This window comes from Acinetobacter sp. YH12097 (assembly GCF_013419225.1).
Taxonomy (GTDB): domain Bacteria; phylum Pseudomonadota; class Gammaproteobacteria; order Pseudomonadales; family Moraxellaceae; genus Acinetobacter; species Acinetobacter amyesii.
The window spans coordinates 1-57671 of sequence record NZ_VPAN01000017.1 but is presented as its reverse complement, the minus strand read 5'-3'; the positions used below and the strand labels follow the sequence as shown (position 1 = coordinate 57671).

The following is a 57671-nucleotide window of genomic DNA, read 5'->3' as shown; positions in this document are numbered from 1 at the left end:
ACGGATAGCCGCAGCCACATCACTCGGTGTAACTTTCAGGTTTGCCATTTTGGCTGGATCTAGCCAAATACGCATCGCATAAGAACCACCAAATACTTGGACTTCACCTACACCTGCCACACGGCTGAGAGGTTCAGAAATATTCGAGTTTACATAGTCCTTAATGTCGTCCGCAGTCAACTTGCCCGACGGTGAGTGGAATGCTACAACTTGTAGGAAGCTTGCGCCAGATTTGGTGACTTTTACACCTTGACGCTGTACATCTTCAGGTAATAGCGCTGTCGCAGACTGGAGTTTGTTTTGGACTTGAACTTGGGCGATATCTGGATCGATCCCTTGTTCAAAGTTCAATGTAATAGATGCCTGACCGTTCCCCGCACTGTTTGACGAAATATAACGTAAGCCATCCAAACCATTCATTTGTTGTTCAATGATTTGGGTTACGGTGTTTTCAACTGTTTCTGCAGATGCACCAGGGTAAGTCGCAGAGATTGAAACCGTTGGCGGCGCAATGGTCGGATACTGTGCAATTGGCATATTTGATAGCGTGAGTACACCCGCCAACATAATCACCAATGCAATCACCCATGCAAAAATGGGGCGGTGAATAAAGAATTGAGCCATTCAGTCTACTCCCTATGCGTTTGAAGTAGCTTTTTGTTCAGATTTAGGTGCTGCTTGTTCTGCAACTTTAGCATCTGGCTTTGTTGCAGTAGGTTGTTGCGCACCTTGAGGTGCAGCAGCCTGAGGCTGATATGGTTTGGCTACAACTTGTTGCTCTGGCTTAACTTTCGCAATACCGTCAACAATCACTTTATCGCCAGTGTTTAAGCCTTGAGTAACGATCCAGTTTGCACCTTGAGTACCGACTGTTGTTACAGGACGAGATTCAACAGCACCTTTTGCATTCACAATCATTGCAATCGCTTGACCAGTAGGGGTACGCGTAATGGCAGCTTGTGGAATCAGGTAAGCATTTGGAATCACACCTTGAACGATGCGAGCATTGGCAAACATACCCGGAAGTAATAAATGATTCGGGTTAGAAAAAACAGCACGAAGTGTAACCGTACCTGTATCTGGGTTTACACTTGCATCAGAAAATGCTAAACGACCTTCAATCGGGTATTCACTACCATCTTCAAGACGTAATTTCACTTTGGTGTTATTACTGCTGTCCAAGTTGCCTTGGCTTAATTGTTGACGTAAGCGAAGAAGTTCAGCACTTGATTGGTTTATGTCAACGTACATTGGATCAAGACGTTGAATTGTGACTAATGGATCAGCTTGAGATGCAGTAACTAATGCACCAGCAGTCACTGTTGAACGGTTAGTTTGACCCGAAATTGGCGCACGTACAGTTGAATAACCTAAGTTAATTTCAGCATTTTTAAGTTCTGCCTGAGATGCAGCAACGTCTGCTTCAGCCAGTTTAACTTGCGCAACAATATCGTCGTATTCTTGTTTTGAAATCGCATTTGAGCCAACAAGCTGACGGTAACGACCTTCTTTAACACGTAACACGCCTAAATTTGCTTGTTGACGTGTTAAAGCAGCACGAGCACTGTCAGCTGAAGCACGGTTTGTACGCGAGTCTATCTCGTACAAGGCTTGTCCTTCGCGAACATAGCTGCCTTCTGCAAATAGACGTTTCAGTACTACACCACTGGTTTGTGGACGTACTTCTGAAATTTCATAGGCAGATGTACGGCCAGAAAGTTCAACAGATTGTTCAACGCTTTGCGGTTGGGCAACAATGACACCGACTTCAGTTGGTGGCATTTGCTGTGCAGCAGCAGCTTGCTGTGCATTTTTAGGATCTTTGCTACAACCAACAAGTGCAATACTTGTTGCCAATGCGCAAGCAGTCAGGGCGGGAGCCCAAAGCTTTGCAGACATCATTGTTCCACCTCAATTAGATATTTATCTAAATTATTCATTTGTTTACGCTTTACTGATTTTGATGTAACTCAAATAAAGTAGCGCGATCCAAATAAAACTTATGCTCCAACCGGATAAGACATCTGTCGGAAAATGAACCCCAACATATACTCGCGAAACACCCATACACAGCATCCATAACAATGCCAAAATGGTGATCAAGCGATGTTGAGCATGTTGTCGGCAAATCAAGATCATCAGACACGCAAGCGATGCAGCATAACAACTGTGTGCGCTTGGGAATGAACTCCCGTAAGACGCTACAAGATGGTACATTTCTGGGGGGCGCGGTCTGGTGAACGTAAATTTAAGCAACCATGCAAGGCCGATACTTCCAAAGATCCCTATACTGATAAAAACAATCTCTGTGTATTTTTTATACCACGCAAAGTGTAAACACCATAGCGTGGTGAAAAATAATACAAAAGGCATGCCGCCTAGCGCGGAAAGTCCGATGGCAATTTGATTAAAAACAGCAATACGGTGCTGACTCATCCATTCCACGATATTTAAATCTAATAGATTTAAATAGGTGGGATAAAGCGACAACACACTGATAATTAATGCAAAAAAACCAACAAACAGTAGCGTTCGTGGCATATTTTATTCCTTGTCATTTTAACCGGTTTGAGCTCGGTTAATTAATGGACTAAAGTGTACTCATCAGTACACTTTATTTCAAGTCTGTGTAAATCATACTGATTTTATTTTTTGTGTTCATTTACATCTTACTAAAATAAAACACAAATCTGCTAATGATTGTTCTTACTGGCTTGTGTGCCATCTTCAACTTCAAGTGGGGCTTTTGGTGGCCAGAAAAAGTCACTTGGTCGCGTTAGAAAATGAGTCATCACCAATTTAGCCAGTGGTTTCCATTGTTCAAATCTTACGCGACGTGCCCGTAGTGCCACAATAATGGTTAACGTGAAACTGACGAATAAGTTAGTCAGACCGATCAGAATAACTCCTAAGAATGACACAATGATTAAGCCAATGTCTGGTGAACCATTAATATTGATGAGGCCTTGAATGAAGTTGGCCGAGGCGAAGGCGATATGGCGAATATCTAAAGGTAAACCTAAGATATAACCAATTGTGCCCATACTACCCAGCATGATCCCGAATAAGAAGTTACCCGCCAAAGCACCTAAGTTTCGTTCAATGTAAGCGGCAAACTTATCCAGTCTGTCTTGACCCATGATGCGTTTTAACTTTGGATGCGCTTGAATTCGTGGTCCAACTTTGCGATAGACCGCCATGTTGTCAAAGTAACCGGCAATCAAACCCGATAAAAACAAACATACCCCAGCAATCGCAGCATGTGGGACAGCGAGAGAAGTGAATGGGTTAAGGTCGTGTAATGTTTTGGCTGCTTTTGCATGATTCATTAAAGGTTCATGTAAAGCCATGTCCCAACTGAGGGCAATCAGCGCTGCAACAGGAATCGCAATACTGATGTTGCCTAAAATTGCAATAAACTGGGTGCGGATAATATTAATAATCAGCGCGGCAAGTTCGGCAATCTGAGCCATTTTCGAGCCTTTACGATGCTGAACCGTTGAGGCAAGTGCGGCAGCTGTCATCGCAGGCTGTTTGGTAGCAACCGTAAAATGTAAGACATGAATCAGCATAAAGCCGAAAGAGTAGTTCAGACTATATGAAATGGCTTGCATGAGCGGTGCCATGGTGACACGGGTCATCAGCACTTTTAGTGTTGCCATACATGCAATGATCACGCCGGCACCTGCCGCAGATCGGTACATGCTCATAAAGCTTTGTTTGTCCGTACTTACATAGTGTTCGCCAGTTTTACTTGCATTTTCGGTGACTTGTAGGGCAACCAATTCACTATTGGTGGCAAGTAAATCGCGCACGCTACGCTCGCTATAAATCGCTGAAGTCACATCACTGAGTAAACTGCCCATAGACACATAGCGGACGTCATCTTCTTCAACAATCAGGTTGAGTAAGATTTCTAAGCGATCTAAACACTGTTCTAAAAGTGATAATAAGTAAGTCAGACTGACACTTACACCAATACGTTTGGTCGCACGGCGAATCTTCAGGACCACATCACGACATTGTTCCAGCATCACCAACGCTTGAGAAGCATCCGGCGGTAGCACGGCACTCATTTCTTCAGCACTTTGATGGAGCTTTTTATACTGTTGAATAAAATCGTTTATTTCACGGTTTTGCACCAAAAAAGGCGATTCATATTCGGTCAGTTCAGGCTGCGCATTAATAAATTCAGGATATAAGCCAATACCACTCACCCGATAAGACAAAACGGTAATGGCCTTAATTAATTCACGGCGAATTTTCTTTTTTTCTTCCTGATTGCTATGACCTTGGTTAAACAATCGAAAGAGCTGCATCCATTGCTGATCATCAATACTGTCGAGCCAATATTTGTCGTTATGACGATAAAAAACTCGACGGACTAAATCTTGTAGTTGAGTTTCGTCATTGATCAGGGGAAGAAAATGTGCGCCAAGACGTTGGAACAGTTGTCCCCAAAAACCATCGAGAGACAAAATACCCGTGTCCGCATATAAACTGGTTTGTTTATATCGGCTAATGAGTTTTAGAACAAAGCTTTGCAGGGTAGAGGCTGCATCTGGCGTGATGAGTAAAGCTTGGATGAAAGCCTGAAATTTTTTCTTAATTTCGTCGGTATTTTTTGTATCTTCTGGTCGAATTCGGTTGACCAATTCGATCAGCAAGTTTTCATCCAGCACAGCCCGAGGGGTATCGAGCTGTTGCTGCATGGTCAAAAAGATATCATTCAGTTTTATATGCATAGGCAAGGGGAATTACGATGAATATTGTTAATTATTGAATTCGGTGTAATGCCAAGTTTGCGAGGTTGATTAAAGCTTGACGATATTCAGTATCTGGTAGTGCTGCTAAAGCGGCTAGTGCTGCTTCAGTTTCTTCAGTCGCACGTTGGCTACAATAATCAAGAGCCCCAGAGCTTTGTACAATCTGAATTACACGCTCTAAATCTGCCGTACCACCTGTGGCAATACTGCGGCGAATAATGTCATGTTCTTCGCCAGTGGTATTCTTTAAGGCAGAGATTAAAGGTAAAGTTGGTTTACCTTCCATCAAATCATCGCCAATATTTTTACCTAATGTTTCAGCATCTGAGGTGTAATCTAAAATATCGTCAATAATTTGAAAGGCATTTCCAAAGTGTCCGGCAAATTTTCTAAGCGGTTCACGGTACTCTGGTGTACCAGTCAGAATTGCGGCACCTTCGGTAGCGAGCTCAAATAAACGCGAAGTTTTACCGTGAATAATATCTAAATAAGTTTGTTCAGTAGTTTCGGGTTGGTGCTGTGATTGAAGTTGTAAAACTTCACCTTCAGCAATTTCACAGGTACCCGTTGAAAAGTCTTTGAGTAATACCTTGCTGTCTAGATCCACCAATAAATCAAAAGCACGAGAAATTAGAAAATCACCCACTAGTACGGCAGTTTGATTATTCCATGTCGCATTTGCGGTTGGGCGACCACGGCGTAAACCCGATTCATCTACTACGTCGTCATGTACCAAGGTTGCGGTATGTAGCATTTCAATAATTGCTGCAAGTTTACGGTGTTTTTCTAAATCTTCTGCACCACAAGCTTTTGCTGCAAGTAGGCACATAATGGGACGCATGCGTTTACCGCCTGCTTCAACCACATGTTTACTGACTGCCATGACTAAGGCAACTTTAGATGTGATCCCTTCATTAATAAATTTGTCCATCGCAGCAAAGTCAGTGGCAACAGGCGCGAGAATATCTTGCTTAAAGTCGATGGTCATATGAAGAGAAACCTCAATAATTTTTGAATTACAGACGTAGTGTAGCAATTTGTTATATGAATAACAGATAAGAACTTACTCAATTGACTTAATCTTAAGTGATTTTTTTCATCAAGCGGAAGTATTGTACTTATTTTTTAACAGACTTTTATCTTTAGCATGTTGTTTGAACAGCATGTTGTTGATGTCAGTCCAGTGTATATTAGCGAATTGTTTCTAAAAATCTATGTCAAACCTTGCCAAAAGCATGATAAGTGAAATAGAGCACTCATTTTAATGTTTTTAATGACACTGTTTATATAATAAACGCATACTCATCTAATATTTTACGGAAATGACTTGTTGTTTTTCGGGTTATCCCTTAAAATCTTTGCCTTTGCAAAACCCCAGTGACGATCGTTTTAAGATCGGTATATCCCTTTACCGGCACGACAACACGGGCATGTTTGGAGTACTTAAATGTACGCAGTAATCCAAAGCGGTGGTAAACAACACCGTGTAGTTGAGGGTGAAACCCTTAAAGTAGAATTATTGAAAGCTGAAACTGGCTCAACTGTTACTTTTGATGACGTGTTGATGCTTGTTAACGGTGACAGCATTCAAATTGGTGCACCAGTAGTAGCTGGCGCTAAAGTAACTGCTGAAGTAGTTAGCCATGGTCGTCACGACAAAATCCGCATCATCAAAATGCGTCGTCGTAAACACTATCGTAAACAACAAGGTCACCGTCAATGGTTCACTGAGTTGAAAATTACAGCTATTTCAGGCTAATTACGAGGAGTAAGTAGACATGGCAACTAAAAAAGCCGGTGGTTCGACTAAAAACGGTCGTGACTCGAACCCAAAAATGTTGGGTGTTAAAATCTACGGCGGTCAATCTGTGACTGCTGGTAACATCATCGTTCGTCAACGTGGTACTGAATTCCACGCTGGTGTAAATGTAGGTATGGGCCGTGACCATACTTTATTTGCAACTGCTGACGGCGTTGTGAAATTCGAAGTGAAAGGCCAATTCGGTCGTCGCTACGTATCTGTTGAAGCGTAAGCTTTAATAGAAAAAAACCCGCATTTTTGTGGGTTTTTTTTTCGTCCGAAGAATATGTGAGGTATTTTTTTAGATTGTTACAAACGATGTATAAATCAATAAATCACAGAATATAAAAAGCGTAATAGAGGAGTACAAATACAAAAAAAGGATAAGGACATGAATAAAATATTGAATACAGTTTTTATCAATGCTGACTATCAGAAAAGGAATTGTCCTGATAAAAGCCAATAAATTGCATTTGAAAAGACACTAGGACTTGGTGAAACAACTTCAATAGCTATTAAAACAGTACCAAAATTACTTGCTGTGAGTATTTTACTTTCTCTAGGCTCAATTGCATGGGCTGGTGGGAGTGGCTCGTCATATCCTGAGCATAATTGTAATCGTTGCAATAGTGGTATTCCTGGGCCAGTAGGGCCAATGGGACCTCAAGGTCCTGCTGGTGAGACAGGAGCAACAGGTGCACAGGGTGAGACTGGAGCTAAAGGTGACAAAGGCGATACTGGAGCAGTAGGTGCTACAGGTGCGACCGGGGCTAAGGGTGACAAAGGCGATACTGGTGCAACTGGAGCTAAAGGTGATACTGGCGCAGTAGGTGCTACAGGTGCTACAGGTGCAACCGGAGCTAAGGGTGACAAAGGTGACAAAGGCGCTACAGGTGCAACTGGTAAAGATGGACTCAATGGCCGAGACGGAATCGATGGTAAGGATGGTTTGAACGGTCTGAATGGAAGCAATGGTCTAGATGGTGCAAGTGCTTATCAAGTTGCGGTGAGCAATGGTTATGAAGGCAATGAAGACCAATGGTTAGAAAGTCTACGTGGTGCAGTTGGCGCACAAGGGCTAACAGGTGAAAATGGTTTCAGTGCATATGAACTTGCGATAAAAAATGGATTTGTCGGTACTGAAGTGGACTGGTTATTGAGCTTAAAAGGAACAGATCCGTACATTAAAATTCAATCAAATGTTGCCAATACAGCACCTAAACCAACTGCGAATGGACAAGATGCGATTGCAGTCGGTGCCGGTAATAAAGCTGATGGTAATCAGTCTATTGCCCTCGGTGTAAACAATACCGTCAATGGTGATGGCTCTGGTGCAGTAGGTTCAAATAATACAGTCACAGGTAATAATACCTATGTGATTGGTAACAATATCAACACATCGGCAAATAATGCTGTTGTACTAGGCAATGGTTCAAGCTCTAATCGCAATAATACGGTTTCTGTTGGCTCGGCTGGTGCAGAGCGGCAAATTATTCATGTGGCAGCTGGTACGGCAGACACCGATGCGGTGAATGTGAAACAAATGCGTCAAGCAGATCTAGAAGTGCTAAATAGTTCAAAAGCATATACAGATCAGCATGGGGCAAATGTACTCAATCAAGCTAATAGTTATACCAACCAACGTGTGAATGAATTGAACCATAATTTCAATAAATTTAAAGACAATGTTTACGGTGCTGTTGCTTCAAGTATTGCAATCGCCTCCTTACCGCAACCCACAGATGCTGGATACAACATGTTTAGCGTAGATATGGGGACTTGGGAAGGTTCACAAGGCTATGCAGTTGGTTTTAGTGGAGTGACTGAAAGCAATAAATATGTGTATAAATTGGCTGCAACAGGGAACTCTGAAGGTGACTTTGGCGCTGGTGCATCGATCGGTTGGCAATGGAAATAACTCAATATTGGATTATTAAAATTGCTAAATCGTTGTTTAACTATTTGAAAGGCATTTGAATCAAATCAAGTGCCTTTTTATTTTATATTTCTCCATCATGATGAATAAAAAACAGCAATTTGCATTAATAACCATACAAAACTTCTTATTTTCTCTAAATTTAGTCAATGAAAGTGGTTTAAGATGGAGCCATCTAACAAATTGCGTTGATGCAAATATAAAAGGTGAATCTATGAAAATGCTTCGTAAAACCATCTGTGCTATGGCATTAGGTGCAGCGACACTGGCACCGGTTATGAGTACGACAGTATTCGCGGCACCAGTTGCAGCGTCGGAGCAGCAGGCAACTGCCAATTTGGTGAAACAATTATCGGGTATTAAAAGTTTTACAGCTAACTTTCAGCAAACTACAAAAGTGACTAACCCGAAAGCAACTCAAAAGAAAGGTTTAAGTGCGCAGCATATGAACCAAACCTTTACTGGGGTTATGAAAGTTCAGCGTCCGGGTAAATTCTATTGGGAAACAACCAGCCCATCTAAGCAAACCATTGCGACCACAGGTAAAACAGTTTGGATCTATGACCCAGATCTACAACAAGCAGTACGCCAAAGCTTGGATGACCAAGTTGCGAATACGCCTGCATTATTATTGTCGGGTAATACGGCTCAAATCATGAAGTCTTATCGTATTACTCAGCCAAATAAGACCAAAACTTATTACACCTTATATCCAAAAAGTGATGATGGCGTATTTCAAAGCTTAACCATTAGTTTTGGTGCGAAAAATGCACCAACCTTAATGATTCTCCAAGACTCATTAGGTCAAACAACAAATGTACGTTTCAATAATGTGAAGGTGAATGCGTCTATTCCAGCGTCAACCTTTAACTTTGTACCTCCAAAAGGTACGGACATTATTGATCAATAATTCTCATGAACGAAAAAAAGCAGACATCGGTCTGCTTTTTTTATGGAGAAATGTAAAGCAAGCAAGCTGAATTTAAGTGAAATTTAGTAGTATGCTGATATTCGCAGGTTGCTTAAATGAAGTGACTTGTGGTTTTGACTGTTGCTATAGGGAATTTTGGGATGAAAAAAAATCATATGAATAATATAGCTTGGGCTGTTTCAGCTGTGGTTTTAATTGGGTCATTAACGGCCTGTCATCCTCGAAATGAACCTGTTGAAGGTGCAACGACGGAACAGAAGCCAGCGGTCGTCGCCGATGCGATTCCACTTATTCAATCGAAATCTGTTGCGATGCAATTGCCGAAAGCACAAGCTTGCGATGCGGAAGGTTGTACCCAATATACGATTCAAACGGTTGAAACCAATGTTGATTGGATTAATCAATATTTTACTGACCGAATTAAAAAGGCAGATCCGATTGCATTTTCAACTGAGCCGAATCAAAAAATTGATTTATCGGACAAGACGGATGCAGGCCTAAGTCAAAGTACCACTTCTGTTCGATACATTAGTCAGTGGGGGTATATTGCAACTTTTGCGATCGAAAGCTATACCTATGCAGCGCATGCTGCTCACGGCATGTCTCATGTCGAATATGTCAATTTTGATTTAAAAGCCAAAAAACGTTTGGCTTTACAAGATGTCTTGGTCAAAGGTGCAGATGCGAAAGTGATTAGCGCATTATTTGATGCCAACTATATGTGGTTAGATAGTCACGATATTGAACGTTCAAAACTACAATTAAGCGATAATTTTTATTATGGCGCGAACGGGATCGTATTTGCTTATCCGCTGTATGAATTGGCGAGCTACGCAGAGGGCATGCCTGAGCTAAAACTTCCATATTTTATGGCTAAAGGGCTATTTAAACCTGAATATTTACCAAGTTTGCCAAATTACGAAACCAAATAAGACAATTTGCAGCAAGATTATTGGTCTAATAAGGGGCAGCTGTAAGCTCGGTCACTGTATTTTTGAGTGTTAAGAGCTTACACTATAGCCAGTTTTTTTCTTTACTTAAGATTGGCTATGATCGACCCGAAATTACTCAGAAATAATATTGAGGCTGTAAACTTAGCCTTAGCAAAACGTGGTGTTCAACTCAACGTAGCAGAGTGGGCAGACCTTGAAGCTCGCCGTAAGGAAATTCAGTCTAAAACTGAGTCGTTACAAGCTGAACGTAATGCTGGTGCAAAACAAGTTGGTCAAATTAAAAAAGCTGGCGGTGATGCATCTGAAATCATGGCACGTATGTCTGCCATTGGTGATGAAATTAAAGCGGCAGAACTCGCACTTTCTGACCTTCAGGCTGAACTCGAAGCCAAATCTTTATCGATTCCAAATTTACCTCATGAGTCTGTGCCAGAAGGTAAAGACGAAAATGACAATGTTGAAGTTCTAAAATGGGGTACACCACGTCAGTTTGATTTTGAAGTCAAAGACCATACTGATCTTGGTGAAATGATGGGTGGTTTAGAATTTGAAACCGCAACTAAATTGACAGGTACTCGTTTTAGCGTACTCAAAGGCCCATTGGCGCGTTTACAACGTGCAATTACCCAATTTATGTTAAATACACATACCTTGGAAAATGGCTATACCGAAGCGTATGTACCGTATTTGGTCAATGCAGACTCTTTACGTGGTACGGGTCAATTGCCTAAATTTGAAGAAGATTTATTTAAACTTCAAGGCGAAAAAGAATACTACTTGATCCCGACTGCAGAAGTGCCTGTAACCAACTTCGTGCGTGATGAAATCATTGACCCAGAACGTTTGCCATTAAAATATGCAGCGCATACGCCATGTTTCCGTAGTGAAGCGGGTTCGTATGGTCGCGATACGCGTGGCTTAATTCGTCAGCATCAATTTGACAAAGTTGAAATGGTTCAAATTGTAAAACCTGAAACTTCAATGGAAGCATTGGAACAGTTAACAGGCCATGCAGAAGGAATCTTGCAAGCACTTGGTTTACCGTACCGTAAAGTCGTACTTTGTGGCGGCGACATGGGCTTTGGCGCAATCAAAACGTATGATTTAGAAGTTTGGGTACCAAGTCAAAATACCTACCGTGAAATTTCATCTTGCTCATGCATGGGTGACTTCCAAGCACGCCGCATGAAAGCGCGTTACCGTGCTGACCAAAAGAAAACTGAGTTTGTGCACACGCTGAATGGCTCAGGTTTGGCCGTTGGCCGTACATTACTTGCCGTGATGGAAAACTATCAACGTGCAGACGGTTCAATTGAAATTCCAGCAGTACTTCGTCCATATATGGGTGGTGCTGAATTTATCGATTAATAGTCGATAAAGTGCATACATTTGTGCACAAAAATTGCTTAAGACAATCAGATTTAAACTATTGAGGTCGTGTGTGGATATCTTTCCAATCTCTTTGAAGTTGCAGCAGCAACCTTGTCTGATTGTTGGCGGTGGTCGAATTGCATATCGAAAGGCTGTGCTGCTTGCAAAAGCGGGCGCTCAGCTGACAGTTTGCTCACCTGAAATTGAAGATGATTTATTGAGCTTGGTTAATAAAACCCAAGGTCAATATCTCAACTCGATTTATCACGAATCGGTTTATCAAGAAAATGCCATTGCGCTGCGTCAGTTTCGTTTAGTGATTGCAGCAACCAATGACAAAGCTGTCAATCAGGCGGTATTTGAAGCCTGCGAAGCTGAAAATGTCTTGGTTAATAGTGTCGATGATCCGCCGCATTGCCGTTTTATGGTTCCTGCGATCATTGACCGTTCTCCACTGGTCATCTCCGTTGCATCTAATGGCACATCGCCAGTACTCTCACGCCAAATACGCACCCAGTTAGAAAGCTCGATTCCGCATGGCATGGGCAAACTGGCTGAGTTCTCAGGCCAATGGCGCGCAGCCGTTAAAGCCAAAATCGTCAATCCAGATGAACGCCGTATTTTTTGGGAAGACTTGTATGCAAGCCCGCTCAAAGAGCAGGTATTTAATGACAATTTGACTGAAGCCAATCGTTTGATTGAACAGGCCTTATTGGAATGGAAACAGCCGAAAGGTGAGGTGTATTTGGTTGGGGCGGGGCCGGGTGATCCAGAGCTATTGACTCTGAAAGCTTTACGCTTAATGCAGCAAGCAGATGTGGTGATTTACGATCGTTTGGTTTCACAGCCAATTATGGACCTCTGCCGCCGCGATGCCGAAAAAATCTACGTAGGTAAAGCTCGATCCAATCATGCTGTTCCGCAAGAAGGCATTAATGCCTTACTGGTGAAATATGCAAGTGAAGGAAAACGCGTTTGCCGCTTAAAAGGCGGAGATCCATTCATCTTTGGCCGCGGCGGTGAAGAAATTCAGGAACTTTTTGCGGCAGGCGTTGCCTTCCAAGTCGTTCCAGGGATTACTGCTGCATCTGGTTGTTCGGCTTATGCAGGGATTCCATTAACGCATCGAGATTATGCGCAAAGTGTACGCTTCTTGACAGGGCATCTCAAAGAAGGTTCACCTGAGCTACCTTGGAATGAGTTGGTTTATCAAAATCAAACGCTCGTGCTGTATATGGGCTTGGTCGGTCTAGAAAAAATTTGTGAGAAACTCATCGCGCACGGGCAGCGTCCAGACATGCCTGTCGCATTGGTTTCTAAAGGGACGACACCTGAACAAAAAGTCGTGGTTGGGACATTGGCAGATATTGCATCTAAAGTCAGTGAATACCAAATTCAGGCGCCTACATTGACCATTATTGGTGATGTGGTGAGTCTGCGTGAACAACTTCAATGGCATGAGCGAGGGTAAGCAACGCAACGCGTTGCCCGAGCGCAAGGCGAAGGCTATGCCTGAGCAAAGAGGATAAGCAAGTTCTGGTATTGTCAAATTGTAATGCGAAAGCTAAGCAACGTAGATAAGCACGCGCTTGTAGTACCATCTAAACTTATGCTTCAGCTTTGAAACTGTAGCCTGAGCTTTAAGCCATTATTTAACTAAAGAGTAGAGAAAAAAACTGTGATCCATGTTGTTTTATACGAGCCAGAAATTCCTGCAAATACAGGGAATATCATTCGTTTATGTGCCAATACTGGAGCGCAGTTGCATTTGGTCAAGCCATTAGGTTTTGAGCTGGATGATAAAAAACTTCGCCGCGCCGGTTTGGATTATCATGAATGGGCGCACATGAAAGTGTGGGAAAACTTTGAAGAATGTCTTGCGGGCTTAAAAGCGCAAGGTATTGAGATGGATGCCATTTATCCATTAACCACCAAAGGTTTTGAAACACCGCATACCTCCAATTTAAACCGTCCTGTGGCGCTGTTGATGGGGCCAGAAACACGTGGTTTGCCGGAAGATGTCCGTATGATGTTCCCGAAAGAACATTGGATTCGCCTACCTATGGCACCAAATTCACGCAGTTTAAACTTGTCTAATGCTACTGCTGTGATTTTATATGAAGCTTGGCGTCAGCAAGACTTTAAAGAATTGGTCTAAGTGTGATCTGTTCAAAAAGCCGCTCTATCGAGCGGCTTTTTTATTGGGAGTGAACACAGTGAACCATTTACAGCAATGAAGTTTTGTAAAATAAGGGCTTAAAAACTTCAGCATCAATATAAAAATGTGTATAAGAACACTGTGAAGAAATAAAATGGGTACTTAAAACTTGAAATCTATAAATTTAAAAGCTTTTGGTGTCGTATTTGCGACCGGATTCATTTCATCAATGAGTTGGGCTAATCCAACCGTATCAACCACAACGGAACAGACAGCAGTGACCGTCACTGCAACTACAGAAAATGTTCCAGTTGTACCGAAGGTTGAGGTGATCAAGCCTTTTACTAAGGCTGAAATCCAGCAGGGCATGCTGGAAATGCAGCAAAGACAAAATCAGCGTATTGAGGAATGGGGAAAAACACTAAAAGCCGACGATTTTGAACGTTCATGGTATGGTGGTCGTCAATTGAAAAAGTCCAAGCGTCAGGAAGTTTGCGGGATCTATCAGGGTTTAGTGAATGAAACCTATGGGTTGGCACAAAAAAATAAAGCAAGATTGAGTCAAGCGGATCAAAAACAAATATCAGACCGCAACCAATTTATTCAAAGCTTAGGTTATGAAAATAATATCGTTGATACCAAGATGGGTTTTAATTGCCGCTTAAAATAAGTGATTTTTATCACTGCTTTGATTTATGTGAATGATCCATGTCCTTGATGTAAAAAATAAAGGACATGGAAAAGCTCGAGATACCTCATGAATTAATCAATTAAATTAAAGTCACTCAGTTCTGTTTGTAGATGTTTTGGATTGTTTGCAAACAGTAGTTGACCACTGGTGTATAACCAACCGAGTTGACCTTGCTGCTGAAGACGTTTCAGCAAGACGTCGTTAAACGTCGACGTTGCAAAGACAGTTTCGCTAAAGACTTTAAACTCACCGACATTGGTGTTTTCACTGTCTTTCATAAACAGCATACCGTTTTTGGTGGTTGAACTCATATCTAAAGCACGGCTGACTAAGCGGTAACCGTCTTTAGCTTGCTCATCGATCATCTCCTGTAATTTTATGCTGCGCTCTACACTATTGCTGCCGGTTGGGTAAGTTTTATAGCGATAGCTGTAAGTGCCATGGTGTGCGCTGCTATTTATACAGGTTGCAACTTTAGGACTATTTTGTTTGCCGTTCAGAACTTCAGGTCGTAAACCTGTGAAATAGCTTTTGAACTGAATAATACGGCAGCCTTGGGCACCCAGTGTATTGAGCATAGTTTCCAATTGCACTGGGTCTACGAGCGGGGAAACATAGCCGCTGTCGTAGGTATATGTCGCGGTATCATTTTCTTTTTTAATGAAATAATCTTTGAAATTCAAGGTATTGGTTGGTCTGACGCTATGCAAGTATTGATAGCCTGATTTGCCTTTTTCATTTAACTGATTACGCCATGTAAAATATATGTCAGCGGTAGAGGGTGCTGCACGGTCTGCAACAATATGATTGAAACGCGTATTTTCATTGGCAAGTTTCATGTAGCTATTAACATTACCATTGTCCAGAGTTTTAGTATCATAGCCAATTAATTTATAACCATTTTGTCCCATTGTATTGAGCTGAGCCAAGAAGTTAACAGTGTCAGTCGTATTAATAAAGCTCTCAGACTTAAAGTCTGCAGTTGTGATTTTGGCTTTCGGTTTTAAATTGGTGAAGAATTCATTGGTGTTTTTTGTATAGCAGCGGCTGTCCTTGAGTGGATCTTTAATTAGACCACGCTCCATGATGATATAGCTTGGATTTGAAATCGTCGCGTTAATCACGCAGAAAGAATGATTATTTAAAAAAGTTAAGACACGATTGCTCGTCGCGCCACCTCTGACTGGTTGAAACTTAATCGCATGATATTCAAAGTTATTTAGTGTTGCAGCCGGCTGTATTTCACTCATGACCATGTCATGAAGTAATTGATAGCGTTTGGAAATAAATTCACCGCTGCAAGTTTTACTTGAACTATTGTGTACCGCATATTTTAGTTCTTCGTTCAGTGAACTGACTGAATTTTCACTGGTTTTATGAATTGAAATTTGTGGCAAATCACAATTACTGTTACCGAGGGCAGAGTTCCCTTGAATCCATTCTCCTGTGAATTTATCCGCTACAGTTGTTGGCGTTGGCGTTGGCGTTGGCGTTGGCGTTGGCGTTGGCGTAGGTGTAGGTGTAGGTGTAGGTGTAGGTGTAGGTGTAGGTGTAGGTGTAGGTGTAGGTGTAGGTGTAGGTGTAGGTGTAGGTGTAGGTGTAGGTGTAGGTGTAGGTGTAGGTGTAGGTGTAGGTGTCGCGCCATCATCATTGGAGCTTGATCCACCACAGCCCACCAATGTCGTAAATACAGCAGCGATAATGCTGATTTTGTGATTATTATTCATGACTAGTGCTCAATAGAGTAAAGTTGTTATGTACGGCTGATGCGGTTGTATAAACATTTAAAATCAAGATTTATTGAACAAGGTGTGACTCAATCCAGCCATTGCCATGTTCTGTAGTGACTTCGATCAAACCTGTTTTAGTCATGTTTCCCGCAAAAATAATGTCTGCATTTTTTGACAGTTTGTTAATGACTTGGCTCGACTTATCGGCAGTTTGATAAAGCGGTAGATTATTAATTTTAGGTCGGAGTTGCTGTCCCATGCTGAAACCATTTGCAGCATAACTTGAGTTAGTCGTGGCCCGACTACCTGTCCATTCTTTTGCGGTATTCGATACTTCTTTGGATGTTTCATTAAATTGATTCAGCGTATTTCTTAAATCACGCATGGTATCGGCAAAACCTGCATATACCGGTATTGAAGCTAAAGACAGACTGCTAACGATGACTAAATGACGAATTTTCATGAACTTTCTCCTTTACTTTGTTATGTCATTCCGCATGAGTTTTGTCGGATTCATAACATTCGCGGTGTTTAAATAATTATAAAATGCGAAAATTTAGCATTTTTAAAATAGATCATTTATACTTCACTTGTAAAGAGGGTGGAGTGGTGAAGATGAATGTAGAAAGCCAGAGTGAACATCTAAAGCAAAGTAAAAATTGGTATCAGTCCTTACCGGCGGAATGGCAAAATTGGTTGAATGAAAATATTGAAAATGGTTGCGATGTACAGAAAATAAGTCTAATTTTACAATCACATGGATTAAGCCCAAGGGTGGATCAATACTTATTTTCTGAAGATAAACAACTTTCAGAACAGCTGCAAAATGAACTTTTGGACTACAGTCTTGAGGGCTTAGAGACAGTTGAAATTTTAGAAAAAATTAAGCAAAAAAATATTTCAAATCATTTGATCATTCAGTTTTTAAAGCATGTAAACAATAACGTAATTTTTAAAAAACTGAAGCAACTACAGCAACAGCAGAATAAACAGCGTTGGCTATTGCAAGTGATGGGTCAATTAAATCAATTGAACAACCACAGTACATCCACAATCGATAGCATAGAAACACCTGATTTTGAAACATTTATAGAGCGGTATTATAGCCAGATGCGGCCGGTCATTTTAAAAGGTGGGATGCAACATTGGCCTGCATTGCATAAATGGAGTCCTGAATATTTTGCACAGCATTTTGAAAATGAGTTGGTTGAAGTCCAGATGCATCGTGAGCAGTATCAAGATTTTGAAAAAAAATCGGTACAGCTGCAACGCATTGTTTTGATGCAAGATTTTGTCGCACAAATCAAAGCCACTAAGCGTAGCAATGACATTTATTTAACTGCGAATAACGCCGCTCAAAATAAGCAGTTCATGCAAAAGATTAGTGAAGATCTAGGTGACTTCGCCAAAGGTTATTGTCAAAACGAGATCAAAGATCGACATTTTTTATGGTTTGGCCCTGCAGGCACATTTACACCACTGCATTATGACTTAACCAATAATATGTTGGCACAAATCTATGGACGTAAAAAAGTGACTTTGATTCCTGCATGGCAGATGCCGTATATGTATAACGATCATTGGGTATTCAGTCAGGTTTCAGATGTTGCAAAGGCTGATCTCGCAGCCTATCCATTGTTAGAAAACGTGACGCCGTTCGAGTGCATTTTGCAGCCAGGGGAAACCTTATTTATCCCAATTGGTTGGTGGCATAGTGTTGAAAGTTTAGATATCTCGATCAGTGTTTCTTTTACGCATTTTAATGTAAATAATCATTTTTTTACTGAATATCCTCAAGATCTCATCAGATAAAAATTGTGAAGTAGATTAAACAATGCGAAAATTTCACTTATGCAGTCTAATTTTCATGGCAATTCAATGAGCAAACTTCTCACTAATGAGGCAGATCAAAATTTACAGCAAGTATTGGTGCTGATGAATGAGCTGAGCCAATGGCTGATTCGCTCCGGTGTGGGGTATACCGAGTTTACTGCTGCATTGAAACCAGTTTTTTTCCAACAAGCTGTACATGAGTTAGAGCGTATCGATCAAAAACCGACGATTTCCGCGATCAGTTTACTTTCTGGTCTACACCGTAAGGACGTGACTGCTTATAAAGAAGTGATTTCTGAAGGTAAGGATCTGACTGAAGCGACTGTTTCGGAGCCGATTAGTGTGCCATCACGTGTGATTGGTTTGTGGCTTGCAGAAGGCTGGGGGGATTCATTGCCCTTTAGTAGTGAGTCAGAAAATAGTTTTGAAATGTTAGTGAAACGAATCTCCACCGAGCGCCATCCACGTTCGGTACTCAATGAACTTGTGCGTTTGGAAATTGCCACTGAAAAAGATGGGCTGGTGTATTTACAACAACGTCGTTTTATTCCTGATCCTTCGCAGTTAGAAGCACGTAAAATTTTAACGCGAAATGTTCAAGCACATTTAGAAGCGGGTTTGCATAATTTATTGAATCCTGATGAAATACCTTACTTAGAACAAGCCATTTGTGCTGACGAATTAACAGAAGACTCGATTAATAAATTACATGAAATGAGTTTAGAGCTTTGGCAAAAATACTCACTACAACTTTTAAAACTTGCCGCGGAGCGTTGCGAAATGGATGAGGGAAATCCTGAAGCAAATCGTGTATTTCGCTTTGGAGTTTATCAACATGATACGAAAATTAAACTTTAAGACTTTAACCCTTTGTGGCTTGATCAGCGTTTTAGCGGGTTGTGACATAGAATTTTTTCGAAGTGGTGGGGTTACAATTGAAGGTACAGGTGATCCAATCATTGATATCGGTCATGCAGGGGATGGCCGCGGAACAATTATCTTGGGGACACGATATTTAGAGTTTTCAGCTTCCGTGCAGGATTCTTGTTATGGCGTGGAACGTAAATTAGCCTTCCTCAATCCATTTGATCGTCAGTCGATTGACACAAAAACGTATGTAGAAATACCTGCTGCCCAAGCGGATCTTAATTCGCAAAATGTTCAATTGATTTTAAAAAATACCAATAGCGTACCAGTCACCATTCATTTGCAATGTGATATGCCATTAACCATGCAATTATTCGAGCAGGTTAGACCATATTTTCCAAAACAAGTATGTGATACACCTATAGATATCAAACTCTATCCACAACAACAGCATATATTTGAAGCAGCTGTAAATTTAGAGACTGTTGAAGATGGTATATGGTCACACGGTGATGGAGCATCGGTTGAATTAAAAGGCAATACACCAGACAAGTGTGAAGAAATTTCAATTCAATTTCAGCAATCTAGAAAAGCCATACAACCTTAATTGGTATATTTAAAACAAAAAAGGCGCTTTAAGCGCCTTTTTTGTTTAGAGATAAACTTGATTAGAATTTATCATCAAATTCGTTATGTTGCGGCGCAGGGTGTTTAAAACCTTTGGTTTTGTATGCTAAATAACCAACACCAATAACAGCCCAAGCTAGTCCTAGTTTAAGTGCCATCTCATCAATTTCTAACCACATTAGGAATACACTGGCAAAACCAAGTGTAGGAATAATCACATAGTTAATGATTTCCTTTAATGATTTAGTTCTTCCATCACGTAATGCATAACGTGAAATTACAGAAAAATTGACAAAACTGAATGCAGTTAATGCACCAAAGCTGATTAGGTTAACAATATGCTCAAGATCAAGGAAACCCGCAGTAAGTGCAACTACACCAACAATTAAAATATTATAAGTTGGTGTGTGGAGTTTAGGGCTAATATGACCAAAAATCTTTTTGTTAATCACACCATCACGGCCCATGACATACATTAAGCGTGATACACCCGCATGTGCCGAAATACCTGAAGCAAGAACGGCGATAACTGCAAAATAGAGCACTAGATTTTTGAATGCAATACCAGTAATTGCGGTTAAAATTGTTGTGTTGCCAAGCGCTTCCAGCATTACCGGTTGTGATTCATCCAATGGATTAAAATACAAATTTGCATTGCTAGGGAAAAATAGCTGGATAAAATATGTGCTGACAATAAATATAATGCCGGCAATTAATGCGGTTGAGAAAATTGCTTTAGGCAAGGTTTTTTCAGCATCTTTGGTTTCTTCCGCAAGTGATGATAATGCGTCAAAACCTGTGAAAGAAAAACACAAAATTGTCGCACCGCCAATTAAAGCACCAATCGTGGTCATTTCATTCCAAAAAGGAGCAAGTGACCAAAGTCCAGCTTTATCTGGATTTAAAGTGCCATCTGCATAAACACCTTGGGTAAGGAGTAAGTAAACTTCATAAACAAAGTAGAAGATTACCCCTAACTGTACGAACACTATAGTACTGTTAAAGCGAGCGACAAAACGTGAACCAAATAAATTGATGACCGTCATAATTACAGTTAATCCAATTACCCAAATCCAGTTATTTACATCTGGGAATAAGGCTCTTAGATAAATATCTGCCAAGATAATGTTGACGAGAGGTGAAAGTAAATAATCTAGCCAAGATGACCAGCCAACCATGAAGCCAACGTTTGGGTGAATGGATTTTTGAGCATAGGTATACGCCGAACCCGATGATGGATAGCGGCGGATCATATGTCCATAACTGATTGATGTTAAAAGAATGGCCACAAGTGCAAAAATATAAGAAGTTGGGACATGTCCTTGACTTCCGTCTGATACCAAGCCAAAAGTATCAAATAAGGTTAGAGGCTGAATATATGCCAGACCAATAATGATGATATGCCACAGCACAAGATTTTTTTTCAGTTTTGCTGCAGATTGAGTCCCAGAGTAATTTGTCAACGGCGTTATCCTCTTATCGTTGATCAAGGATCAGTCATATTCTAAGGATCGTTTGAGACGAACGATCCCCCCTACGTTTTAAAACAAAAGTGCGCCAATCTACTCCAAATTGGTACATTTTGTCAGTAACTTTGAAATTATTTTTAGCAGAAATTATGCCAGTTTGATTAAAAAATAACTGATATTGCGTTCTGCAAGTGAAAAGCCCGATGTTTAAAAAAACATCAGGCTTAATTTTTCGCTATATTCGCTTATTTTTCAGCAATTACCAAGCTTTTTTTAGAATAGTTTTAAGGTCTTCTAAGCTGGCTTCTTTAGGATTATAAATAATAGATCCATCATTCAGTGCTTTCTCTGCCACTTCATCTAATTGAGCTTCAGTCACTTTACCTGTTTCACTCAAAGTACGTGGTAATTTGGTCAAACTAAACAAGCGGTCACGCATGGCTAAAAGCGTTGAAATGGCTTTTTCAGCGCGGAGGTTGGCCGGTGTTTGTGCATAAATATCAGGACCAGCCAGTGGTAATAGCAATTCAGCAATCTTATCGCCATTCACTTCTTTGTTGTATTCCAACACATACGGCAAGAATAAATTCATGCATAATCCATGGGGCAGGTGAGCAACAGCACCTAAAGCATGACCCAATGAGTGGACTAATCCAACCATCGAATTCGAAAATGCAATTCCTGCCATTGTAGAAGCTTGTGCAAGTTCTAAGCGCCCATGTGCATCGCTGGTATTATCTAATACACCAAATAAGCTATTGCTAATTTTCTTGATTGCGGCAGTTGCATAGGCATCTGAAATCGGGTTCGCCGCCATGCACGTATAGGCTTCAATGGCATGCGTCATCGCATCCATCGCTGTCATAGCCGTAAGATGAGGTGGCAAAGTTTGCGTCATACGTGGGTCAAGAATTGCTGCATGTGGCATCAAATAATTCGATGCAAAGGCCATTTTGACATTCTTTTCAGGGTCAGAAACTACAGCGACCATAGTCACTTCTGAACCTGTTCCCGAGGTTGTTGGAATCACAAAAAATGGTTTTAACGGTTTTGGTAAGTTGTGCGCACCTGAGTATTTCAGTAAGTCATCACCACCTTCAGATACCAAGATGTTGGTTGCTTTAGAGGTATCAATCACTGAACCGCCACCGACGGCAATAATGGCATCACATTGGTTGTCGCGGTAAAGTTGAGCCGCTTTACGTACGGTTTCTAAACTTGAGTCTGGCGGAACATCATCAAAAATATAGCCAATCACCGTCTCGGTACTTTCAAATGCCGCTTCAATCGGTGCAAGTAATTGATTACTGCGAACGCCTTTGTCGGTAATGATCATGGGGCGTTTAGCACCCAAAGTAGACAGTTCGAATGGGATGTGTTCTAAAGCTGCATGGCCAGCAATCACTTTTACAGGACAGAAAAATTCGTAATATGGTTTAGCCATGTGTTATGCGCTCCGTTTGAAATAAGACTGGGCTACTTTTAAATAAATATTTGCAGCACCGCTCAGTTTTTCTTTTAGGCTTAAATGTGTTGGATATTCTTTGACAGCCAATTCAGCCACCAATTTAGGTAAAATTAACGCTTCCATTTTGTTGAGACAACGCACCAGTCGGATGGCATAAGACAAATCACCATCGGCGATCATGCGGTCATTGGCAAAGGCTTGTGCGGTACTTTCTTGAAATGAGAAGACCAAAAAGGCATGATTCAAATGCTTAAACGTAATGGTTAAGTCAGGCTTTTGAGTGCCGGGTGTGAGGAGTTTGAGTTGGTGGTCTTCCGTGACTTGCGCGACAAATGCAGCACCATTAGGAAAAACATTCATAGATAAAATAAAATTAACTGGAAATTTAGCAACTTCTTGTTTAATTTCTTCATCGACCTGGCTCGCCATGACCAGACCTCTGCCAATCACATCCATCATGAGTTTGACATAGGCCTGCTGGAGCGCGGGTTTAACGGATTTAGTTGCAATCACGTGTACATCCCTTATCTATAATTATTAAATTTAGAGCTTTTACTCTAAATTATTTTATTTGAGAAAGCAAAGTCTTTTATAGTTGTTTGACTGTTACGTCTTTAAAGTAACCACTGTTTTTCAAAGTATCAATGATATCGACGCATAAGTTTTCAAATTTAGGGTAATCCTGTACTAAATCTTGTATGCGCACCATTTCCAATCCTGCATAGCCACATGGATTGATGGTATGAAACCCAAATAAATCGCAATCAATATTCAGTGCTAAACCATGATATGAACGGCCTTTACGAATTTTAAAGCCCAAGGAACCAATCTTTCGTTCATTGACATATACACCCGGTGCATCAGGCTTGGCATAAGCTTGAATACCATATTTGTTCAGCAAATCGATCATGAGGGTTTCGGCATACGAAACCAATGTACGAACATTCCATCCCAAACGGTTTAGGTCAAACATGAAATAAGCCACCAATTGACCCGGCCCATGCCAAGTGACTTGCCCACCACGGTCTGTTTGTACCACAGGGATGTTACTATGCACCAAAATATGTTCAGGTTTGCCAGCTTGCCCCTGAGTTAATACATCGGGATGTTGCAAAATCCACAGTTCATCAGGTGTGTTTTCATCGCGCTGTTCAGTGAGTGTTTTCATCTCTAAAAAGCGGTCTGCATAAGGGGTCAGGTGGTTATATTGACGAATAATTAATTCGGGTTTTTGAACAGTTTCAGTCACGTATTTCGTGTCCTTTTCTATCAAAGTTATGTATGGATTATAATGAATTAAGCGTACAAAAGGGGGTTAAATACTGAATACTTGAAGGGATCACTATTGTATTTAGACATAAAAAAACACGCTCTAAAGCGTGCTTTTTTAATTGTATCAACAGAATTACAGTGCAGTACGAATGTGTTTACAAGCTGCTAAATCCGCATAGACCGCATGTACTTGTTCTAACTCTTCGAAACGTAATTGAGCAGTAATTGAATGATATTTACCTGTGCGAGATGGCGTCACCGTCATTTTGCTGCCATCAAAATCAGGAAAATGTTTAACAAAAATTTCATTCACTGCTAGGCGAAGTTCTTCACCTGCATTACCAATCAATTTAATTGGGTAGTCCATAGGGAAGACCCAAAGATGCTCTTGCAATTCACGTGAAGGAGCGCGATTAGTCATATCATTCATGGGACACCTCATTATTTAAAAATACCTGCAATGAGCAGGTTATTTGGAATCATTTGCTACATGCTCATAATATGGGGCAGAAAACCCCATATTCAAGCCTGCATTGTCCTAGTTATAGGTTAGTCATTCTCAAGGAATGAACGCAAATGCTCTGAACGTGATGGATGGCGAAGTTTACGTAAAGCTTTCGCTTCAATCTGACGAATACGTTCACGTGTTACGTCAAACTGCTTACCAACTTCTTCTAGAGTATGGTCTGTTGGCATATCGATACCAAAACGCATTTTCAAGACTTTTGCTTCACGTTCAGTCAAGTTTTCAAGAACTTCACGTGTTGCTTCTTTTAAGCCTTCAGACGTTGCAGCATCAATCGGAGAGGTGATGTTGCCGTCTTCAATGAAGTCACCAAGATGCGAATCTTCATCATCACCAATTGGTGTTTCCATTGAAATTGGTTCTTTCGCGATTTTAAGCACTTTACGAACTTTCACTTCGTCCATTTCTAGACGTTCACCTAATTCTTCAGGTGTCGGTTCACGACCCATTTCTTGAAGAAGTTGGCGAGATACACGGTTGATCTTGTTAATGGTTTCGATCATGTGTACTGGAATACGAATAGTACGTGCTTGGTCGGCAATCGAACGTGTAATCGCCTGACGAATCCACCAAGTTGCATAAGTAGAGAACTTATAACCACGACGATATTCGAATTTATCCACCGCTTTCATCAAGCCGATGTTACCTTCTTGGATCAAGTCGAGGAATTGCAAACCACGGTTGGTGTACTTTTTCGCAATCGAAATTACCAAACGTAAGTTGGCTTCAACCATTTCCTTTTTCGCACGGCGAGCTTTTGCTTCACCAATCGACATACGTTTAGAAATGTCTTTGATGCCTTTAACATCTAAGCCAAGTTCTTTCTCGATGTCAGCGATTTTTTGTTGGAATGCCAGAACGTCAGGGCGGACTTTTTCAAGATAGCCTTTCATTTCTGCAGGTGCTTTAGCAATTTGTTCATCTAACCAAGCAAAGTTAGATTCTTGACCTGGGAAAGACGTACGGAATTGAGTACGGTCCATACGACCACGGCGTACTGCATAACGCATGACTTCACGTTCAGAAGTACGGATTTGGTCATGAGTATTACGGATCAAATCAGAGATGATGTCGAATAAACGTGGTGTGAATTTGAACATCATGAACACAGTCGCAAGTGCTTCAAGTGCAGCAGCAGCTTCTTTACTGTTACGGCCATTTTTTTCAATAGCAGCTTTAGTCACTAACCATGCTTGTTCAAGCTCAGTGAAACGTGCTTTAGCAATTTCAGGATCTGGACCAGATTCGCCTTCAGAATCATCATCACCTTCAGACTCTTCTTCTTCATCGTCATCATCAAGTTTGACATCTTTAGTCGGCTTGTTGGTTGACGCTTCGTCTTCATCGATCTCAGAATCTTCTTCGTCGATCACTTCAGGGATGGCTTCGTCAGATTCTGGATCTAAATAACCAGAAAGAATATCAGCTAAACGGCGTTCACCCGCTTCATAATCTTTATATTCTTGCAGTACCACTTCGACCGCATTTGGCCAATAAGCAATAGAGTGTAAAACGTCACGAATACCTTCTTCGATACGTTTTGCAATGCTAATTTCGCCTTCACGTGTCAAAAGTTCAACTGTACCCATTTCGCGCATATACATACGCACAGGGTCAGTGGTACGACCGGGTTCATTTTCAACAGATGCAAGTACAGCAGCGGCTTCTTCTTCAGCAACTTCGTCAGTCGCTTCGCTGCCACCTTCAAACATTGTATCGTCAGATTCTGGTGCACGATCATGTACCGGAATACCCACGTCATTCAACATCTGAATGATGTCTTCAATCTGTTCACTTTCGGTGATTGAGTCCGGGAGATGATCGTTAACCTCGGCGAAAGTTAGGTAACCTTGCTCTTTGCCTCGGCTAATCAGAGCCGCTACTTGAGAAGTAGGGGAAGTCATATCGCTCATCTTTGCTTACTCTTCGTTGAATCTGTGGCAGTAAAAAACCGTGCATTTTAGCACGATCGTCTCATTAAATCTTGTGAATAGCTGGTTTATCCCATTAGGACGGTACAGCATCAAGCTGTCCAATGAGATATTAAAAATTTAAATTCAGTAATTTAGGTGGGGCTGAAATTGTTGTTTTCAAGTTCATCCCATGCATCGATTATTTTATGGGTCATCTTTGACTGTCATAAAAATGAAGGACGCAGGGTGGATTATATCATGCCACAGGTTTTGGTAAGAAAAAAAGACCTATTTTTAAAGTTTAGTTGTTAAAAAAACAAATAAAACTTGACAATATTTTATATCCCATATAAATAGCGGCTAGACCCCTTCAATTTTTTTCATTATGAGGTAGTTTTGGTGTCTTCTACAGATTTTGAACTAGATGATAACTACGGTGATGATGATGTGAATTTCGATGAGGCCAGTGCAAAAACTAGCGCGAAAGAATCGTTAGAAAAGCGCCGACTTATTGATGACCTTCTGGCTCAGCGCCGTCTTGAACGTGAGCTTAAAGATTTTGATTACGACATCGACGATGACGATGATTTTGATGACGAAGAAGACTAAATAGCGATTTAGCATAGCGCTTGAAAATGCTATGCTTACGCATTAAGTTTCTAACTCTGGATTTGAAATGAGTGCTTTAGATTTAGACCTTTTGAGTGACTATCTAGACGGCGATGACAACGAGCATGGTCTAGATTTTGCAGCGACTCATGGTTTTTTATGTGCAATTGCAGTAGGCCCAGCTTTTGATAAATGGCTAGACGAACTTTTTGATAACAATCAGAAAAAAGTACCTGCTGAAATTATTGCACAAGTAAAAGCATGGCTCGAATCGATTCGTCAGAATCTTGCCAATGAAGATGGTATTGAATTTCCATTTGAAATTGAAGAAGCCGATGTTGAATCAAGTCTTGGTGACTGGAGTGTTGGCTTCGTTGATGCCATGTTCCTAAACGAAGATGCATGGTTCACCGACGAGTTTGAAGAACAATTGGTAGATTTAACTTTGCCAATCATGGTGTTCAGCGGCATTGATGAAGAAGATCCACAAATGGAATCTTTCCGTCGTAATGGTCAGTTGATGGATGAACTTGCAGAAGAAATCCCAACCAATTTGAACGAATTATATTTGATGTATCACACACCAAATTAATTTCGACGAAATTTAAAAAAAGCACCTTGGGGTGCTTTTTTTAGCGCTATACCTTTTCAATTCAAAGTTAGTCTAAAGGCTTAACTACGTTTGGCTTTTAAGAAGCTCTTTGCCATCCATCCAAAAGATAAAGCCAACATGAGATAATGGATGAATAAGGTAAAGCTGATAGCAAGCAGCCAGACCCAAGCGGGTAATTGCGTTAGCGCCATTTGAATAAAGGCTTGGGTTTCAGGGAATATTAAGAGACAAATGACTGTAGCAACGACACTGATGAGAACCGAAGCTAAAATACAGCTCCAAATCAAAGTTCGCTTTTCTAACTTATTTGGCACTCGCTGATGGTCTTTAACAAAGCTAGATGCTGCAGCAAGACCGCCCACGATGAGACAGGTAATAGATGAACCACCGGGTAAATCAAAGAAAGATTCGATGGCTGCGACAGCAACCATGGCGAGGGCATAAGCAATGCTAAATGTGATGATGTATTTTTTCATTATTTAATGTTCATGTTTTCGTTTTATAAAGAGCGAGTATAGCTTGCCCGAAGTTTCTTCACTGAATTTTAAGTTTCAGTGAAGGGTATTGATTCAAATTCTAACGGAATAAGTTAAAAAAATTTATAATTTTTTAGCGCAGTAGTCTGCATACCAACCGTAGGCAATATGAAATATCGTGCCATGAATGGCGACCATGCAGAGCATAACTACAGCAGTTAGCCCAATGCCTGCATTATCCACAGACTTCATAATGCTTTCGGCATTGGGATTCATCAGCACCAAGAACAGCACAAAAAAGCTACCAATGATGATTGCAACGGCACTGGAGCCCCAAACCAGTTGGATCTTTTCATGGTTGCTAGGCACACGTTGTTCTTTCTTTACAAAATGCCCAACGCTGATTAATGCACATGCCACCAATGTAGGAATTAATGTAATACCACCAAGATTTAATCCAAAAATTAATACGGTAATCAAAAGCACCAAGGCGATGCTATAAACAGCAGCAAAGTGTAGGAGATAGTGTTTCATTTAAGCCCCAAAACAAAAAATTAACGAGGTCGACGTTTATGTCGACGGTACAAAATCCAACTAATAATGATGACTGTGATCAGAATAATCACATGGCCAACTTTACTAAATATTTGCTGCATTAACTGCTGATTTTCACCTAAATAAAAACCCATACAAGCTAAAAAAGTGGTCCAAATAATCGTGCCTAAACCACTATAAAACATGAACTTCCAAAATGGCATGCGGCTCATTCCCGCAGGAATACTAATGAGAGAACGCACAGCTGGAATCATCCGGCCAAAAAATACAATGCGGTGACCGTATTGCTCAAACCATGCTAGAGATTTTTTTACATCTGCCGATTTGATAAATAAATACTTTCCATAGCGATCGACGAAGTGAAAGATGGATTCATGCTTAAATTTATAACCAATCCAATATAGCAATGCAGCCGCCAGTAAAGAGCCGACACAACCTGAAATAATGACACCAATGAGCAGTAGTTGACCTTGGGAGGCAGAATAGCCAGCCGAGGGCATAATGATTTCTGAGGGGATTGGGGGGAAGACATTGTCAAGGAACATGAGTAGGGCAATACCGAGATAACCCAATTGTTCCATGATTGAAATGATCCATTCAGTTAAAGTCATGGTAGCTAAGGCAGAGAAAAGGTGTATTTATCCTATGTTGAAAAGCGCAGTGGGTAAAGTTCCGTTTTAAATATTCCTGAAACTACCTAAGCAAAAACAACAAATGTTGAGTTCATCTTGTATTAAGTAGCACGTAGGCTGAATTAGAAGGAAAATGTATGAATGAGTGATGGTATTGAGCAATGCTGAGTAATAGTAAAACTGAATAATTGATAGGCATAGAGTACGGTTTTTATATTACTGAGTTTACGCTGTGCAGTTTGGATTTTATTTTTGATTTTGGCGCTTTAGCAGCCTTAAAAATCGTTTTATATACTGAACAGCGTAGGACAAAGTTGCAATAAGTAGCTTTGCAAGGTGCGCAAATTAATCATCATGTTCCATATTTAACAGGGTGTGAATATAGACTTGGCGTAAGCTCAGCGATAAAGCAAATGGAATCGCACAAAGTCCAAGAATGTTGAGCAGAGTGGGTTGTAAGTGCAAGGTATAAGCAATAAATAAGGCAAAAATTGCACCAATGCATGTGGCAATACTGACTATCAAAATATGCGACTGTTGGTTAAGGAGGTGTTTTAATTCTGCAACACTTTCTTTTACACGTGGAGCGGGTAAAGCAAGGCGCCTTGAGGTTGCAATAGGAGAGTTGATTAATTTTGGCATAATGCTTTCCTTTTCAATTATCTATAATGATTTTCTCGGATCAATTGATCAGAATAAGCATAAATGCGCGAACTGATTCTCGTAAATAACCAGATATAGTTATTTTGTCAAAAAAATTAAGTCACTGTTGAGAATGCGTAAAAAAAGCCCTAAAAATAGGGCTTTTATTTATATATCGTTACAACAAATTTTGCTTAGAGACGCTTACGTTTTGCTGCCACAATTTGTGATTGACGCATACGGAAGCCTGCTTTTTGCTGTTCAGTGGTTTTGTCGATACAGTATTTGCATGATACGCCGTGTTCGTAGCTCGGAAGTTCAACTTCAGCAGGAGCCAGTGGCCAACCGCATGCGTGACATTTGATATTTTCGCCTTCTTCCATACCGTGAGTGACAGCAGTACGACCGTCAAATACGAAACATTCACCTTCCCACATGCTTTCTTCAACAGGGGTTTCTTCTAAATATTTTAAGATACCGCCTTTAAGGTGATAAACCTCATTAAAGCCTTCTTGAAGTAAAAGTGAGGTTGATTTTTCACAGCGAATACCGCCTGTACAGAACATGGCAATTTTCTTATCTTTATGCTGCTCAAGCTCTTTTTTCACGTATTCAGGGAATTCACGGAAAGTCTCAGTTTTCGGGTCAATCGCACCCTTAAATGTACCTGCTTTGTATTCATAGTCGTTACGTGTATCAATTAGGATTACGTCATCACGTGCAATTAGTTCATTCCATTCTTTAGGATCAAGATAGTGACCGACTAAATCACGTGGTTTCACTTCCACACCTAAAGTCACGATTTCTTTTTTCAGTTTGATCTTCATTTTACGGAATGGTTTATCCGCGCTATGCGATTCTTTGTATTCCATCGCATTGAAGCCTTCATTGAGAAGGAATTGATGGATGATATCTACAGATTTACGGTCACCGGCAACCGTACCGTTAATACCTTCACCTGCCACAATTAGAGTACCGCAAAGGTTGATGGTTTTTACCAAGTCTAAAAGACGTTGTTGAAGATCAGCAGGATCTTGAACTTCTTTGAATTGATAAAGTGCGGCAACAACCCAACCAGAGGTCGCTTGCTGTTCTACAGGTGCAAGCTGTTCTACAGTAGCGTTCATGGAGTACTCCAAGTGAATAAACAGGATAAAAATTAAGGCGCACATTCTACCGTGATTTGGATGAATAAGCGAGTAAAGCGATGGCTTTTAACCACACATTTGATCATAGCTTCATTTCAGTAGTTTTAGCGTGTATAGTCATGCCGAGTTGTTTTTATCCCATAAATATTGATTGAATGGAGCCGGTTTTGAGTACTGATCGTCGAATTGCCTCGTTAACCCCATGTGCAGGGCGTTGTTCTACGGTATTTGGTGATTCAGTCTGTCGTGGTTGCCGCCGCTTTAATCATGAAGTCATAAAATGGAATACTTATACGGCAGAGCAACACACGGCCATTTGGTGTCGTTTAGATGCACAGTTAGATCAAATTTTAATACCCATGTTGCCGCAAGCAGATATCATCCATGTCGAAGGCTTTGTCTTGTCTAAGCGAGTTCGCTTGCGTCCAGATGCAAGCAAAGGCCGTAAACTGTATCACGCACTCAAGCTCTGCGAAAAAAACCGTCATTTCACAGATGAAAGTGGACTCGGGATACATTACAAACAGGTACGACCGTTGTGGGATGAATTTGAGCGTCGCGTTTTGGCACTCGCCACAGCCAGCTATGATTTGGCATTCTTAAGAGCAGATGCCATTCGCTTGCATTTATTGCAAAACATGGATGAAGAGGACTAAGTCCTCTTTTTTTATGTATGAAATTTATCGTGATCTAAAAAATAAGTGAAGGAATCTCAGCGTGAATTATTCGGAGTACTTTTTATATTGTGTGGCAGTCATCGTGATGATTGCAACGCCTGGACCTGTCATGCTGTTGGTCGCAAGTGCAGGCTTACAAGGCGGCTATAAAAAGGCATTTCAAACCATTGTCGGGACGAATTTTGCTTCACTGATTTTGATCGTACTGTCAGTGTGTATTTTAAAAGGCATTTTAAATGTGAATGCGCACTGGCTCGATGGCATTAAAATACTGGGTTGTATATATATTGCTTATATTGGGTTTGATATTTTAAAAGAAGTGATGACACAGCCCACTGAGCAATCTCTGCAGTTAAAAGCAGCACAAGGGGGCTTTAAGCAAGGACTGATCGTGGGGATTTCAAATCCTAAGGATATTATTTTCTTTGCTTCATTTTTTCCGCAGTTTGTAGGAATTACTCCTCATCTTGATCTGAGTTTAATTGTGTTGACCCTGAGTTGGATCGTTTTAGATTTTGCGACCTTGTCTTTGGTGTATTTATCTTTTCATCGATTGTCGAAATCACGTTGGTATAAAAAATTGTTGGCCTTGTGTGGGTTGATTTTAGTGGTGGTTGCCATCTATGGCATCTATAGCACATACACGGCTTAATTCTTAACTTGAAACGTCTATTAAAAAAATAAAAAGGCTGATTAAATCAGCCTTTTTTATGAACGTGTAGAGCTTTAATTAATTCGCACTAGAGATTGTGCTGTAAACGATATTGCACAATTTCTTCAATGGTGAGTACAGTCAAATGATGGGTTTGTGCATACGCTAAAACTTGTACGCCATTCGCCATTGTGCCGTCTAGGTTGGTTAATTCACACAAAACACCTGCAGGTTTTAAACCGGCCAGACGTGCCAAATCAATAGTCCCTTCAGTATGTCCGCGACGGGTCAATACGCCGCCTTCACGCGCACGTAAAGGAAAAACATGACCCGGACGGTTTAAATCAGCAGCAACAGCACCATCTTTAATTGCGGCTTTGACTGTAGTTGTTCGGTCTTTTGCAGAAACTCCAGTAGTAACACCTTCCGCAGCTTCAATGGTTACGGTAAAGGCAGTTTTAAAATGGCTAGAGTTATCAGACACCATGGGTGGAAGTTCTAAATGATTAGCCTGAGCATCGGTTAAACACAGGCAGACAATCCCTGAACCGTCACGAATCATACGTGCCATGGTTTCTACAGTTAGTGTTTCTGCAGCAACAATCAGGTCGGCTTCATTTTCACGGTCAAAATCGTCCATGACTAAAACAGGCTTGCCATGACGAATGTCTTCTAAGGCTTGCAGCATGCGCTGTTCTGCAGGTGGAAGGGCAGAAAAGAAAATTTCGGGTTGAATTAAACTAGACATTGAAACGCTCGCGTAAATTTTAGATACGGTTGAACATTTCAGGACATGTGAAATAGTGGCGTTACGATATATATTGAAAATGATCAATGATATAGAGATGTGACGTCGTCTTCTTTCATCCGGACTATACCGTCGGCTCAGGCATTGCACCTGATCTGCGAATCGCGTTTAAACGATTGGCTCGTGGGCTTTTTGCAGGGCGTTCAACCCAGCAAATTTACCACCGGTGGGGAGTTTCACCCCGCCCTGAAGCGATGTGTCTTGAGTATAGACCTGTTTGTGTGGTGATGGGGAATTATTGCGTAGAATCATTTGCAAAATTTTAGATAAGTAAAGTTATAAGATTGGATTTGTAAGCATTTTTATAAAGTGTGCCAAAGCATGCTATCGTGCCGATAAATCAACCATGATTGCATAATGATAAAAAATGACGCTTCCTCAGCATTCTCAGCAGCAGAATATAAAGCTGCATCGTTCACAGTTAGATCAAGAGTTTTCAACAGATCTGTTCCAAGATGTACAGGTCATTCGGTATCTGCAAGTGATCGGTGTTGCACTGATAGCAGCCAGTTTCGTGTATTTGATCGCGGCAAACTGGTTGATGTTGCCAAAATTCATTCAATTGGCAATTCCAATGTTGCTGTTGCTACTGAGTGCTGTGACGAGTGTATATTTTGCCAGGCATGCTTGGATTCAGCAAAGTTTAGATGCTTTAAGTGCTTTGTTGCTCGGATTGAGTATGGCTGTGATTGGTCAGGTCTATCAAACAGGTGCAGACAGTTATCTGTTATTTTTAGTCTGGGCTTTGCTGCTTTTACCTTGGTTATATCGACCGAATATCGGAGTCTTTGCGTTACTGTGTTTGATCAGTCAACTGGCATTATTTTTATATTTTAAACAAAGCTATTTAATCGTTGATCATTCATGGTGGTATTTACTTTGCATGAATATATTGACGGCAATATGTGTGACCTTGTGTTTGAAATATTATGCTGCACTGCGCTTTGTATTTATTGCATTCATTACACTAATCTCGATGTATTGCATGTTTTTATACTGTGGAAATGGGGAAGAGCAGTATCAATGGCAATATTTAATTTTTGCCTTGTTGCTTCCAATTTATCTGATTATCTATTTTTATCGACAACATCGTGCATTAGAAACCAGTTTACAAGCTGCAGGTCTCGCCGCGAGTTTCAGTATTTTGATTTTCCAATGGGCAGAACATATTTTATCTGACTCGAGTGCAGGATTGTTGGTTTTTGCCTTGCTGATATTTGCTTGGTTTGCGGTGATCAGTTGGGCACTGATGAAATTTCTGCCACAGACTAAATTTGCGGTTATTCCTTTAGCGATTGGGGCATGGTTCGCAGGCATTATTTTATCGAGCTTATTGCTGACCTATTGGAAGGCGTTTTCAATCGTCATGGGCTTAGTTTTTGTGGCTGTGGCTTGGTGGTTGATTCGACGAGCTAAAAGTATCTTTAGTCGCCAATTTGCTTACTGCTTATGGGTATGTGGCCAATCTGCGGTCTTCATACATACAGAGAGCTTGACCGATAGCATTGGGTTTATTTTAGTATTACAAATTGGCGTTATCTTGCTCTGTTTGTTTAGTCGAATGCATTGGTTTATTGTTTTTATTCAACTCATTGCAGGATATGGCCTTGCAGTGGCCACACTATTTGATGCCGATCTTTTTATGAGCAATGAACATGTCATCTTAGCTGTGATTGGATTGAATTATATTCTACTGATTTTGTTGCTCGGGAGTGCAACAGCTTGGTTGCATTCGATGTATCGAAAAAGCATTGTGTTATGGATGTTATGCATCGTATTGGCGGGTGTGGTGTTGCAGACGTTGTCAAATAACATTCTACAGTTTGAACAGACCCAAAATGGTGTTCTTGACCTGTTTGTCGGTTACCTGCTGCCTGTGGTTTGGCTTGGCCTTTACATCGCAAATCAGCAAAAACAGACGGGGCGCGAAAAATGGCTGTTACTGCTATTGGGCCTTGTGCTGATTGCGATGGGCTATTTTGAAATTTTCTTGTTATTGGTTTTATTGGCATGGGCGCAGGTCTATCAGCAATCTTTGGTTAAAGCCCTTTGCATCGTGTTGATCATTTTTAGCTTATGGATGCTGTATTACAATTTAGGGTTGAGCTTTTTACTGAAAAGTTTAACGATTTTGATTTCTGGTCTTTTGCTGCTTGGCATCACCAAAATGTTAACTGCGATACAGCATAAACAAGGGGAAGGAGCATGATGAACATACTCAATAAAAAAATGCTTCCTATTGGTTTGGCTGTACTCAGTATTCTTTTATTTGTACTGATGATTGCACGGCATGAATGGCATCTGGCAAACAGTCAGAGTATTTATGTAAAGTTGCAACCGGTCGATCCTCGCTCATTGATTCAAGGGGATTATATGGCCTTGAATTATCAGCTCTATTTTGGTGGTCAGCCTTCTGAAGAGCAATCTGCTAATGGGCAGGCTGCCAAAGCGAACAAAGAAGAAAATGTACACCGTGACTATTTTGTAGATCAAAAAAGTATTGTGAGTTATGTGCAGCTTGATGCACAGCGTAGAGTGATTCGAACCAGTTTCAACCCAGAGTTATTAGTGCAGTATCCAAGCTCATCTACAAAACTGGTGCTCAAAAATCCTGACAATAGATTTGAGGGTTTATATCCCGCTGCAAGCAGCTTTTTGTTTGCCGAAGGCTTGGAACCGTGCTATCGCGATGCGCAATTTGCAGAGCTGAAAGTACAGGAAAATGGTCAGCCCTTATTGGTGGGTCTAGTGGGTGAAAACCTGCAGTCACTTCTGTGTGAGCAGAAGAAAGTTTGGTGGAAGGGGCCACGAAGTGAATAAAAGCGGATTATGTGATTGATCGCATAAAAAAGCCCGCAAATTTGCGGGCATTTAGAATCTTTGAATGCTTGAATTAAGCAACTTGAACTGGAATACAGTTCGCTGTGTGGTTCACTGTGTTATTTGGGTTCGCATAGACTAAACGTGGCTTATGTGCATTTGCTTCAGCTTCTGTGAAATCGCCAAAAGTTGCAATAATCATCAAATCACCAATATCTGCTTGGTGAGCAGCACCGCCATTTACAGAGATAATGCCAGAACCTTCTTCACCACGAATGGCATAAGTGGTAAAACGCTTACCATTAGTCACGTTCCACATATGAATTTCTTCATATTCACGGATACCGGCTAAATCTAGAAGAATACCGTCAATTGCACAAGAACCTTCATAATGTAATTCTGCTTGTGTAACGACGCAACGGTGGATTTTAGCTTTTAATAAACGAGATAGCATGGCTAGCGTCTCCTTGGTAGACCTAAGATCGTATCTTATGGTGGAACAATCTCTTGAATGCTGGGTGAGCAGTCAAATGCAAGCGCATTTTGCTCTGAAATCATTCAGATGGCAATAAGTATTGTTCAACAATTTGTGGAATTGTCAGTTCTATTTGTAAGCATTGATCTGGTTCATGGCTTGCTGAATCTCACCACTTACCAACAATTTAGTACGTGATAAGGCATGTGCAATTGCATCATCCATTAAACCTTGTTCACTACTTGGTGCTTTACCTAAAACATGGCCTGAGACACGTTCTTTAGAACCAGGATGACCAATACCAATACGTAAACGATGGAAATTTGGACCAATATGCGGGACGATATCGCGTAAACCATTATGACCACCATGACCACCGCCCGTTTTCAGGCGAATGACACCCGGGTTCATATCGAGTTCATCGTGTGCGATAAGCATTGCTTCAGGAGCAATTTGATAGAATTTGGCGAAGGGAACAACACTTTGACCTGAGAGGTTCATAAAGGTTGTGGGTAACAGCAGACGAACGTCTTGACCTTCGATATTACCACGACCACTGATGCCTTTATATTTAGGATCAGCTTTAAGTTGGATGCCATATTGTTCTGCAAGGCGTTCTACAAACCAGAAGCCTGCATTATGGCGGGTTTGGGCATACTCAGAACCTGGGTTACCCAAACCAACAATCAGTGAAAGTTTGCTCACTCATTTACACCATTTAACACTTATGCGCGTTTGAAGTCAGCGTGCATAGGAGTGTTTTTAGCTGGGTGACGTTGTAAAGCTTGGATTTTAACGCTTTCAGCTTTACCGTCGATGTTGATTTCAACAACTTCTTCAAAGAACGCGTTGCTTTCTAAAGCTTTAACAAGTTCGCGAAGTTCTAAAGTAACTGCTACAGGTTCAGCTGCACCACCGTAGATGATTGCTGGTACTTTATTTTGAAGACGAAGGCGGCGGCTCGAACCTTTCCCTTGTACTGCTTCTTCACGTGCTACTGCATTTAATACGAAGTTTGCCATGATAGACATTCCTATTTAAGTTTAATTGACTAGACCTTCGACCAGTCTAGTGATAGAAAGCCCCACCAAAAGGCAGGGCTTTTAAATTTAGCGCTATATTATAGATAAGAATCGAACATTGCGCTAATAGATTCTTCGTTGTTAATACGACGAATTGTTTCAGCAACCATACTTGCAACTGAAACTTGGCGAATCTTACCAAGAGCTTGAGCTTCTTCTGAAAGCGGAATGGTGTCTGTTACAACCAATTCGTCAATCACAGAGTTTTTCAAGTTTTCTAAAGCTTTACCAGAAAGTACAGGGTGAGTTGCGTAAGCAACAACTTTGCGAGCACCAAAAGTTTTTAGTGCGTCAGCAGCTTTACACAATGTACCTGCTGTATCCACCATATCATCAACGATGACACAGTCACGGCCTTTAACGTCACCGATCAAGTGCATTACTTGAGATTCATTCGCTTTTTGACGGCGTTTGTCGATGATCGCAAGATCGATATCACCCATTTGCTTAGCTACAGCACGCGCACGTACTACACCACCAACGTCAGGAGAAACAACCATTAAGTTGTCGTGTGACTGTTGACGAAGATCTGCTAAAAGTGCAGGAGTACCGTAGATGTTGTCTACAGGAATATCGAAGAAACCTTGGATTTGGTCAGCATGAAGGTCGATCATGACAACGCGGTCAATACCAACAGTTGTGAGCATATCTGCAACAACTTTTGCTGTAATTGGTACGCGGCTTGAACGTGGACGACGGTCTTGACGAGCATAACCAAAATAAGGAATGACAGCAGTGATACGACCAGCACTTGCTCGACGCAAAGCATCAGCCATAACTAAGATTTCCATAAGGTTATCGTTAGTTGGAGCACAAGTTGGTTGTACGATGAATACGTCTTTACCACGAACATTTTCAGTAATTTCGACAGCGATTTCACCGTCAGAAAATTGACCTACTGATGCAGCACCTAGAGGGATGTGAAGGTGGCTAACGACTTTTTGGGCGAATTGTGGATGTGCAGATCCACTAAAAACGACAAGATTGGGCATGAAGCACCCTTGGCGGTTGGCAAATTGGAGAATTAGATGGCAGGGGCGGCTGGATTCGAACCAACGGATGCCGAGATCAAAACCCGGTGCCTTACCACTTGGCGACGCCCCTAATGCGGCAGAACTTTAATATTTTTACGGTATTTTGTCAAGTTGAAACAACAAAGATACTGCAAATTATGCTCTGTCTTTTTTGAAGTAAATGGCAGGGGCGGCTGGATTCGAACCAACGGATGCCGAGATCAAAACCCGGTGCCTTACCACTTGGCGACGCCCCTAAATTGATGAAATAGCGAATAAAGTAAATGGCAGGGGCGGCTGGATTCGAACCAACGGATGCCGAGATCAAAACCCGGTGCCTTACCACTTGGCGACGCCCCTAATACTTTACAGCAATTACATCTACAGGTGAAAAATGATGGCAGGGGCGGCTGGATTCGAACCAACGGATGCCGAGATCAAAACCCGGTGCCTTACCACTTGGCGACGCCCCTATATTAAACTTCAAAATGACGTAATGGTGATTCTTGCAAACTGCGAACCAAGTAAGATTTACATGGTGCATTTTTCAATATGTCATCAATATTCATATTTTCAGTCACTTCAGTAAATACACAAGCACCTGTACCTGTAAGCTTTGCTGTACCGAACTGATCTAAGTACCGCATTGCTTCATCGACTTCGGGATATAAGCTTCGTGCCACAGGCTCAAAGTTATTTCCAAAATCAGATGGTGTTTCCTGATAGCCGCAAAATTTAGTGGGCTTTGAGTCTCTTGTCAACGTTTTTTGTGAAAAAAGCAGTTGAGTGCTGATAAAACAGTCAGGTTTTAACACAATGTACTGTTTTTGAGCTAAATCTATGAATGTTAAGTGTTCACCGATGCCTTCTGCCCATGCATTTAGACCATGTACAAACACGGGAACATCTGCCCCAAGTTGTAAGCCGAGCTCTGCAAGTTGTACGGTATTTAGACCACATTTCCATAGTTGATTGAGCACGATTAGGGTGGTGGCTGCATTGGATGAACCACCACCGAGCCCTGCACCCATGGGAATATTTTTTTCAATGTGGATTTTTTGTGCAGTCAGTGCTTTAGCAAACGGTTTGAGTATTTGAGCAGCACGATAAATTAAATTTTGCTCTAGATTGACGCTGTTTAAGCCCTCAATTTGAATAAAATATTCATCAGCAGAATTTGCAAGTGGGTGAAATTCCATCCAATCAGATAAATCGATGAGCTGAAAAATCGTCTGTAATTCGTGATATCCATTTGGACGTCGGCCAGTAATGTGCAAAAACAAATTGAGTTTTGCAGGAGAAGGTACACGAATCATGGAAGTCATAGTTCAGCTTTTAGGCAAATTAACGATTTTGAATCACCATTGTAATACGGTTTTCCTGACCGGATTCAAGTGCTTGTTTTAAAATTAACTTGTTCGGTACCGTCGCAGTCTCGTTATAACTGAGGTCAACGGTCCAACCATCTTCAATAATCTGTTGTGGGCGCTGCGCAGTATCGCGTTGAATTTTTGCTTGTGTGGTTGCAGGGCGCGCCTGTACCCAGTCGATGAGGTGGGTAATGGGAGCTTGCCAACCGGTAGCACGTTCGAGTAATTCTTCAGGTGTTTCTGCTTCAATTAAACCGGTTTTTGCACTGTTTAACTGAACTTGACCGGGTTTACCGCTGATTTGAGTTTTTCCAACACCTAATATGCCACTCAGTTCGATATCATATTCATTGCGGTCTTGAACCCAAGTAAAAAAAGCACTTCCTGACTGTTGTGGCGTGCGCACACCAATCTTACCTTGTAAGTTGAATTGATTTGCAGCGACTTCTTCAGGGCTGGGTTGATCGGGTGTTTTAACATATTGCTGACAACCGGTAAAAAATAAAGCGCAGCAGGTCAGGGCAGATACCCCAAATTTTGAAGATACTTGCATAAACTCTTTCTAACTCTTTTTCATGGGTTGGGGTAACAATAACGAATGTAGTTGCTCTAATTGCGGATCATTCGGATGTTTTTGTTGGAGTTGTTGTAACAACGCGTCAAATTTATTCATATCACCTTGCATGAAGACTGATCGTGCGTAGCGAATGCCAATTTTTAAACTATTACTCAGTTCATACGCTTTGGCCAAAATAGATGCAGATGTACTAAAATCATTTTGCAAATAACAAATATAACCGAACGTATCTAAAATTGAGGCTTGCTCAGGAGCATATTCCAAGGCATGTTCGACATATTTTCGGGCTTCATCTAAGCGTCTATTTTGTACCGCCAAAGTATAGGCATATGCATTTAAATAGGTCGGGCTATTGGGTTCAATTTCAAGTAATTGTTTTAGTAATTGGTCGAGTCTATCTTTATCTTGATGGGCGTCGAGCAGTAGAACTTCGGCATAAATGAGCTCTGGATCTTCAGGTAAGTTTTTTACCGCTTCATCAAGTAAACGAACTGCTGCTTTTTTATTGTTCATGCGTTTTAAAATATCTGCCTGAGCAAGATATAAAAAACTGGCATGTTGAGGATAATTAACCCGCTCTTGGGTTAAAAAGCGCAGTGCATCATGCAGCTTATTTTGCTGGCTAAAAATGCTGATCATATTGCGCCGTGAAACTGTATAAAGACTGCCATCAACAAGGCGATAATAGGCTTTTGCCGTTTCATAATGCTGTTTGCGTTCAGCATTTACTGCGAGATAGTAATACGCTTCATTTTGGTATTTGCTCGAATAACGTAACTCCACCAAATACTTTTCGGCTTTTTCATAAAGCTCTAAGTCAATACTGGTCAAACCTGCCATAAATAGCGGTTCTTCAGCAGATGTCCATTTCTTTAGTATATCTTCGAGTTTTTCTAGACCTAATTCTGACTGATTGATTTTAATTAAATATTTTGCTTCGGCTAAGCGAACTTCCATATTATTACGGTGTTTACGGCTGGATTTTTCGAACCATTTTAAGGTTTCTTCTTCATCACCTAACGACATAAGTAAATTGGCTTTCATTAGGATATAGCCAGTCACTTTCGGGCGTTTTTTCAGTGCTAAATTAATGGTGTCTAAGGCATCAGCAAAGGCACCATTTTGAGCTTGTAAACCTGCGACTAAGACCAAAATAGAAGGGTTGGTTTTTTCCTTGCTAGCGGTCAGTGCTTGAATCAGATAAGCACGATCTTCCTCTGACTCAGGGGAAATACCCGCCAAAATTTGTTCTAAATCTGCATTCGGGTCAATGATTAAAATTTTATCAAGTGTTTCTGCGGCAAGCTCATATTCATGGGCTTTCAGGGCAATATGTGATAAATAAAATAATGCCGGGACATCTTCAGGTTCTTGGACGACCCAATGTGTGGCAATGTCTAAAGCTGCTTGTAGATCATTTTGCTCAATTGCAACGTTTAAAGCACGTTGTTTGACCATGGTGGATTTACTTTTGATTGCAAGCACGGTGTAGTTATGAAGCGCGGTTGGAATGTCGTTATAGGCTAAGGCAAATTCCGCAATCATACTTTGTTTAATTGCATCATATCCTGAATTTGCATGGTAAACTTCTCCCACGGCCCGAATTGGGGCAGTAGAAGCCATGCTACCGACAAGTAAGAATGTGGTAGAATACTGCTTTATTGTCTGGCCGTTCAGTCGGCTATTTGTTAGACGCAATTTTTCTTGATCCAAGTAATGCTTTTTATGACATCGATGTTGCACAATAGCATAAATTTAGCGAAATGATGATCTGATATGTCTTTCTTTGCATTGGGTGTCAACCATCAAACCGCTTCTGTAGAGCTGCGTGAACAGATTGCATTTAACCCTGAAAAGTTAACTGCACTGCTTGAACAGCAAAGCCATACGCCTGAACTCAATGACATGGTGGTGGTGTCTACATGTAATCGTACCGAAGTCTATGCGATGTCTGAAAATGCAGACGTGGTATTGAATTGGCTCGCCCAATCAAATGGTATCGATGTAAAGCAATTGTCAAATCATGTGTATCGTTATGAAAATGCACAAGCGGTGACACACCTCATGCGTGTGGCTAGCGGCTTGGATTCGCTCATGCTTGGTGAGCCTCAAATTTTAGGTCAAGTCAAAACGGCTTTGTCCTTAGCCAAAGATGCCGAAACCGTTTCCCCAAATTTAAACCGTATTTTTGAATATGCCTTTTATGCGGCAAAACGTGTGCGTTCTGAAACAGCCGTTGGAAGTCATGCGGTGTCGATGGGCTATGCTGTTGCTCAGCTCGCTTTACAGGTCTTTAGTCAGCCTGAAAAATTGACGGTGATGATTGTTGCTGCTGGTGAAATGAATAGCTTGGTTGCAAAGCATTTGGCCGAAATGGGTGTGGGCAGAATTATTATCTGTAACCGTACACGTGCCCGTGCCGAAGCTTTATCGCAAGAGATTGCTCATCGTGTAGAAGTTGAAATTATTGATTTTGCAGATTTGGCAGACAATTTACATCGTGCAGATGTAATTTCAAGTTGTACCGGAAGCTTGCATCAAGTGATTTATTTTGCGGATGTCAAAGCAGCACTGAAAAAACGTCGTTATAAACAAATGCTATTGGTTGATTTGGCTGTACCACGAGATATTGAAGCCAAAGTTGAAAGTCTAGATGGCGTTTATTTATATGGTGTCGATGACCTGCAAACTGTCATTGAAGAAAATTTGGCTCAGCGTCGTCAGGCGGCAGTTGAAGCCGAAGTCATGGTCAATCAGCTTGCGACAGATTTAATCACGCAGCAAAAAGTGAATTTGGCTGGCTCGACGATTCATGCATACCGTGAACATGGTGAGTCATTGCGTCAAGAAGAACTGGCTTTGGCGCTGAATCGTCTACAAAAGGGCGAAGATGCTGCGAAGATTATGCAAGAAATGTCACATCGTTTAACCCAAAAGTTGCTGCATCCAACTTCTATCGTGCTGCGAAATGCAGCAATGGCGGAAGACCCTGCTTATTTTGAAATGTTAGAACAAAATTTAGTTAATGTGGCTGAAAATCGCCGTAAACCAAAAAAATAAATAAGCTGATTCATTGAATAGCATGTCGTTCACAGCTTGAACTTGAAGTTAAAACTTAATCTTCAAGGAGGGTGAGCGATCTTTTTTTATCAATATCATAAATACGTTGTTTTAAATTACGCATTTCAGCAAGGCTAGAAAACTTATTCGACTTGATCTTGAGTTGTAAGAATTGATATTGCAATTTTGTCGATAAATCTGCTGCAAGTTTATCTGCCTGTTCAGGTGATGACGTATAGTCACTGATATTGGCATGCTCTAAAATATGTTGTAATTCATGATGATGAGCTGCACATGCACCGAGTACATAATAGGTCGATAACTCTGGGTCATCAGGCAATTCATCAAAAATCACATTGAAAATATTTAAAACGTGATAAAGCAAGAGATCTTGTGAAACTAAGGCGCGTAAAGGCTCAAAATGAATGTAGAGATAAGGATGATTGATTAAAATCGCAATCACATATTCTTCGGCATCAATTTTTGTACTAAAGCTCAATGATGCATCATTATTGACTTGAGGCTGCCACTTTCGGCTAAACCCTAATTTTTCACGGAAATATTGCTGTAGCAAATAACGATATGAACCACCTTTCGGCAACAGTTCAGTCAGTTGTCTCAGTTCGCCCATCACCTGACTTTTACCTTCAGGCGAAGCAACATTATGATTTTGCGTTAAATGTGCAAAAACAAACTCAGAAAGTAGCGGTGAGGTGTCCAGTAAACGTCGAAAATTTTCAATACCTTCACGGCGGATCAGTGAATCTGGGTCGTGGTCATTTGGCAAAACAAAGAATTTAAGTTCACGTCCATCATTCAGTAATGGCAGTGCAATTTCGAGCGTACGACGAGCTGCTTTTTGACCTGCGGCATCACCATCAAATGCAATGGTAATACGGCTATTTTGCTTAAATAAAATGTTTAAATGTTCTGTATTACTGGCTGTCCCAAGAGTTGCTACAGCGCCATGAATGCCATATTGCTGAAGGGCAATCACATCCATATAACCTTCGACCATTAACCAGTCTTGGGCTTTTTGTTTACGGCCTTCATATAAACCATAAAGTAACTGGTTTTTATGGAAAACTTCAGAGTCTGGAGAGTTGATATACTTCGGTTTGATTTCATCATTTAGGGCACGACCACCAAAACCGACCACACGACCTTTCGCATCTCGAATCGGGAAAATCACCCGCTCGCGCAGTAGGTCAAAGTCACGACCACTGTCACTGGTTCGAATCAAACCGAGAAGTTTGAGTCCTTCGATATCTTGTGGAAAGGCTTTTTCTAAATGTTGCCAATCTTCAGGGGCATAGCCTAAGCGCCAATAGGCGATGGTGTCTGCACTGAGACCCCGTTGTTTAAAATAAGCTTGCCCAATTGGACTGAGCGGAAGTTGTTGTTCATAAAACTGTGCGACATTTTCCAGCAAGTCATATAAGTTTCCATCTTGCGGCACATCTTCAAAAGCATTGGCAACTTGGTCAAAGTGAGCAAACGGATCGCTCCCATAAAAGGCTTCTTCGCTATTTTGAAACTCAGCAAATGGGTCGTGTTCGAAATTTACTGCAGCAGGAGCAGTCTGTGTTTCGCCTGTTTGGGGCGTCAGAGCTTTTGTTTCGATTGCAGGTTTTTGTACAGCTTTGGGTTTAGATTCGCGTTTATATTTGAGTTTATTGGAATCGTTATTGTCTTTCGGTAGTTCAATACCTGTTTGGCTTGATAAATCCTTCATTACTTCAATAAAGTTACGGCTACCAATATCCATTAAAAAACGGATGGCATTACCATTGGCCTGACAACCAAAGCAGTGAAAATATTGTTTATCGCGATAGACATGGAAAGATGGCGATTTTTCCTGATGGAATGGGCAGCATCCTGAGTAGGTGCGTCCAGTCTTTTTCAATTTCACAAATTGACCAATCACATCGACAATATCGGTGCGATCTAAAATTTGATCAATTGTATGTTGAGGAATGGCCATGCTGTTTTATCTGTCTATCTATTGAATTTGGGCAGTTCGTGAAATATGTTGAAATCAGCAATGCTGTACGTTCAGGGGAGATGCAGTACAGCATCGTCCATCGAACTATTGTATACCTTTTAATCTAACCGAATCTGTAGATCCTGAAAAGATAAAAGGGCAAGTATTCTAACTTGCCCTTTGTGAAAAATCGACCTTCGTTGCGACTATATTATTCAGCTGATTCTGACGACTCAGTTTTTTCGCTATGAGGACGATCCAATAAGCCAAAGCTTAAACGATTGGTTAAACTACGCTTTTCTTCATCAGTTTCAACTGCGTCTGTAGAGGTTTGCTCAGACATCGTTTGTGCTTCTTTACCGAAAATACCTAAGGTTGCACGGTTAAGGAAGCTGCCTTCACTACGTGCAGCACGCATATTGACTGTACCGTCTGACTTCACAAGTTTTGGATAGTTCAGTTTAAGCACGTCTATGTATTGCTGAGACGTGGTTTTATCACCAAGTTTGTCATAACCATAGGCTACAGTCGCTAGAGCTTCTGGAACTTGTGGTGCTTGCGGATAATGTTCGATCACCCAAAGTGAACGTTCAACAGCAGCTAACCATGCTTTACGTTTTACATTAAAACGCGCCGCATTCATTTCGCTTTCAGCCAATTCTTGACTGATGAACTTCATACGTTGTGCGGCATCGACTGCATATTCGCTTGATGGATAGCGACGAATAAAGTCGACAAAGTTTTGATAAGCCACTTTGAGATAGCTCACATCACGATGCGATTGCTTTAAAGAAGTATAGCGAAGCAAACCATTGTAGTTTTGCTCCATGTTTGAAACACCACGCACGTAGTACGCATAATCAACTTGCGGATGCTGCGGGTTCATACGAATAAAACGGTCTGCAAGTGCAATCGCACCTTCATAGTCTTTTTGCTGAAACTTTACATACAATAGTTCAAGTTGTGCTTGCTGCGCATAGTTACCTGTAGGGTAGTAGGTCTCTAGAGCTTCAAGGTGTTTTGCAGCATCTGTATATTGGTTACGTTCAAGCGCTTTTTGTGCTTTTTCGATATAAATCTGTTCGCTTGATTGTGGACCTGTGTCGACCACTTCTTTCTTTGGATTACTGCTACAGCCTACCATTGCCGATGCAATGCCTATTGTTAGAGCAAGCATTGTCATTTTATATTTTGGTAGCGACATAAAAATTCCTCTGTTAATACGGGCAATGAGCTACAATTGAACTATTAAACCACTTTTGTCTGAATGAGCAAATGAGTCAAGCACAATCTTCCAATTCTAATTTCCCTGAAACTGATTTCAATTTACTTGAAGATTCTGAGGATGCAGATAACCATACTTCAGACTCAACTGCAACACGTTTATCGTTGCAATTTCAATTGGATGAAAGCTATTTAGGACAACGTATTGATCAGGTTTCAGCACTGGTTTGGACTGATTTTTCTCGCGAAAAGCTAAAACAGTGGCTCAAAGAGGGCCATTTGTTGGTCAATGGTAACACTGTGAAACCAAAGTACAAATGCGAAGGCACAGAGTTACTGACTTTAGACGTCGAGTTAGAAGCACAAACACGTAGCTTACCTGAAGATATTCCACTCAATATTGTCTATGAAGATGACGATATTATGGTGATTAATAAACCTGTCGGTATGGTTGTTCATCCGGGCGCTGGAAACAGTACAGGGACATTGGTGAATGCAATTTTGCATCACTACCCAAAATCTTCAGAGTTGACCCGTGCAGGTTTGGTGCATCGTATTGATAAAGACACCTCAGGTCTGTTGGTAGTTGCGAAAAACCTCGAATCCCAATTTTCTTTAAGTAAGCAATTGGCGAAGAAATCGGTTTACCGTATTTACGATTTGATCGTATATGGCAACATTATTGCCGGCGGTACAGTGGATGAGCCGATTAAACGTCATCCTGTTGATCGCATTAAAATGGCAGTCTTGCCGGGCGGTAAAGATGCGGTGACTCACTATAATGTGAAAGAACGTTTCCAAAACTTTACCCGCGTTCAAGCACGTCTAGAAACGGGTCGTACCCATCAAATTCGTGTGCATTTCACGTATATCGGTCATGGTCTCGTTGGCGATCAAGTGTATGTACCACGTGTACGTATGCCTGCAGGCGCGTCGATGTTATTAGATGACACTTTACGTGGCTTTAAACGTCAAGCGTTACATGCAGTTAAATTGGGTCTCGTTCATCCACGTACAGGTGAAGACATGATGTTTGAAGCACCATGGCCTGAAGACTTTAACCAATTGGTTGAAGTTTTACGTAGCGAAAACAAAGCTTATTAAGTTTTAAACTGATTTACACGCCATAGATAGAAAAGGACGGCAACATGCAATTTGTTCAGGGACTTCCACAGGGTGTTTTTGTGGGACAAACTCGAGTTCATCATGATCAGACGCAACCCGCTGAACAACCTGAACTGGCAGGATTTAATCTGGCATTGCATGTGGGAGATGATGCAGCGCGTGTGCAAAAGCACCGGATGCAATTGCTCAAAGCCTTTGCTAAATATGGCGTGAATAAAATCAGCTGGATGAACCAAACGCACAGTACGCTATGTCATCGCATTGATGAACAGATCAACTTTGTTGCACCCGAAGGCGATGGTATGGTCACGCAGTCTAAACACCATGCCCTGATGATGATGACCGCAGACTGCTTACCCGTGGTTTTGGGTAATGCTGACGGGACAGAAGTTGCCAATCTGCATGCAGGTTGGAAGGGCTTGGCAAATGGTATTGTGGAAAACACCATTGCAGCCATGCACACTCAGCCAACATGGGCTTGGTTGGGGGCAGCTATTTGCCAAGAGAGTTTTGAAATTGGTGCAGAAGTCAAAGCTGCCTTTTGTTCCAAATACCCAGAACTTGAAAGTGCATTTAAAGCTGGTGTAAGGGAAGGCAAATATTATGCTGATCTTTATGCGATAGCGCGTTATATTCTTGCATTACATGGGGTTAAAGCCGTAACAGGTGGCGACCAATGTACCTTTTTGCAAGCTGAAGAATATTTTTCTTATCGCCGCGAAGCGAAAACAGGACGTATGGCAACATTCGTCTTTATGCTTTGAAAATGCTAAACTTGACTGAATCTATCGACTTTTAAATGTTATGTCTTTGACTGCTAAATCTCTTGCTGTTGTTTACCACAGCCCCTATGGGCACACTGCCAAAGTGGCGAATTTCATTGTACAAGGTGCAGAAAAAGCCGGTGTAAAAGTCCATCTCATGAATGTAGAGCATGTGGATTGGGATGAATTGGACAGTGCAGATGCCATCGTTTTTGGGTGCCCAACCTATATGGGCAGTATGAGTGCGGCAATGAAATTATTCATGGAGCAATCATCTAAACGCTGGTTAGCACGGACATGGCAAGGCAAGTTGGCCGCTGGTTTTACCAATGGTGGCGGCTTAAGTGGAGATAAATTGGCAGTATTGCAGCAAATCAATTTATTCGCCATGCAGCACGGTATGTTGTGGAGCGGTCTTCCATTGATGCCAACTGGACGAAGCACAACAGATTTAAATCGGATGTCGAGCTTTTTAGGTTTAATGACACAATCGGATAATGCACCTGTTCAAGTCACGCCACCTGCGGGCGATTTAGAAACCGCCATTTGGTTTGGTGAATATTTGGGGCTGTTGTTAAATAAAGTTAATTAATTTGTAAATAAATCGTTTGAACTATCATTTATAAATCTTTGAAAACCCTAGTGATGGAAATGTTACTGGGGTTTTTAATGGCCTGAAATTTGTGAAAATTGGCATTTTGTATAATTGAATTGTGATGCGTGTCACAAATTACCATTCATTTACGCCAACGCTATTGATTTAATCTTCTCATAAATTTCACTCGGGATGAGTGACGAATATTAAAAAGGATTAAATAATCGTGAAAAAAACAATAGTCGCAATGGCATTGACCTTATGTGTTTCTGACGTTGTTTTTGCAGCAGAAGGCTTGGTGGGATTAGCCGATGAAGAATTGTCTGCCATCAATGGTGCGGCATTGATGAATATGTCCTATACCGACCCTATTTTAGTCAACCAACAAATGGTCGATGAAAATATTGGTTTCTACAAACTCAGTTTAGATGCCGTCATGGATTTGAACGTCAATGTCAAAAGATTGCAACTCGGCTGTGGTGGGGTAAATGGGTCAAATGGCTGTGATATTGATATTCGTCATCTAGCGCTGAGTGGTAATGTAACGTTGACCGATGCCAATGGTAATCCCGTCTTTAATGGTGATCGAGCGTCAACAAGTGCCAAACTAAAAAATCCATTTATTGAATTTGCAATTAAAAACCCTAAACAAGCCGCTTTACGCGAAGTTAAAGGCTTTCGTGTCAGTGCTGAATCTATTACGGGTTTATTGACCACAGGTATTCAAAATACAGGTGCGTCAACAGACGGGATTAAGTCACTGAGTGGTTATATGAAAATTGCACCGACCACAGGAACAGCAAAGACCCAAGCAGCGCTCTTTGGTGATAGTAGCAGCGAGATTTTATCGGGGAATTTGGTGATTAATACGATTTGGAACAATGATCGTAGCTTTGTCAGCCAACCTGAAAATAGTCAAGGATTAAAAATTCCTTCAATGAATGTGCCGTTTACCGTTCCTGAAATTACGATTAATGGAAAACGACAAACTCAAGCCATTGCCAAAAATATCAGTGCGACTGTGCCATCGATTCAGCTCAATCGAGATAGCGGTAGCATGCAGGTCAAACTTGACCGTAATTTGTTATGGGTTGAAGGGGCGCAGTTCTTTATGGATTCAGGTTCGTCAATTGATGGTTTGAAAATGAACATTACCTTTGAGCAAGCCTTAAATATGATTCATAACATTCCATTAAATGGCACAGCCGGTTATTTATCGCTTCAATCTCAAGATATCAGTTGGCCAGATGCCAATGCAGATGATATTGCACGTACAGGTTGGTGGATGTCATTTAAAGGCCCGATTAATATTGGCAAATTAAATCCAACATCTGAAGTGGATATCTCAGGCGTCTTACCTCAAGTTGCACAAAAAGTATCGCAAATTTTAACCAATGAACCGATTTATATTCCCTTAGGTTCTGCTGTTGGTGCAGCATTTGGTCTACCGATTTATAAAAATGTCGGTTCAATTAACCTCAGCAATGCCGGTGCGGCCAATTTAACTTTAAAAAATCAGGTCTTGGGGAATCAGGAAGTTCGAACAAACTGTTTTGGTGGGTTGAAATTCTGCTAAAAATTATTTGTGAGACATCATTTGTCTCACAAAGTTGATATGCTCATTTTTAACTTGATGAGCATATCTGAGTACAATGAAAAAAATACAATCTAAATTGATAAATAGAATATTAGCTTTATATAAGATAATTCCGAGATTTCCTCAAGAACAGGTTTCTATATCTACATTAAAGAAAAAAGTCAGTAGTAACTATTCAGAATGTATTGATGAACTTTCATTAATAAAAGCTATACGGAGAGATCTTGATTTATTACCAGAACTTTTAATTTCTGGAGAACTTATTTTAAAAGCGGGCAAAGGAAATCAACCTGCAACTTATCAGCTCAGCCAAGATGCGTGTATAGAGCCAATGTCTAAAGAGCTAGCACTTATTTTGGTTATGGCAAATGAATATTTACATCATAGTCTGCCTGATGAAATTTATACAAAAGTTGAGGGTTTTTTTCAGTCTGCTGAATTGCAACTTCAGCAAAATACAAAATTGAATGGCTGGAATAAGCGTGTGCGATTTATTCCTGATGGATATGGGGAGATAGAGAAAGCGCAACATCATATCGAAATTCAACAGTTAGTTTATAAAGCATTATTACAAGGTGATGTTTGGCTTAAAGCAAAATATCGAAAAGAAGGTACGCAGCAAATAGGAAACTATACGTTAAAGCCACAAGGAATTGTCCAATTTGGGCAAAAACCATATTTGATGGCAAGTAAAATAGATTCTAAAAAAAGTGTATTAAGAACATTTAATATTTTAAATTTTGAATTATTAGAAATAGTGCCTGAAAAATTGGCGGTTGATGTAGATGTATTTGATTTAGAAGATTTAATCGAAAAGCGTGAGTTTGAAGATGCTTATTTTAACCGTGAGGAAATTAACATTTTTCTTGTTTTTCAAGAAATCTTATTGGATGAGCTAACGCGTAACCCTTTTGGTGATTTTCAGTCTATAGAAAAAATAGATGAAGGATATTATGAATTAAATACAAGTTGTATTTTTACAATGAGCCGTATGGATTGGTTGGTTAAAAATGCAGAGTATATACAAATTTTAGGACCTGATGAATTGAAGGAAGAAGTTGCAAATCGGATAATGAGAGCAGCTGATAAGCATGAAATTTTTAACCAATTAAATTTTGGAGATTATGAGTAATGTCTTCAAATAGATCAATAGTTAATCAGATCCTTCATTTATCTGAATTAGTAAACTCATGTTATCTGATAGAAAACGAACTTAGTGAATATTTATATTTAGCAATTGAAGAGTTGATTTGTAATGATCAAAATAAGCCATGTTCAGAAGTAAGTTGGCAAACGGTTAGATGGGATGTCTGTGCAAACTTTGAATATAAAGAAATTTGGTTTGCTCCAATTTCTTGGAGTAGAATTCAAATAAAACACAAACATTTAAATATAGAAGAGTGCTATGCATTTTTTAAGTTAACGATTCAGCGTCATGATCAAAAAGAAATTTATTTAGATGAGTATTTTGCAAATAACGGAAATCGTTTACCAACGGTGAATTTTTTTAATCATACAAATGGTTTTGTTAGTATTCAATTTCATTTAAATAAAAATATGATATACAAGAATAATCAAACAACGGACATATCCAAAACAAGGAGTTGGTCAAAAAAGAGGAATCAACTTATTCAGCAATATGTTGAGCTCACAAATTTTGGTTTTAAATTAAATGAAAGTAAGGGGTATTGGTATTTAACTATTGAAACTCTTGATCCTGTCCAAGTTGCTAAGGATTTTGAGAATGAAGAAATTGTAAGTTCACTGGATCCTGTTAAAAATGCCTTAAAAATAATATATCAGGCTTTAGATATATTTGATGTAATTGAAAAGAAAGCAAAATTTTTAATTTAAAAGCTATTTATAATGTTGGGGTGGAATAATGGAATATAAGGATACAACTAAAAACACGTCTGAGAATTTTTTAACACATCGTACGTGTTTAATGGAATCAGAAATAGTTTCTGCTAAGGAATGGAAATGTTCGAAACAGTTGGACGCTTTTTTTAAATCATGGCAAAACATAAATCTTGATATACCAACACCTGAAAAAGTCACCAGTGTAGATCATTTGAATTTAAGCCAGTTTTTTGATGCATATAAGAAAGCCTTATTTCCTGTTCTAGAAGCTAGAGAAGCAGGCTTATTACTAAATGTCTGGAAAAATTCAGGTTTAGGCAGTGATGAAGTTCGTAATTCAAAAATTTTAAATTGGTTTCTTGATTGTAGGGCAGATCACGGTCAAGGCAACATAATTTTATTACAGTTTTTACAATTACTTCCTGAGCCTTTTTGCAATTTTCAACCGCAGTTTTATACGTCCATCGAAGAGTGCTGTCCTCTTGGTCGTTTAGAGAATCGTGTTGATATAGAAATAGATGCACCAGAATTTTTACTCTTTATTGAAATAAAAATTCATGCAAATGAGAGTTTCCAGCAATTAGAGCGTTATAGAGGAATTGCAAAGAAAAAAGCTGCAGGAAGACCTTGGTTAGTCGTTTATTTAACAAAAGATGGAAATCTACCAACAGATTATTTAGATAATGCTGAGGGGTTACGTGGGCTTTCATGGGGAAGAATGGCTAAAGCATTTAAAAAATATGTCAATAGTCAGAACTTAAATAATCGAAGCCTATGGCTATTAAGCCAGTTTGCTGATCATACAAAAACGTTTTAAAAAAATTGAAATTAGGAGAATCAAATGAGCAATATGCAAGCAGTGGAACTCATCATCAAGAATATTGAATATTTGGAGGATGCAAAAAGACTATTAGAAGGTGAAATTTCTGAAAAAATATGTGCGGCTTTAGACAGTAAAATACATAATCTTATCGACGATTTTGAAGATAAATGGGAGGGCGTATTTAATTTTTATGATAACTGTTATATCCAGTTCTCACCTGAAAAATGGCGAGCAACAAATGGAGATAGTTTTAAACACCAACAGTTTTATGCGAGATACTTTTTAGGCTATGAAAGTGATGAAACTGGTGGTGATTCGGTGGAATGGTTTTTAACGGCTTTACTCAAAAATGATAAAGATAAATTGGTTTTCAATTTTTATCCTTGGAGAGAAAATTTTATAAAGTGTACAGCAAAAGACTGGAAGGATTTTGCGAGTGAAAGTAATCAAATATATCAACAAATAGAAGAATTTGGCTTTAAATATAATGCAAAGCAAGGAAGTTGGTACTTAATTATTGATGGAATTGATTCTGAAAAACTGATTGAAAATTATGAAAGTGAAACAATTGAAGATGCTTTAGATCCTTTTGAAATCGCATTAAAAAAATTACAGCAAGCACATCCGTATTTCGACGCAATTGTAACATCTGCGAAAAATAAATTTAACAATGAAGCAATTGGTGTTGTGTAGATTATGAATGAAATTTTTTGGGAAAAGTATCCTTCAAGTTCAGTAAAATTAACAATTAAAGATGACAGATTATTTTTATTATTTGAAGGAAAATTGACTGCATATGGACGTTACTTTTCAGGAAAAATTGAGCTACGCCTTTCTTTAGAGGAGCAGGTCACATTGGGTTTAATTTACTATCGTTATCAGGACGGTTTAGAGGAAGAGTTCACTTATAAATTGACAGGTGCATTTGAAGATGATTCTTGGGAGTACTTTACAGGTAATTGGGAAGAAAATGGTGAAATTGAAAATTTTGAAGCTTTATTGGAATTCAATGAACAAGAGATTCCAAACTTACTTAATACAGAATCGAATAATGAAATCATTGATTTGAGTGATACTGAAACACGAATAAATATTACTAAGAAAAAAAATATTGAACGTCAAGGTGCTATGCGTCAAAGAGCAGCCAGAAGTGATGCACGAGTAAGAAAGATTCAGAGAAGTATCGAACTGTACTATGGTTTACCACAGGGTTCAGTAAAACTAATTAATCCAGATAAAAGTATCATTCACCCATCTGCAAAAATAGGCACGCTTCGAGAACGATGGCTATTTGAGGATGTTTAGTATAAAAAAACCTCCAAAATGGAGGTTTTTTTATACAACTTATTTATGAAAAATACGGGCTTTATCGCGCTGCCAATCACGGTCTTTTTCCGTTGCACGCTTGTCGTGAAGCTGCTTACCTTTTACTAGGGCGATTTCAAGTTTGGCATGAGGACCTTTCCAGTAACATGCCAAAGGCACACATGAATAACCTTTTTGGTTAATCGCACCTTGTAGTTTTTCAATTTCACGGCGGTTCAGCAATAATTTACGAGTACGAGTTGCTTCAGGCACCACATGCGTCGAAGCACTCAGTAAAGGTTGCACTTGAGCGCCGAATAAAAATGCTTCGCCATTTTTAAACGTAATATAGCTTTCTACGATGGTCATACGACCCGCGCGCATTGATTTGACTTCCCAGCCTTGTAATGAAAGACCCGCTTCAAATTTTTCTTCAATGAAATAATCGTGACGCGCACGTTTATTGAGGGCAATCGTACTGCTACTATTTTTTTTAACTACTGCTTTCGTCATAATCAAAAACTTCCAAACTTAGCACTATTGTACCCGAACTTTGAATAAGATGAAGTTTTTAAATTTACAAGCTGACTTCACCTATAAATCAAGATTTTGTTAAAATACCCATCTACAAAATAACAGAGTACAACTGGATGTCTAAAACTCGTGTAATTTATCCGGGCACATTCGATCCAATTACTAATGGTCATATCGACTTAGTGACACGTGCATCACGCATGTTTGACGAAGTTGTCGTGGCAATTGCAATTGGACATCACAAAAACCCTGTGTTTAGTCTGGAAGAGCGTGTTGCACTAGCGCAAGAGTCTTTAAGTCATTTGTCAAATGTTGAGTTTGTAGGTTTTGATGGGCTGTTGGTCAATTTCTTTAACGAGCAAAAAGCAACAGCCGTATTACGTGGGTTACGTGCAGTTTCAGATTTTGAATATGAATTTCAATTGGCAAATATGAATCGCCGTTTGGACAGTAAATTTGAAGCGGTGTTCTTAACCCCATCAGAGCAATATTCGTTTATTTCATCTACGCTCGTGCGTGAAATTGCACGTTTAAATGGTGATGTCACTCAGTTTGTACCACAAGCTGTCGTGGAAGCCTTTAAGCGTAAACAACAGCAAGGTTGGTAGAGTGTCTTTATATATCACTGATGAATGCATCAACTGCGATGTCTGTGAACCTGTATGCCCCAATGAGGCGATTTTCATGGGGGAACTCATTTATGAGATTAACCCTGATTTGTGTACGGAATGCGTTGGGCATCACGATAAACCGCAGTGTCAGTTGTTCTGTCCAGTGGATTGTATTCCATTGGATCCGGCACATCCTGAAACTCAGGAACAGCTTCAACAAAAGTACGAAAAACTAACTGCTCAAAAAACATCAAGCAATTAGTTGTCAGATTTGTTAGAATGCGCCCCGAAGTGAACCAGACGATCGCTGCTGTGTATAGGTCTCCGTGACTAAAGCAGGGGAGGAAAGTCCGGGCTTCATAGGGCAAGGTGCCAGGTAACGCCTGGGCGGTGTGAGCCGACGGAAAGTGCAGCAGAGAGTAGACCGCCTTCATTATGGTTTCGAGTAATCGAAATCGGAGGTAAGGGTGAAAGGGTGCGGTAAGAGCGCACCGCGTGTCTGGTAACAGTTCACGGCATGGTAAACCCCACCGGAAGCAAGACCAAATAGGGATCCTTTAGGCATGGCCCATGCTGGATCCGGGTAGGTCGCTTGAGCGTATGAGTGATTGTACGCCTAGAGGAATGATCGTCCTCGACAGAACCCGGCTTATCGGTTCACTTCAACAAATTTTGATCAAATACGCGCATTATGGGCTTGACGATATTTAAATATCCCTCCATAATGCGCGCACAGTTTAAGGCTATGTAGCTCAGTTGGTTAGAGCACCGCACTCATAATGCGGGGGTCACAAGTTCAAGTCTCGTCATAGCCACCATATTCAAAAAAAGACCACTCCGATTGAGTGGTCTTTTTTTATGTCTCAATTTTCCAAATTTAAAAAATTAACGATAAACAAAACGACGCATACCTGCACGTAAGGCAAATGCGCCATGCATATATAAGCCACCGAGCCAATACGGCACATTGTAAATATCTTCATGGCGATATTTAACTAAAGCAAACTCAGCCAATAGTCCTTCAAAGAACGTGCCGCCAATGGCAAGCATAATGGCTAATATCAGTAGCCATGTACGCTCATAGCTAAATAACCAGCGAATAAAAAAGCTAATATAGAAAATCCAGCACAATGCTTCAGGGTGGAAGTTACCAAAACCACTGAGTATGTAGACAATCGCAAAGAGTACTAAAGCCTCAACTAATGGAGCTGTACCATCGTGATGGCAACTGAGCTGAGTCATTACATAGTGTTTAAGTAGTTGTGTAAGTTGAATATAGCTAAATGCCATGAAAGCAAAGGCAATAAAAAAGCCAGGGAATACCCACCAAGCTTGATGGAAAAATAATGGGTTGGGATAACTAAGCGTCTGGGTATAGACATGAATCGCATCGCAAAAAGTTGCGACGACTGCTGCCAGCAGGGCAAGTATAAATATGCCTGAGAATTGAGTGGTTCTCGTCATCATTCATCCTGAAAAGTGGGGTCTTTTTATTTTATGAGTTCTTTATAGTCTGAATTTGAGGAAAAGGCTATGACAAGTTACGAGATGCTTATGGGTTAAATGTTAATTTATAGCGCTACTGCTATACTCAATACATAAGATCTCTTTCATAAATCAAAAAACGATCTTCTTTTTGGTTAATATTTGCACTCCGGATTTCTTAGCATTCGTGCATAATCTGCGGATGAAATACATCGATTCAAACAAGCTTTCTGATCCTCAGTT

At 40.5% G+C, this 57671-nt stretch carries 60 protein-coding genes, 5 tRNA genes, 1 other RNA gene and 1 riboswitch (1 of these 67 running past the window's edge); of the genes, 32 read left to right on the top strand and 34 right to left on the bottom strand.

What is annotated here, in order from left to right; genetic code table 11:
* The 5 genes from FTU37_RS09330 to sdsA form a co-directional block, all read right to left on the bottom strand.
* Positions 1-624: the beginning of an efflux RND transporter permease subunit gene (locus tag FTU37_RS09330; RefSeq protein ID WP_180124233.1), read on the bottom strand. 2556 nt of this gene lie to the left of the window's left edge; only the first 624 of its 3180 coding nucleotides appear in the window; its start codon is at positions 622-624; its stop codon lies off the left edge, out of view.
* A 12-nt stretch (positions 625-636) separates the two neighbouring features.
* Positions 637-1902, bottom strand: a complete 1266-nt coding sequence (locus tag FTU37_RS09325; RefSeq protein WP_180124232.1) for an efflux RND transporter periplasmic adaptor subunit — start codon at positions 1900-1902, stop codon at positions 637-639.
* Positions 1903-1944: 42 nt separating this feature from the next.
* The gene (locus FTU37_RS09320; protein WP_180063224.1) at positions 1945-2541 is read right to left on the bottom strand and encodes a phosphatase PAP2 family protein; all 597 of its coding nucleotides are present in this window, start codon (positions 2539-2541) and stop codon (positions 1945-1947) included.
* 152 nt (positions 2542-2693) lie between these two features.
* Positions 2694-4745 carry a site-specific recombinase gene (locus FTU37_RS09315; protein WP_180124231.1) on the bottom strand — a complete coding sequence of 684 codons (2052 nt, stop codon included), beginning with the start codon at positions 4743-4745 and terminating at the stop codon, positions 2694-2696.
* A gap of 31 nt (positions 4746-4776) precedes the next feature.
* Positions 4777-5754 (bottom strand): All-trans-nonaprenyl-diphosphate synthase, encoded by a 978-nt coding sequence (gene sdsA, locus FTU37_RS09310; protein ID WP_078191391.1) that lies wholly within the window; start codon positions 5752-5754, stop codon positions 4777-4779.
* Between the two features lie 459 nt (positions 5755-6213).
* Between sdsA and rplU the strand changes: the two genes are divergently transcribed.
* The 9 genes from rplU to FTU37_RS09265 all read left to right on the top strand — a co-directional run bounded on the left by rplU (position 6214) and on the right by FTU37_RS09265 (position 14586).
* Complete coding sequence (rplU, locus tag FTU37_RS09305; protein WP_078191390.1) at positions 6214-6525, top strand: 50S ribosomal protein L21; 312 nt, start codon at positions 6214-6216, stop codon at positions 6523-6525.
* Positions 6526-6544: 19 nt separating this feature from the next.
* Entirely contained in the window at positions 6545-6799 is a 255-nt protein-coding gene (rpmA, locus tag FTU37_RS09300) for a 50S ribosomal protein L27 (protein ID WP_067764378.1), read from the top strand.
* Positions 6800-7108: 309 nt separating this feature from the next.
* Complete coding sequence (locus FTU37_RS09295) at positions 7109-8485, top strand: YadA-like family protein (RefSeq protein ID WP_180124230.1); 1377 nt, start codon at positions 7109-7111, stop codon at positions 8483-8485.
* Between the two features lie 232 nt (positions 8486-8717).
* Complete coding sequence (gene lolA, locus FTU37_RS09290; RefSeq protein ID WP_180011509.1) at positions 8718-9413, top strand: outer membrane lipoprotein chaperone LolA; 696 nt, start codon at positions 8718-8720, stop codon at positions 9411-9413.
* A 161-nt stretch (positions 9414-9574) separates the two neighbouring features.
* The gene (locus tag FTU37_RS09285; protein ID WP_180124229.1) at positions 9575-10366 is read left to right on the top strand and encodes an RsiV family protein; all 792 of its coding nucleotides are present in this window, start codon (positions 9575-9577) and stop codon (positions 10364-10366) included.
* Between the two features lie 117 nt (positions 10367-10483).
* Entirely contained in the window at positions 10484-11755 is a 1272-nt protein-coding gene (serS, locus tag FTU37_RS09280; protein ID WP_168378122.1) for a serine--tRNA ligase, read from the top strand.
* 73 nt (positions 11756-11828) lie between these two features.
* Entirely contained in the window at positions 11829-13229 is a 1401-nt protein-coding gene (gene cysG, locus FTU37_RS09275; RefSeq protein WP_180124228.1) for a siroheme synthase CysG, read from the top strand.
* A 207-nt stretch (positions 13230-13436) separates the two neighbouring features.
* Positions 13437-13916 (top strand): tRNA (cytidine(34)-2'-O)-methyltransferase, encoded by a 480-nt coding sequence (locus tag FTU37_RS09270; RefSeq protein WP_111885295.1) that lies wholly within the window; start codon positions 13437-13439, stop codon positions 13914-13916.
* 169 nt (positions 13917-14085) lie between these two features.
* Entirely contained in the window at positions 14086-14586 is a 501-nt protein-coding gene (locus FTU37_RS09265) for a hypothetical protein (RefSeq protein ID WP_218953404.1), read from the top strand.
* A gap of 92 nt (positions 14587-14678) precedes the next feature.
* Here FTU37_RS09265 and FTU37_RS09260 read toward each other — a convergent pair whose 3' ends face one another.
* Both FTU37_RS09260 and FTU37_RS09255 read right to left on the bottom strand, forming a co-directional pair.
* Positions 14679-16334 (bottom strand): PT dipeptide repeat lipoprotein, encoded by a 1656-nt coding sequence (locus FTU37_RS09260; RefSeq protein WP_180124227.1) that lies wholly within the window; start codon positions 16332-16334, stop codon positions 14679-14681.
* Positions 16335-16404: 70 nt separating this feature from the next.
* A complete protein-coding gene (locus FTU37_RS09255; RefSeq protein ID WP_078191381.1) occupies positions 16405-16800 on the bottom strand; it encodes a hypothetical protein in 396 nt (131 codons plus the stop codon).
* A 152-nt stretch (positions 16801-16952) separates the two neighbouring features.
* On the opposite strand from FTU37_RS09255, the gene FTU37_RS09250 reads away from it, so the two are divergent.
* The 3 genes from FTU37_RS09250 (at position 16953) to FTU37_RS09240 (ending at position 19644) form a co-directional block, all read left to right on the top strand.
* Positions 16953-18149 (top strand): cupin-like domain-containing protein, encoded by a 1197-nt coding sequence (locus FTU37_RS09250; protein WP_180124226.1) that lies wholly within the window; start codon positions 16953-16955, stop codon positions 18147-18149.
* A 66-nt stretch (positions 18150-18215) separates the two neighbouring features.
* Entirely contained in the window at positions 18216-19028 is an 813-nt protein-coding gene (locus FTU37_RS09245; protein WP_180124225.1) for a DUF6502 family protein, read from the top strand.
* On the top strand, positions 19006-19644 hold the full coding sequence (locus FTU37_RS09240; RefSeq protein WP_078192196.1) for a hypothetical protein: 639 nt from the start codon (positions 19006-19008) through the stop codon (positions 19642-19644). Before FTU37_RS09245 ends, FTU37_RS09240 begins: the two co-directional genes overlap by 23 nt.
* Before the next feature lie 61 nt (positions 19645-19705).
* Here the strand turns inward: FTU37_RS09240 and FTU37_RS09235 are convergent, their stop codons facing one another.
* The 6 genes from FTU37_RS09235 to rpoD form a co-directional block, all read right to left on the bottom strand.
* A complete protein-coding gene (locus FTU37_RS09235) occupies positions 19706-21127 on the bottom strand; it encodes an APC family permease (RefSeq protein WP_180005059.1) in 1422 nt (473 codons plus the stop codon).
* 265 nt (positions 21128-21392) lie between these two features.
* Positions 21393-22577, bottom strand: coding sequence for an iron-containing alcohol dehydrogenase (locus tag FTU37_RS09230; protein WP_111885299.1), 1185 nt, complete (start codon positions 22575-22577; stop codon positions 21393-21395).
* Positions 22578-22580: 3 nt separating this feature from the next.
* Positions 22581-23114 (bottom strand): hypothetical protein, encoded by a 534-nt coding sequence (locus tag FTU37_RS09225; protein WP_180093765.1) that lies wholly within the window; start codon positions 23112-23114, stop codon positions 22581-22583.
* A gap of 76 nt (positions 23115-23190) precedes the next feature.
* A complete protein-coding gene (lipB, locus tag FTU37_RS09220) occupies positions 23191-23850 on the bottom strand; it encodes a lipoyl(octanoyl) transferase LipB (protein WP_168378112.1) in 660 nt (219 codons plus the stop codon).
* A gap of 156 nt (positions 23851-24006) precedes the next feature.
* Positions 24007-24294, bottom strand: coding sequence for a YbeD family protein (locus FTU37_RS09215; protein WP_078191448.1), 288 nt, complete (start codon positions 24292-24294; stop codon positions 24007-24009).
* Positions 24295-24422: 128 nt separating this feature from the next.
* A complete protein-coding gene (rpoD, locus tag FTU37_RS09210) occupies positions 24423-26312 on the bottom strand; it encodes an RNA polymerase sigma factor RpoD (protein ID WP_180124224.1) in 1890 nt (629 codons plus the stop codon).
* 399 nt (positions 26313-26711) lie between these two features.
* On the opposite strand from rpoD, the gene FTU37_RS09205 reads away from it, so the two are divergent.
* Both FTU37_RS09205 and FTU37_RS09200 read left to right on the top strand, forming a co-directional pair.
* On the top strand, positions 26712-26921 hold the full coding sequence (locus tag FTU37_RS09205) for a PA3496 family putative envelope integrity protein (RefSeq protein WP_078191373.1): 210 nt from the start codon (positions 26712-26714) through the stop codon (positions 26919-26921).
* A gap of 67 nt (positions 26922-26988) precedes the next feature.
* Complete coding sequence (locus FTU37_RS09200) at positions 26989-27513, top strand: YecA family protein (protein WP_078191372.1); 525 nt, start codon at positions 26989-26991, stop codon at positions 27511-27513.
* A gap of 80 nt (positions 27514-27593) precedes the next feature.
* Here the strand turns inward: FTU37_RS09200 and FTU37_RS09195 are convergent, their stop codons facing one another.
* The 5 genes from FTU37_RS09195 to FTU37_RS09175 all read right to left on the bottom strand — a co-directional run bounded on the left by FTU37_RS09195 (position 27594) and on the right by FTU37_RS09175 (position 30966).
* Positions 27594-28010, bottom strand: coding sequence for an ABZJ_00895 family protein (locus FTU37_RS09195; RefSeq protein ID WP_180089143.1), 417 nt, complete (start codon positions 28008-28010; stop codon positions 27594-27596).
* A 123-nt stretch (positions 28011-28133) separates the two neighbouring features.
* Positions 28134-28544, bottom strand: a complete 411-nt coding sequence (locus tag FTU37_RS09190) for an ABZJ_00895 family protein (protein ID WP_078192189.1) — start codon at positions 28542-28544, stop codon at positions 28134-28136.
* Positions 28545-28564: 20 nt separating this feature from the next.
* Positions 28565-29176, bottom strand: a complete 612-nt coding sequence (locus FTU37_RS09185; protein ID WP_168378111.1) for a DedA family protein — start codon at positions 29174-29176, stop codon at positions 28565-28567.
* Positions 29177-29542: 366 nt separating this feature from the next.
* A complete protein-coding gene (locus FTU37_RS09180; protein ID WP_180011540.1) occupies positions 29543-29839 on the bottom strand; it encodes a hypothetical protein in 297 nt (98 codons plus the stop codon).
* A 194-nt stretch (positions 29840-30033) separates the two neighbouring features.
* Positions 30034-30966, bottom strand: coding sequence for a rhodanese-related sulfurtransferase (locus FTU37_RS09175; protein WP_180011542.1), 933 nt, complete (start codon positions 30964-30966; stop codon positions 30034-30036).
* 188 nt (positions 30967-31154) lie between these two features.
* Between FTU37_RS09175 and FTU37_RS09170 the strand changes: the two genes are divergently transcribed.
* Positions 31155-31643: a DUF1289 domain-containing protein gene (locus FTU37_RS09170; protein WP_168378110.1), complete on the top strand. Its 489-nt coding sequence runs from the start codon at positions 31155-31157 to the stop codon at positions 31641-31643.
* A 61-nt stretch (positions 31644-31704) separates the two neighbouring features.
* Entirely contained in the window at positions 31705-32316 is a 612-nt protein-coding gene (locus tag FTU37_RS09165) for a LysE family translocator (RefSeq protein WP_180124223.1), read from the top strand.
* An 88-nt stretch (positions 32317-32404) separates the two neighbouring features.
* Here the strand turns inward: FTU37_RS09165 and ribB are convergent, their stop codons facing one another.
* Positions 32405-33064, bottom strand: coding sequence for a 3,4-dihydroxy-2-butanone-4-phosphate synthase (ribB, locus tag FTU37_RS09160; RefSeq protein WP_180005445.1), 660 nt, complete (start codon positions 33062-33064; stop codon positions 32405-32407).
* Positions 33065-33167: 103 nt separating this feature from the next.
* Positions 33168-33321, bottom strand: a riboswitch (FMN riboswitch).
* Positions 33322-33491: 170 nt separating this feature from the next.
* Here ribB and FTU37_RS09155 point away from each other — a divergent pair.
* Positions 33492-35333, top strand: coding sequence for a DUF2157 domain-containing protein (locus FTU37_RS09155; RefSeq protein ID WP_180124222.1), 1842 nt, complete (start codon positions 33492-33494; stop codon positions 35331-35333).
* Positions 35330-35944 carry a GDYXXLXY domain-containing protein gene (locus tag FTU37_RS09150; RefSeq protein WP_257225265.1) on the top strand — a complete coding sequence of 205 codons (615 nt, stop codon included), beginning with the start codon at positions 35330-35332 and terminating at the stop codon, positions 35942-35944. The genes FTU37_RS09155 and FTU37_RS09150 overlap by 4 nt, the downstream gene beginning before the upstream one ends.
* A 73-nt stretch (positions 35945-36017) precedes the next feature.
* Here FTU37_RS09150 and panD read toward each other — a convergent pair whose 3' ends face one another.
* The 11 genes from panD to FTU37_RS09095 form a co-directional block, all read right to left on the bottom strand.
* On the bottom strand, positions 36018-36398 hold the full coding sequence (gene panD / locus FTU37_RS09145) for an aspartate 1-decarboxylase (protein ID WP_078192181.1): 381 nt from the start codon (positions 36396-36398) through the stop codon (positions 36018-36020).
* 150 nt (positions 36399-36548) lie between these two features.
* Complete coding sequence (gene pth, locus FTU37_RS09140; RefSeq protein ID WP_168378106.1) at positions 36549-37124, bottom strand: aminoacyl-tRNA hydrolase; 576 nt, start codon at positions 37122-37124, stop codon at positions 36549-36551.
* 20 nt (positions 37125-37144) lie between these two features.
* Complete coding sequence (rplY, locus tag FTU37_RS09135; protein WP_168378105.1) at positions 37145-37441, bottom strand: 50S ribosomal protein L25; 297 nt, start codon at positions 37439-37441, stop codon at positions 37145-37147.
* A 98-nt stretch (positions 37442-37539) separates the two neighbouring features.
* Positions 37540-38493: a ribose-phosphate pyrophosphokinase gene (locus FTU37_RS09130; RefSeq protein ID WP_078191360.1), complete on the bottom strand. Its 954-nt coding sequence runs from the start codon at positions 38491-38493 to the stop codon at positions 37540-37542.
* A gap of 37 nt (positions 38494-38530) precedes the next feature.
* Positions 38531-38605: transfer RNA gene (locus tag FTU37_RS09125), tRNA-Gln, on the bottom strand.
* A gap of 91 nt (positions 38606-38696) precedes the next feature.
* A tRNA-Gln gene (locus FTU37_RS09120) sits at positions 38697-38771 on the bottom strand.
* A 28-nt stretch (positions 38772-38799) separates the two neighbouring features.
* A tRNA-Gln gene (locus FTU37_RS09115) sits at positions 38800-38874 on the bottom strand.
* A 38-nt stretch (positions 38875-38912) separates the two neighbouring features.
* Positions 38913-38987 (bottom strand) — tRNA-Gln (locus FTU37_RS09110).
* Between the two features lie 3 nt (positions 38988-38990).
* Positions 38991-39830 carry a 4-(cytidine 5'-diphospho)-2-C-methyl-D-erythritol kinase gene (gene ispE, locus FTU37_RS09105; protein ID WP_180124240.1) on the bottom strand — a complete coding sequence of 280 codons (840 nt, stop codon included), beginning with the start codon at positions 39828-39830 and terminating at the stop codon, positions 38991-38993.
* A gap of 28 nt (positions 39831-39858) precedes the next feature.
* Entirely contained in the window at positions 39859-40437 is a 579-nt protein-coding gene (lolB, locus tag FTU37_RS09100; protein ID WP_180124221.1) for a lipoprotein insertase outer membrane protein LolB, read from the bottom strand.
* A 9-nt stretch (positions 40438-40446) separates the two neighbouring features.
* The gene (locus tag FTU37_RS09095) at positions 40447-42159 is read right to left on the bottom strand and encodes a hypothetical protein (protein ID WP_180124220.1); all 1713 of its coding nucleotides are present in this window, start codon (positions 42157-42159) and stop codon (positions 40447-40449) included.
* Between the two features lie 78 nt (positions 42160-42237).
* Between FTU37_RS09095 and hemA the strand changes: the two genes are divergently transcribed.
* Positions 42238-43521, top strand: a complete 1284-nt coding sequence (gene hemA / locus FTU37_RS09090; RefSeq protein WP_180106157.1) for a glutamyl-tRNA reductase — start codon at positions 42238-42240, stop codon at positions 43519-43521.
* Positions 43522-43576: 55 nt separating this feature from the next.
* On the opposite strand, the gene FTU37_RS09085 is transcribed toward hemA, so the two are convergent.
* Together FTU37_RS09085 and FTU37_RS09080 are read right to left on the bottom strand one after the other, a co-directional pair.
* The gene (locus FTU37_RS09085) at positions 43577-45505 is read right to left on the bottom strand and encodes a DNA primase (RefSeq protein WP_180055762.1); all 1929 of its coding nucleotides are present in this window, start codon (positions 45503-45505) and stop codon (positions 43577-43579) included.
* Positions 45506-45716: 211 nt separating this feature from the next.
* Positions 45717-46709: an outer membrane protein assembly factor BamD gene (locus FTU37_RS09080; protein WP_078191356.1), complete on the bottom strand. Its 993-nt coding sequence runs from the start codon at positions 46707-46709 to the stop codon at positions 45717-45719.
* 71 nt (positions 46710-46780) lie between these two features.
* On the opposite strand from FTU37_RS09080, the gene rluD reads away from it, so the two are divergent.
* The 9 genes from rluD (at position 46781) to FTU37_RS09035 (ending at position 54798) form a co-directional block, all read left to right on the top strand.
* Entirely contained in the window at positions 46781-47833 is a 1053-nt protein-coding gene (gene rluD, locus FTU37_RS09075; RefSeq protein WP_078191355.1) for a 23S rRNA pseudouridine(1911/1915/1917) synthase RluD, read from the top strand.
* Positions 47834-47877: 44 nt separating this feature from the next.
* Positions 47878-48618: a peptidoglycan editing factor PgeF gene (pgeF, locus tag FTU37_RS09070; RefSeq protein WP_180124219.1), complete on the top strand. Its 741-nt coding sequence runs from the start codon at positions 47878-47880 to the stop codon at positions 48616-48618.
* A gap of 40 nt (positions 48619-48658) precedes the next feature.
* Positions 48659-49210, top strand: coding sequence for a flavodoxin family protein (locus tag FTU37_RS09065; protein ID WP_180124218.1), 552 nt, complete (start codon positions 48659-48661; stop codon positions 49208-49210).
* Positions 49211-49439: 229 nt separating this feature from the next.
* Positions 49440-50789, top strand: a complete 1350-nt coding sequence (locus FTU37_RS09060; protein WP_373686303.1) for a hypothetical protein — start codon at positions 49440-49442, stop codon at positions 50787-50789.
* Between the two features lie 76 nt (positions 50790-50865).
* Positions 50866-51942, top strand: a complete 1077-nt coding sequence (locus FTU37_RS09055) for a YafY family protein (RefSeq protein WP_180124217.1) — start codon at positions 50866-50868, stop codon at positions 51940-51942.
* Entirely contained in the window at positions 51942-52664 is a 723-nt protein-coding gene (locus FTU37_RS09050) for a hypothetical protein (RefSeq protein ID WP_180005629.1), read from the top strand. The genes FTU37_RS09055 and FTU37_RS09050 overlap by 1 nt, the downstream gene beginning before the upstream one ends.
* A gap of 28 nt (positions 52665-52692) precedes the next feature.
* Entirely contained in the window at positions 52693-53487 is a 795-nt protein-coding gene (locus tag FTU37_RS09045) for a PD-(D/E)XK nuclease family protein (protein ID WP_180124216.1), read from the top strand.
* A 24-nt stretch (positions 53488-53511) separates the two neighbouring features.
* Positions 53512-54186 carry a hypothetical protein gene (locus tag FTU37_RS09040; RefSeq protein WP_180124215.1) on the top strand — a complete coding sequence of 225 codons (675 nt, stop codon included), beginning with the start codon at positions 53512-53514 and terminating at the stop codon, positions 54184-54186.
* 3 nt (positions 54187-54189) lie between these two features.
* The gene (locus FTU37_RS09035) at positions 54190-54798 is read left to right on the top strand and encodes a hypothetical protein (RefSeq protein WP_180124214.1); all 609 of its coding nucleotides are present in this window, start codon (positions 54190-54192) and stop codon (positions 54796-54798) included.
* Positions 54799-54837: 39 nt separating this feature from the next.
* On the opposite strand, the gene smpB is transcribed toward FTU37_RS09035, so the two are convergent.
* Positions 54838-55311, bottom strand: coding sequence for an SsrA-binding protein SmpB (smpB, locus tag FTU37_RS09030; RefSeq protein WP_078191351.1), 474 nt, complete (start codon positions 55309-55311; stop codon positions 54838-54840).
* 137 nt (positions 55312-55448) lie between these two features.
* On the opposite strand from smpB, the gene coaD reads away from it, so the two are divergent.
* The 4 genes from coaD (at position 55449) to FTU37_RS09010 (ending at position 56761) form a co-directional block, all read left to right on the top strand.
* On the top strand, positions 55449-55940 hold the full coding sequence (coaD, locus tag FTU37_RS09025; protein WP_078191350.1) for a pantetheine-phosphate adenylyltransferase: 492 nt from the start codon (positions 55449-55451) through the stop codon (positions 55938-55940).
* A gap of 1 nt (position 55941) precedes the next feature.
* On the top strand, positions 55942-56205 hold the full coding sequence (locus FTU37_RS09020) for a YfhL family 4Fe-4S dicluster ferredoxin (protein ID WP_078191349.1): 264 nt from the start codon (positions 55942-55944) through the stop codon (positions 56203-56205).
* Positions 56206-56231: 26 nt separating this feature from the next.
* Positions 56232-56611, top strand: an RNA gene (rnpB, locus tag FTU37_RS09015) — RNase P RNA component class A.
* A 73-nt stretch (positions 56612-56684) separates the two neighbouring features.
* Positions 56685-56761 (top strand) — tRNA-Met (locus FTU37_RS09010).
* Between the two features lie 67 nt (positions 56762-56828).
* On the opposite strand, the gene FTU37_RS09005 is transcribed toward FTU37_RS09010, so the two are convergent.
* Positions 56829-57407 (bottom strand): hypothetical protein, encoded by a 579-nt coding sequence (locus FTU37_RS09005; protein ID WP_180124213.1) that lies wholly within the window; start codon positions 57405-57407, stop codon positions 56829-56831.
* Positions 57408-57671 lie beyond the last annotated feature (264 nt).

What these genes read in the sequence shown, in the direction of transcription:
- FTU37_RS09215 (WP_078191448.1), bottom strand. Translation starts at nt 24,294, where the DNA reads ATGACTAATCGCGCTCCTTCACGTGAATTGCAAGAGCATCTTTGGGTC.
- FTU37_RS09190 (WP_078192189.1), bottom strand. Translation starts at nt 28,544, where the DNA reads ATGAAACACTATCTCCTACACTTTGCTGCTGTTTATAGCATCGCCTTG.
- FTU37_RS09035 (WP_180124214.1), top strand. Translation starts at nt 54,190, where the DNA reads ATGAATGAAATTTTTTGGGAAAAGTATCCTTCAAGTTCAGTAAAATTA.
- FTU37_RS09285 (WP_180124229.1), top strand. Translation starts at nt 9,575, where the DNA reads ATGAAAAAAAATCATATGAATAATATAGCTTGGGCTGTTTCAGCTGTG.
- FTU37_RS09185 (WP_168378111.1), bottom strand. Translation starts at nt 29,176, where the DNA reads ATGACTTTAACTGAATGGATCATTTCAATCATGGAACAATTGGGTTAT.
- sdsA (WP_078191391.1), bottom strand. Translation starts at nt 5,754, where the DNA reads ATGACCATCGACTTTAAGCAAGATATTCTCGCGCCTGTTGCCACTGAC.
- FTU37_RS09200 (WP_078191372.1), top strand. Translation starts at nt 26,989, where the DNA reads ATGAGTGCTTTAGATTTAGACCTTTTGAGTGACTATCTAGACGGCGAT.
- FTU37_RS09230 (WP_111885299.1), bottom strand. Translation starts at nt 22,577, where the DNA reads ATGGCTAAACCATATTACGAATTTTTCTGTCCTGTAAAAGTGATTGCT.
- FTU37_RS09195 (WP_180089143.1), bottom strand. Translation starts at nt 28,010, where the DNA reads ATGAAAAAATACATCATCACATTTAGCATTGCTTATGCCCTCGCCATG.
- FTU37_RS09150 (WP_257225265.1), top strand. Translation starts at nt 35,330, where the DNA reads ATGATGAACATACTCAATAAAAAAATGCTTCCTATTGGTTTGGCTGTA.
- smpB (WP_078191351.1), bottom strand. Translation starts at nt 55,311, where the DNA reads ATGACGAAAGCAGTAGTTAAAAAAAATAGTAGCAGTACGATTGCCCTC.
- ribB (WP_180005445.1), bottom strand. Translation starts at nt 33,064, where the DNA reads ATGTCTAGTTTAATTCAACCCGAAATTTTCTTTTCTGCCCTTCCACCT.
- FTU37_RS09180 (WP_180011540.1), bottom strand. Translation starts at nt 29,839, where the DNA reads ATGCCAAAATTAATCAACTCTCCTATTGCAACCTCAAGGCGCCTTGCT.
- hemA (WP_180106157.1), top strand. Translation starts at nt 42,238, where the DNA reads ATGTCTTTCTTTGCATTGGGTGTCAACCATCAAACCGCTTCTGTAGAG.
- rplY (WP_168378105.1), bottom strand. Translation starts at nt 37,441, where the DNA reads ATGGCAAACTTCGTATTAAATGCAGTAGCACGTGAAGAAGCAGTACAA.
- coaD (WP_078191350.1), top strand. Translation starts at nt 55,449, where the DNA reads ATGTCTAAAACTCGTGTAATTTATCCGGGCACATTCGATCCAATTACT.
- rpmA (WP_067764378.1), top strand. Translation starts at nt 6,545, where the DNA reads ATGGCAACTAAAAAAGCCGGTGGTTCGACTAAAAACGGTCGTGACTCG.
- serS (WP_168378122.1), top strand. Translation starts at nt 10,484, where the DNA reads ATGATCGACCCGAAATTACTCAGAAATAATATTGAGGCTGTAAACTTA.
- FTU37_RS09245 (WP_180124225.1), top strand. Translation starts at nt 18,216, where the DNA reads ATGAGCAAACTTCTCACTAATGAGGCAGATCAAAATTTACAGCAAGTA.
- rluD (WP_078191355.1), top strand. Translation starts at nt 46,781, where the DNA reads ATGAGTCAAGCACAATCTTCCAATTCTAATTTCCCTGAAACTGATTTC.
- FTU37_RS09045 (WP_180124216.1), top strand. Translation starts at nt 52,693, where the DNA reads ATGGAATATAAGGATACAACTAAAAACACGTCTGAGAATTTTTTAACA.
- FTU37_RS09130 (WP_078191360.1), bottom strand. Translation starts at nt 38,493, where the DNA reads ATGCCCAATCTTGTCGTTTTTAGTGGATCTGCACATCCACAATTCGCC.
- FTU37_RS09055 (WP_180124217.1), top strand. Translation starts at nt 50,866, where the DNA reads ATGAAAAAAATACAATCTAAATTGATAAATAGAATATTAGCTTTATAT.
- pgeF (WP_180124219.1), top strand. Translation starts at nt 47,878, where the DNA reads ATGCAATTTGTTCAGGGACTTCCACAGGGTGTTTTTGTGGGACAAACT.
- FTU37_RS09175 (WP_180011542.1), bottom strand. Translation starts at nt 30,966, where the DNA reads ATGAACGCTACTGTAGAACAGCTTGCACCTGTAGAACAGCAAGCGACC.
- FTU37_RS09005 (WP_180124213.1), bottom strand. Translation starts at nt 57,407, where the DNA reads ATGACGAGAACCACTCAATTCTCAGGCATATTTATACTTGCCCTGCTG.
- FTU37_RS09320 (WP_180063224.1), bottom strand. Translation starts at nt 2,541, where the DNA reads ATGCCACGAACGCTACTGTTTGTTGGTTTTTTTGCATTAATTATCAGT.
- panD (WP_078192181.1), bottom strand. Translation starts at nt 36,398, where the DNA reads ATGCTATCTCGTTTATTAAAAGCTAAAATCCACCGTTGCGTCGTTACA.
- FTU37_RS09260 (WP_180124227.1), bottom strand. Translation starts at nt 16,334, where the DNA reads ATGAATAATAATCACAAAATCAGCATTATCGCTGCTGTATTTACGACA.
- FTU37_RS09085 (WP_180055762.1), bottom strand. Translation starts at nt 45,505, where the DNA reads ATGGCCATTCCTCAACATACAATTGATCAAATTTTAGATCGCACCGAT.
- rplU (WP_078191390.1), top strand. Translation starts at nt 6,214, where the DNA reads ATGTACGCAGTAATCCAAAGCGGTGGTAAACAACACCGTGTAGTTGAG.
- rpoD (WP_180124224.1), bottom strand. Translation starts at nt 26,312, where the DNA reads ATGAGCGATATGACTTCCCCTACTTCTCAAGTAGCGGCTCTGATTAGC.
- lolB (WP_180124221.1), bottom strand. Translation starts at nt 40,437, where the DNA reads ATGCAAGTATCTTCAAAATTTGGGGTATCTGCCCTGACCTGCTGCGCT.
- FTU37_RS09250 (WP_180124226.1), top strand. Translation starts at nt 16,953, where the DNA reads ATGAATGTAGAAAGCCAGAGTGAACATCTAAAGCAAAGTAAAAATTGG.
- FTU37_RS09255 (WP_078191381.1), bottom strand. Translation starts at nt 16,800, where the DNA reads ATGAAAATTCGTCATTTAGTCATCGTTAGCAGTCTGTCTTTAGCTTCA.
- FTU37_RS09325 (WP_180124232.1), bottom strand. Translation starts at nt 1,902, where the DNA reads ATGATGTCTGCAAAGCTTTGGGCTCCCGCCCTGACTGCTTGCGCATTG.
- FTU37_RS09155 (WP_180124222.1), top strand. Translation starts at nt 33,492, where the DNA reads ATGACGCTTCCTCAGCATTCTCAGCAGCAGAATATAAAGCTGCATCGT.
- FTU37_RS09080 (WP_078191356.1), bottom strand. Translation starts at nt 46,709, where the DNA reads ATGTCGCTACCAAAATATAAAATGACAATGCTTGCTCTAACAATAGGC.
- ispE (WP_180124240.1), bottom strand. Translation starts at nt 39,830, where the DNA reads ATGATTCGTGTACCTTCTCCTGCAAAACTCAATTTGTTTTTGCACATT.
- FTU37_RS09315 (WP_180124231.1), bottom strand. Translation starts at nt 4,745, where the DNA reads ATGCATATAAAACTGAATGATATCTTTTTGACCATGCAGCAACAGCTC.
- FTU37_RS09050 (WP_180005629.1), top strand. Translation starts at nt 51,942, where the DNA reads ATGTCTTCAAATAGATCAATAGTTAATCAGATCCTTCATTTATCTGAA.
- FTU37_RS09040 (WP_180124215.1), top strand. Translation starts at nt 53,512, where the DNA reads ATGAGCAATATGCAAGCAGTGGAACTCATCATCAAGAATATTGAATAT.
- FTU37_RS09240 (WP_078192196.1), top strand. Translation starts at nt 19,006, where the DNA reads ATGATACGAAAATTAAACTTTAAGACTTTAACCCTTTGTGGCTTGATC.
- lolA (WP_180011509.1), top strand. Translation starts at nt 8,718, where the DNA reads ATGAAAATGCTTCGTAAAACCATCTGTGCTATGGCATTAGGTGCAGCG.
- FTU37_RS09065 (WP_180124218.1), top strand. Translation starts at nt 48,659, where the DNA reads ATGTCTTTGACTGCTAAATCTCTTGCTGTTGTTTACCACAGCCCCTAT.